Raw genomic sequence first — 55,162 nt, forward strand, 5'->3', positions numbered from 1 at the left:
GGTTGGTGGGGGGTGGGGTGTTGTGGGGGGGGGGGGGGGGGGGTTGGTGGGGGGGGGGGGGGGGGGGGGTGGGGGGTGGGGCTTCCCCCCCCCCCCCCCCCCCCCCCCCCCCGCTTCCCACGGGTGTGGCCCGTGATCAGGCCATGATCAGGTAGATCCCGTAGCCCACCGCCGCCGCGCACGCCGCGAAGCAGGCGTAGGCGGCGCTGACCGCCAGGGCCGCGGACTCGCCCTGCGCGGCGGCCCGCTCGCGGCGGGACAGGCCGTTGATGCCGAGGGTGAACAGGCCCACCAGGGCCACGGTGACCACGAGGCTGACGCCGAAGACGGAACCGAGGGCCGCCCAGTCGATCTTCATGGTGCTCTTCTTCCTTCGTACCGGGTCGCGGTCAGACGGTCGTCTTGGCCGGCGGGACCGCCGGGTCGGTGGGGGCCGGGGCCGAGATCGTGGCCGAGAGGTCCTCGGTCACCGTGCCCGCCGGGGGAGGGGTGACCGCGGCCATGGCCGTGGTGACCACGCCTGCCGGCTCCTCGTCGGCGCCGTCGTGGTCGTTGACGTTGGTGTGGTCGACGACCTCGCGCCGGGAGATCTTCCAGATGGCGGCGCTGGAGACGACCAGGAAGACGGCCACGAGGGCGGTGCCCCAGTCGCCGAAGCCGCAGACCCACTCGGCGAGCGCCGCGACCAGGGCCGCCGCCGGCAGGGTCAGGCCCCAGGCGATGAACATCCGGGTGGCCGTCGACCAGCGGACGACACCGCCCTTGCGGCCCAGGCCCGCGCCCATCACGGAACCGGAAACGGAATGCGTGGTGGAGAGGGAGAAGCCGAGGTGCGAGGAGGCCAGGATGACCGTCGCGGCGCTGGTCTGGGCGGCGAAGCCCTGCTGCGGCTGGAGGTCGGTCAGGCCCTTGCCCATGGTGCGGATGATGCGCCAGCCGCCGAGGTAGGTGCCCATCGCGATGGCGATGCCCGCGGAGAGGATGACCCACATGGGCGGGTCGGAGTCGGGGGCGAGCGAGCCGCCGGCGACCAGGGCGAGGGTGATGATGCCCATCGTCTTCTGGGCGTCGTTGGTGCCGTGGGCCAGGGAGACCAGGCCGGCGGAGGCGATCTGCCCGGCGCGGTAGCCCTTCTCGGAGGCCTTGCCGTCGGCCTTCCGGCCCAGGCGGTAGGTCAGCCGGGTGGCGAACATCGCGGCGAGGCCGGCCACCAGCGGGGCGGCGATCGCGGGGATCAGGACCTTGGTGACGAGGACGTCGCCGTGGACCGAGCCGAAGCCGGCGGAGGCGACGGCGGCGCCGATCAGACCGCCCATGAGGGCGTGCGAGGAGCTGGACGGCAGACCGACCAGCCAGGTCAGGAGGTTCCAGAGGATCGCACCGACCAACGCGGCGAAGATGACCTCGGGACGGATGCCGGACTCGTCGACGAGTCCTTTGGAGATCGTGTTGGCGACCTCCACCGAGAGGAAGGCGCCCACAAGGTTCAGTACGGCGGACATGGCCACCGCGACCTTGGGCTTGAGTGCACCGGTCGAAATGGTCGTTGCCATCGCGTTCGCGGTGTCGTGGAAACCGTTCGTGAAATCGAACGCGAGTGCGGTTACCACCACAATCGCGAGGATCAGCGAGAAGTTTTCCATTTACCCAGGCAATCGTTCGAGGTCATTGGCTGGTCGAACGTAGGTAACCAGGGTGAACGGAAGATGAACTGGAACGGGCATCGTGGTGACCGTAAGAGGTGGTGGGTCCTCCGCCGGATGGCCGCCTGGCAGGATCGCGGCATGACTGAGCAGCCAGGGGACGGGCGGGAAGCAGGGGGCATCCGGGGCGTGCGCGAGGAGGAGGCGCGCGCCTGGACGGAACTCGTCGGGACCGCGCGCCGGACCGTCGCCGACGGACTCGTCGTCGGCACCTCCGGAAACGTCTCGGTACGGGTCGGCGGGACCGTCCTCGTCACACCGTCGGGAGTGCCGTACGACCGGCTGACGCCGGACGACGTGACCGGCGTCGACCTCACCGGCCGGCAGGTCCTCGGCACGCTCGCCCCCACCAGCGAGCTGCCCATGCACCTGGCCGTCTACCGCACCACCGGCGCGCGCGCCGTCGTGCACACGCACGCCGTGCACGCCACGGCCGTCTCCACGCTCGTCGACGAGCTGCCGCTGATCCACTACATGGCGGCGGCACTCGGCGGACCCGTCCGGGTCGCCCGCTACGCCACGTACGGCACGGACGAACTGGCCGAGAACATGCTCCGCGCCCTCGACGGCCGCACCGGCTGCCTCCTGCGGAACCACGGCACCGTCACCCACGGCACGACCCTCACCCAGGCCTACGACCGCACGGCCCAACTGGAATGGATGTGCCACCTCTGGCTCACCGCGTCATCGGTCCCCGGCCTGTCCCCCCACCTGCTGACCCCGGAGCAACTGACGGAGGTGGGCGACCGCCTACGGGACTACGGACAACCTCCCAGCCCGTCCGGCCCTCCCAGCCCGTCCGGCCCTCCCAGCCCGTCCGGCCCGTCCGGCACTCCCAGCCCGTCCGGCGTTTGAGGACAAGGGGGTCCGGGGGCACAGCCCCCGGGGACGGGACGGGAAGGGGCGGCGGGGGCGAAAAACCCACCCCCGCACGACGGCACCCCACGACCGGAAAAGCACGGGCGCAGCCCGACCGTGCGGCGCCCACTGGCCGGGTACCCGTCCCGACATGACACTGGAGAACGTGCGCACTGCCAGAGCGACGGCCGCAGCCGTCACCGCCGTGATAGGGGCCGCCGCCACCGCGGTGGCCGCCGGCCGGCTCGCCAGCGACGCCGCGCTCAGAATGCCCCCCGGCGGCCCCCTCCCCACCGAACCCGGACTCACCGTCCACGCCACCGCCGCCGGCCGGATCACCCTCACCAGGGACTTCGCCACACTCCGCCCCGGACGCCACGGCCTCACCGGTGACGGCTTCCACGCGGTCGTCGGCCCCGTACTGCCCGACCCCCCGGACTCCGCCGACACCGTCGTACGCCGCCTCGAACGCGTCACGTACGGCACCCCGGAGCCCGGCGACCGGGCCAGGCTCACCCCGAACCTGTACGTCGGCGACCCGGGCGGCGCCCTCGGCCTGGACCACACCGACCTCGACGTCCCCGGCGAACTCGGACCCCTGCCCGCATGGTTCGTGCCGGGCGCCCGGGACACCTGGGTGATCGCCGTCCACGGCCTCGGCACCACCCGGGAACACACCATGAACCTCATGGAGTTCCTGCACCGCCACCGCTTCCCGGTGCTCGCCCCCGCGTACCGGGGCGACCCCGGCGCGCCGCGCTCCCCGGACGGCCTCAACCACCTCGGCGAGACCGAGTGGCGCGATCTCGACGCGGTGCTCCACCACGCCGTGGACTCCGGCGCCCGGCGGGTCGTCCTGTACGGCTGGTCCACCGGCGCGACCATGGCGCTGCGCGCCGCCGCCCGCTCCGAGGTGCGCGCACGCGTGGCCGGTCTCGTCCTGGACTCCCCGGTGCTCAGCTGGGAGGCGACCCTGCGCGCCCTCGCCGCGGCCCGGCACACCCCGGGCGCGCTGCTGCCGCTCGCGGTCCGCGCCGCCCAGGGACGCACCGGTCTGTACGGCGACCGCAGGCCCGGCGCCCTCCACCTGGACCGGATCGCGGTCCCCACGCAGATCTTCCACGGCCCCGACGACACGGTGGCGCCCTGGCGGTTCTCCCGCCGCCTCGCCGCCGACCACCCCGACACCATCGCCCTGCACACCGTCAGGGGAGCCCCGCACGGCGCGATGTGGAACGCCGACCCGGAGGCCTGCGAAGAGGCGCTGCGGCGCTTCCTCACCCCCCTGATGTGACCGCGCGGAGGGAGTGCCGGACAGCCGGTGCCGAGGATTCCGTTTAGGGCCGTACCAGTGGCCTGAATCCCTCCCCCGACCGCATCCGGGGCCGGGGCACCGGCCGTCCCGGCGCCGCCGTCGGCATTCCGTTTGGGTTTTCGGACCGTCAACAGGAAGACTGCACTCGTGACGTCCCGTATCCCGCGCGACTCCAGGCTCCGAATCGTCCGCCCGCGACCCCTGGCCGCCGCCCCCACAGCGATGAACCAGCGGCGTCCGCGCCGCCCCGCGCCACGCCCTCCGGAGGGCACGCCGGCCCCGGCGGAGCTGGCCAGAATGGCGCGCTCCGGTCTGGCCGCCGCGGCCCGCGTCGCCCGCTGGGCCGACGCCGCCCTCGGCCCCGGCGGGGACAGCGCCACCGCCGACGGCAAGGCCACCCTCTCCGACGCGACCGCCGAACGGGCGGCCCGTGCCCTGGACCTGACCCCCGCTCAGGTCCGCGCCGACTGGGACACCGCCCGGCTGGCCGGCCTCATCGAGGTGCACGGCGACAGCGCCCGCCCCGGCTGGCGGCTGCGCGCCTGGAACCGCGACGACAGCGCCGTGCTGCGCGGCTGGGTCGCCCTCTGCGACGCCTGGTCGCTCGCCCACCCGGAACCCGAGGAGTACGAGGCCGCCGCCGTCGCCGAGGTCGTCACGGCCATGCCGCAGGTCCTCTCCTTCCTCCAGCTCTCCGCCGGCCCGGTCCCCGTGCCCCAGCTCCTCGACCTGCTCCAGCAGCGGGTGACGGAACTCCGCACGGAACGCTGCGAGGTCGACTACGCTCCGCAGCCCGACGCCTCCGGGGCCGACGCGGCCCGTCCCGACGCGCCGCGGGTCCGCACGGCCGGAGCCGCCGGGGCCCGGTCCGGGCCCGGGACCGAGCTCGGACCCAGGGTGCCGCTCCAGCGGCCCCGGCCCGCGCCCGCCGTGCCCGCCGACGCCGACGCCCCGCTCGAGCCGCTGCTCGACTGGGCGCTGCGCGCCCTCGCCTCCGTCGGGGCCCTCACCTACGGCGACGGGCAGGCCACGCTCACCCCGCTCGGGAGCTGGGCGGTGTGGGTCAAGCTGGAGCAGATCTGCGTCGCCGCGCAGAGCCCCGCCGGGAACATCGAGCAGGGCGCCGAGGACATGCTGCGCGGCTGCGCTCAGCTGCGCCCCAACGCGGCCCGCGCCGAATACCGCGCCTGGCTCGCCGCCCGGCCGGTCGGCAGCGCCGTCACGGAGCTGATCGACGCCGCCCGGGGCGAGGACGCCCTGCTGCGCGGCCTCGCCTTCGAGGCGCTGCGCGTGGTCGGCGCCCCCGCCGAGCCCGAGGTCCGCGCCGTGCTCGACGAGCCGACGCTGCGGCCGTACGCCCTGCTGTGGCTCGCCGAGCACGACGGCGCCGACCCCGAGGACGCCCACGAGGTCCTCACCCGCGAGGAGGCCACCTGGCTGTGGGTGGACACCGCGGCCGCCGTCGCCGACCACGGCGAGGCCCCGCTGCTGGTGCGCCATCTGGAGTCCGCGGTCCAGCCGACCGTCCCCGCGCTGCTCACCGAGGTGCGCGCCGTCGGCCACCCGCGCACCGTCCAGGTCCTGGTCGCCCTGGCCGCAGCCCACCCCGACCCGGCCCTGGCCAAGGCGGTCCGCCGCGCCGCCTTCCAGGTCCACACGGGCGGCTGACACCGCCCGCCGCCCAGCGGCCCGCAGCGCCCGGGCGCGCCCCCGGCTCCCGTCGTCCGCCGGGGCCCGCCCGGTGGCGGGACCGGGACGCCGGGTTTCGGGCCGCCGCCCCGGGGCTGTGATCCCGGTCCCCCGTGGGCCTCAGGATCTCCGCGCTCCGGCCCACCACGTGCCGGTGGCGCGCGTCGGCGTGAAGGACGCCGACGCGCACCACCGGCCGGGCGCCGCACGCCTCACCGCCGCGTCGAACGCCCTGACAGGCCCCTTCGTGCCCGGCATCACCACGCCGTCGCCCCGCGCCGCCGCGCGTCCGCGCACCACTGCTCCGGCACCGGCCCCGGAGACCACCGGGTACACCCGCGCCCAGGAAAAGCGGTTGCGCGGCCCCGTTAGAATGGCTCGCATGGCCATTCTCCTCGCGCATTAGACGGCGGGAACGTCCTCAGCCGCCCACCGCCACCCCATACCTGCCCTGGAGTCTGTCCGTGATCTCCGCCTCCGGCATCGAGCTGCGCGCCGGTGCCCGCGTCCTCATCGAAAGCGCCACCTTCCGCGTCGCCAAGGGCGACCGCATCGGTCTCGTCGGCCGCAACGGCGCGGGCAAGACCACCCTCACCAAGGTCCTCGCCGGCGAGGGCATCCCCGCCGGCGGCACCGTCACCCGCTCCGGCGAGGTCGGCTACCTGCCCCAGGACCCCCGCACCGGCGACCTCGACGTCCTCGCCCGCGACCGCATCCTCTCCGCCCGCGGCCTCGACGTACTGATCCGCAAGATGCGCGAGAACGAGCAGCGCATCGCCAACGGCCAGGGCGCCACCCGCGAGAAGGCGCTCAAGCAGTACGAGCGCCAGGAGACCGAGTTCCTCACCAAGGGCGGATACGCCGCCGAGGCCGAGGCCGCCACCATCGCCGCCGCGCTCAACCTGCCCGACCGCGTGCTCGGCCAGCCCCTGCACACCCTCTCCGGCGGTCAGCGCCGCCGCGTCGAGCTCGCCAGGATCCTGTTCTCCGACGCCGACACCCTGCTCCTCGACGAGCCGACCAACCACCTCGACGCCGACTCGATCGTCTGGCTGCGCGACTACCTCAAGACCTACCGCGGCGGCTTCATCGTGATCTCCCACGACGTCGACCTGGTCGAGACGGTCGTCAACAAGGTGTTCTACCTGGACGCCAACCGTGCCCAGATCGACGTCTACAACATGGGCTGGAAGCTCTACCAGCAGCAGCGCGAGGCGGACGAGAAGCGCCGCAAGCGCGAGCGGCAGAACGCCGAGAAGAAGGCGGCCGCGCTGCACTCGCAGGCCGACAAGATGCGCGCCAAGGCCACCAAGACCGTCGCCGCGCAGAACATGGCCCGCAGGGCGGACAAGCTGCTGTCCGGCCTGGAGGCCGAGCGGAAGTCCGACAAGGTCGCCAAGCTGCGCTTCCCCGAGCCGTCCCCGTGCGGCAAGACCCCGCTCATGGCGGAGGGACTGTCGAAGTCCTACGGCTCGCTGGAGATCTTCACCGACGTCGACCTGGCCATCGACAAGGGCTCCCGCGTCGTCATCCTCGGCCTCAACGGCGCGGGCAAGACCACCCTGCTCCGCCTCCTCGGCGGCGCCGAGAAGCCCGACACCGGCCAGGTCATCGAGGGCCACGGCCTCAAGCTCGGCTACTACGCGCAGGAGCACGAGACCCTCGACCCGGAGCGCACGGTCCTGGAGAACATGCGCTCCGCCGCCCCCGACCTGGACCTCGTCGACGTCCGCAAGACGCTCGGCTCGTTCCTGTTCTCCGGCGACGACGTGGACAAGCCGGCCGGTGTCCTCTCCGGCGGCGAGAAGACCCGTCTCGCGCTGGCGACGCTCGTGGTCTCCTCGGCCAACGTGCTGCTCCTCGACGAGCCGACCAACAACCTCGACCCGGCCAGCCGCGAGGAGATCCTCGGCGCGCTGCGCACGTACAAGGGCGCGGTCGTCCTCGTCACCCACGACGAGGGCGCCGTCGAGGCGCTCCAGCCGGAGCGGATCATCCTGCTGCCGGACGGCGTCGAGGACCTGTGGGGCGCCGACTACGCGGATCTGGTCGCCCTCGCCTGAGCGATTCGCCCGGGGGACGTCAGCCGGGGTTGATCGAAGGTGTGATCCACTGCGTATGGATCATTCGGCCCATCGGTGATCCATCATTCGTGTGAGATCTCCTCATCCCGAGGTGTGTCCTACACGGATTTCGCGGCCGAGTTCCCGGTGAACCGGGGCTCGGCCGTCGCACCTTTCTGACCTGGTACTTCACGGAAGAACTCGTTCGGAGGTGCCGTCGGCACACCGCGGAATCTCTCATTCCGTATGTGGGGATGCGCTCCCGTCGTCACAACCTTGTCTCATCGACCTTGCCGAATGGGTGGCCATGAAGGCCCGGAGGGGTGATCATGAGGAGACCAGAGCGCACTTCCCATGAGGAGGCACGGGTGGCCGAGACTCTGAAGAAGGGCAGCCGGGTGACCGGCGCCGCGCGCGACAAGCTCGCGGCAGACCTGAAGAAGAAGTACGACGCCGGTGCGAGCATCCGGGCGTTGGCCGAGGAGACCGGCCGCTCGTATGGCTTCGTGCACCGCATGCTCAGCGAATCGGGCGTCACGCTGCGAGGGCGTGGCGGGGCGACACGGGGCAAAAGGGCCCCTTCGGCCTGATCCCGGGCGCCCCGGGGACCCGATGGTGACCACCCGGTCGGCCGACTGACCGGCCGGGTGGTTACTGTGCAGTCACTTAGGTCGACCGCACCCATCGGAGGCGCCCCATGGCTTCGTCCGCCCAGGACCTCGGTCCCGTACTCGACAAGGACGGCGTACGGCTCACCGTCGACGACGCGATCGCCACGGTGACGCTGACCAACCCGGCCAAGCGCAACGTGCAGAGCCCCGCTCTGTGGCGGGCGCTGACCGAGGCGGGCCGGCTGCTGCCCGGCTCCGTCCGGGTCGTGGTGCTGCGCGGGGAGGGCAAGTCCTTCTCCGCCGGGCTCGACCGGCAGATGTTCACGCCCGAGGGGATCGAGGGCGAGCCGTCGTTCATCGACCTGGCGCGTCGCGACGACGCCACGCTGGACGCGACCATCGCCGAGTACCAGGAGGCGTTCACCTGGTGGCGGCGCAGCGACATCGTGTCGATCGCGGCTGTCCAGGGACACGCCATCGGGGCCGGTTTCCAGCTCGCCCTCGCCTGTGACCTGCGCGTCGTCGCGGACGACGTGCAGTTCGCCATGCGCGAGACCAGCCTCGGTCTCGTCCCCGACCTGACCGGTACGCATCCGCTGGTCGGCCTCGTCGGATACGCCCGCGCGCTGGAGATCTGCGCGACCGGGCGCTTCGTCACGGCCGAGGAGTCCGTGAACACCGGCCTGGCCAACCTCGCCGTGCCCGCGGCCGACCTGGACGCGGCGACCCGGGACCTCGCCGCGGCCCTGCTGGCCGCCCCCCGGGACGCCGTCATCGAAACCAAGTCCCTGCTCCGAGGCGCCCAGTCCCGCACCTACGACGACCAGCGCGCCGCGGAACGAGCCGCCCAGTCCCGCCGCCTACGCGACCTGGCCGGCCTCGGCGAATAACCCCCATCCCGCCGCATGCCGCGTTCCCGCGGGTAGCCGTGCCGTCCCGCCGTTCCCGCGGGTAGCCGTGCCGTCCCGCCGTTCCCGCGGGTAGCCGTGCCGTCCCGCCGTTCCCGCGAGCACCCGCCCCGCCGTTCCCGCAGGCAGCCGCCTGCCGCCGTTCCCGCGGGCAGTCGTGCCGCTGGGGCGGCACGGGTGGGCGCGACGGCACCCCGCAAGCGCCGGGTCGCGCGACCTCCCGACGGTCAGTCGACCGCCGTGATCAGTACAGCCACGGTGGGACGATCCGGGAGCGATTCGGTCACCGCCGAACGGACCCCCAGGGTCACATCCAGAGGGCGGGCGTCCGCCGCGACCGCGAGGTCCACGCGCGCGTGGCGGCGGGACGGACCGGCGCCGCCCCGCTGCTCGGTCAGGTGAACCGCCCGCCCCAGCACCCCCGTCAGCCGACTCACCCCCGCCACGGCGGCTGCCGCGGCCGCGACCCGGTCCGTCTCCGAGTCACCGGGGCCCGCCGACTCGTCCGTCGCCGACTCACCCGGTGCCGGTTCCGCGACCGGCACCGGCTCCGCATCCAACAGCTCCACCACCCGCAGATCCACCTCCACGACGGCCAGCCCGATCCGCTCCACCACCACTTCCGCCAGCACCTCCCGCAGCCGCGACGCGGTCACCGGCACCGGCCGCCCCGCGGTGGCCGCGAACTCGACGGTCAGCCGCAACGCCCCCGGCGGCATCGCCCCCGGCGGAGCCGGCACGACCGGCTCGCCCGTCACCCCCTCCGGATCGGCGAGCCCGATCCGTACACCGTCCAGGCGTACGCCCGGCACATCCCGTACCACCGCGCGCCGCAGCACCGCCTCCGCCGCCCGCTCCGCGATCCACGCGCCGTCGCGCGGCCCTCCCAGGGCCAGGATCCTGCCCAGCCCCACCTGCCGCCGCACCGCATGAGCCCATCGGTCTGCCGTCATTCCTCCAGCCTGACGCATCTCGGGCGCGGTACCGGACAACCACGCATACCGTGGTCGGTGGAGGACGACCGAAGGGACGCACGGCGATGACCGACATGACCGAGGGAGGCCCGGTACGGGCCCCCGACCCGGAGAAGAACCTTTTGGAGACCACCCCCCGCAAGGGCCAGGGAACCCGGCGCGGCGGCGGCGACCCGGCGACCCGCGGCCGTACCACCATCGCCGACGGTGTCGTGGAGAAGATCGCGGGCCTGGCCGCGCGGGACGTGCTCGGCGTGCACGCCATGGGCAGCGGCCTGTCACGGACCTTCGGCGCCGTACGCGACCGGGTGCCCGGCGGCTCGAAGTCGGTGACGCGCGGCGTGAAGGCCGAGGTGGGCGAGTTGCAGACCGCGCTCGACCTGGAGATCGTCGTCGACTACGGCGTGTCCATCGCCGACGTCGCCAGGGCCGTACGGGAGAACGTCATCGCGGCGGTCGAGCGGATGACCGGACTGGAGGTGGTCGAGGTCAACATCGCGGTGAGCGACGTGAAGCTGCCCGAAGAGGAGGAAGAGGAGCCGGAGACCCGCCTTCAGTGAGGCTCGGTGAGCGGAGGAGCACACCATGAACATGGCCGTGGTCGGCATGATCGCCGGCATGGCGTTGGGCTTCGCCGGATACTTCGGCGGATTCGGGGCGTTCTTGCTGGTGGCGGCGCTGGGCGCCGTCGGGTTCGTCGTCGGGCGGTTCCTCGAGGGGGACCTGGAACTCGGTGACTTCTTCCGGTCCCGTGACGAACGGCGGCGGTGACGGCGGTGAGCACGGTCGTCGAACCCGGCCGGGGCCCGGCCGCCGTCGCGCCGGGTGAGCGCGGGGCGACCAGGATCGCCGACCGGGTGGTCGCGAAGATCGCCTCGCAGGCGGCCCGCGAGGCGGCCGGCCCCCTGCCGCCGGGCGCCGCCCCGCCGCACGCCACGGTGGTGGTGCGCCACGAGGCCGCCCGGGTCCGGGTGCACATCGAACTCGGCTACCCCGGTGACATCGGCGGCCGGTGCGCGCGGGTGCGGCGCCAGGTGGTCGACCGGGTGCACTCCCTGGCGGGGATGCACGTACCGGAGGTCGTCGTCCTGGTCGAACGGCTGCACCTGACGGCCGCGCCGGAAGCGGCCCGGGGGAGGACGCGATGAGCGGACCCGAGGGCACGGTCCTGGAGAAGGACCCGCCGCCCGCGGAGGTGCCCGGCGGCTCCGGCGGGCACCGGCGCTTCTGGTCGGTCCGCAGGGTCCCCGCGGGCCTGGTCGCGCTGCTGACCCTGGTGGTCACGGGCGCGTTCCTGTACGACGTCGTCGCGGTGCGGGCCCACCGTGCCGCGCTGGGCTGGCGCCGGGAACTGGCCCGGCAGCTCGCCGAACGGCCCCTGGACGACATCTGGGTGCTGACCGGCGCCGGGGTCGCCACCGCCCTCGGACTCTGGCTGCTGCTGCTCGCCCTGACCCCCGGCCTGCGCGCCCTGCTCCTGATGCGTCCCGTGGATCCCGACGTCCGCGCGGCACTGCACCGGGACGCCGCCGCGACGGTGCTGCGGGACCGGGCCCTGGAGGTGGCCGGTGTGCGGTCGGTGCGGGTCAGGGTGAAACGCGCCCGCGCGGACGTCCGCGTGGTGTCGCACTTCCGTGAACTGGACGACGTACGGACCGACTTGACCGCGACGCTCGACGACGCCGTGGCCGGCCTCGGCCTGGCCCGGCCGCCCTCGCTGTCGCTGCGCGTACGGCGGCCCGGACAGAAGGGGCGGTAACGATGCTCAAGGGCGTCAACCGGGTGCTGCTCGGGATCACGGGGCTGGTGCTGGTCGTCCTCGGCGGGTCCGTGCTGGCGATCGGGCTGGGCGCGCCGGCGCCCTCCTGGTGGCCGCACGACGGGCGGCACGACGTGCTGCTGGACGAGGCCGAGCGGACCCGGTGGCGGGACGAAGGCTGGTGGTGGCCGGTCGTCATCGCCGTTCTCGCCGTCCTGGTCCTGCTCTCCCTGTGGTGGCTGCTCGCGGTGCTGCGCCGGCGCCGACCGGCCGAGGTACTGCTCGACACCGGCGACGACGAGGGCGCGTCACTGCGCGGAAGGGCCCTGGAACAGGCCCTGGCCGAGGAGGCGAGCCACCTGGACGGCGTGGACCGGGCCCACGTCCTCCTCGCCGGCCACAGAAACACCCCCCAAACCCGCATGCTCCTCTACCTGCGACCCCACATCGACCCGGCGACAGCCCTGCAAGCCCTGGCGAAGGGCCCCCTCACCCACGCCCGAACCTCCACAGGCCACTCCACCCTCCCCACGGAGGCCCGCCTGCAATCCGTAAAACACCACCCGGAACGAGTCACCTAGCCACCCAACTGCGGGCACCTCTGCCACCCAACTGCGGGCAGTCGTGCCTCCCCCAGTGCCTCAAAGGCCTGGGAGGTACCCCCAGGGCGGCACGGGTGGGCGGTGGGGGTACCTCCCGCTCGAGCGAAGCCGAGAGTGGGGGAGGCACCCCGTAAGCGCCGGGCCGCGCGACCCCCCCGCCCCGCACCGGCACAGCGCACCCACCAACCAGCCCCGGCGTCAGAACCCGTGCCGGAACCCCCCGTCCACCGGCACCATCACCCCCGACAGATAAGAAGCCGCCGGCGACAACAAAAACGCGGCCGTACGGCCGAATTCCCCCGGCGTCCCGTACCGCCGCAACGGAATCCGAGACTCCGCAGCCCGCCGCGTAGCCTCCGGATCCGCCGACAACGAGTCCAACTCCCGCACCCGGTCCGTATCGATACGCCCCGGCAGCAGCCCCACCACCCGAATCCCCCGCGGCCCCAACTCGTCCGCCAGCGACTTCGCGAACCCGGCCAGCCCCGGCCGCAGCCCGTTGGAAATGGTCAGCCCGGGAATCGGCTCGTGCACCGACCCCGACAGCACGAACCCGATGACACCCCCCTCACCCAGCTCCGCCGCGGCCGCCCGCGCCATCCGCACCGCACCCAGGAACACCGACTCGAACGCGGCCCGCCACTGCTCGTCGGTGGTGTCGGCGACGAACCCCGGCGGCGGCCCGCCCACGCTGACGAGGATGCCGTCGAAGCGCCCGAACCGCTCCCGCGCGGTGGCGATCAGCCGCGCCGGCGCCTCGGGGTCGGCGTTGTCGACGGCCACCCCGACCGCGTCCGGCCCCAGCGCGGACGCCGCCTGAGCGACGGACTCCTCCTCCCGCCCCGTGACGACCACCTTCGCGCCGTCGGCGACGAGCTCCCGCGCGGAGGCGTTGCCCAGCCCGCGGGTCGCCCCGGTGACGACGTACACCCGGTCCTTCAGTCCAAGATCCATGGCCCTATCCTGCCCCCTCGTCCCCGAACAGGGCGAGAGCGGTGTTCACCAGGCCGATGTGGCTGAACGCCTGCGGGAAGTTGCCCAGCAGCCGCCCGCTCACCGGGTCGTACTCCTCCGCCAGCAGACCCACGTCGTTGGCGAGCCCCATCAGCCGTTCGAACAGCGTGCGCGCCTCCTTCGTCCTGCCGGTCATGTGCAGGGCGTCCGCGAGCCAGAACGAACAGACCAGGAACGTACCCTCCCCGCCGGGCAGCCCGTCGACGGCCGTCGCGTCCGGCGTGTAGCGGCGTACCAACCCGTCCTGCTCCAGCTCCGCGCGGACCGCGTCGATGGTGCCGAGCACCCGGGGGTCGTCGGGCGGCAGGAAACCCACCCGGGGGATCAGCAGCAGCGCGGCGTCGAGTTCGCGCGAGCCGTACGACTGCGTGAACGTGTTCCGCGCGGGGTCGTATCCCTTCTCGCACACCTCCCGGTGCACCTCGTCGCGCAGCTCCCGCCAGCCGTCCAGGTCACCCTCGAGATCCGGGAACTCCTCCAGGGCGCGCACCGCGCGGTCGGCGGCCACCCACACCATCACCTTGGAGTGCACGAAGTGGCGCCGGCCGCTCCGCACCTCCCACAGCCCCTCGTCCGGCTGGCGCCACGCCGTGCGCAGGAAGTCCAGCAGCACCGCCTGCATCGCCCACACGTCCGGCTGCGCGGACAGTCCCGAACGCCGGGCCAGCGCCAGGGAGTCCACGACCTCTCCGTACACATCGAGCTGGAGCTGGTTCACCGCGTCGTTGCCGACCCGTACCGGCGTGGCGCCGCCGAAGCCGGACAGCCACGGCAGTTCGAACTCCGGCAGCCGCCGCTCGCCCGCGAGGCCGTACATGATCTGCAGGTCCGCCGGATCGCCCGCGACCGCGCGGAGCAGCCAGTTGCGCCAGGCCTCCGCCTCCTCCTGGAACCCGGCGGCCAGCAGCGCCTTCAGGGTCAGCGTGGAGTCGCGCAGCCAGCAGAAGCGGTAGTCCCAGTTGCGCACCCCGCCCGGCTCCTCCGGCAGCGACGTGGTGGGAGCGGCGACGATGCCGCCGGTGGGACGGTAGGTGAGCGCCTTGAGCGTGATCAGCGAGCGGACGACCGCGTCCCGGTGCGGGCCGTCGTAACGGCACCGCGCCGCCCAGGCGCGCCAGTCCTTCACGCTGTGCCGCAGCGAGGAGTACGGGGCGACCAGCGGGGGCCGCGGCTCGTGGGAGGGGTGCCAGGTGAGCACGAACGCGACCCGCTCGCCCTCCTTCACCGTGAACTCCGAGAGGGTGCTCATGTCCTCGCCCCAGGTGTCCACCTCCGGGACGCTGCGCAGCCACGCCGAGTCCGGCCCGGCCACCGCCACCCGGTGGCCGTCCGCCCGGCGCACCCACGGCACGACCGAGCCGTAGTCGAAGCGCAGCCGCAGCGTGCTGCGCACGGTCACCTCACCCCGTACGCCCTGCACGATCCGCACCAGGTCCGGCGCGCGGTGGCGCTGCGGCATCAGGTCGGTGACCAGCACCGCCCCCTCGGGGGTCTCCCACTCGGTGTCCAGGACGAGTGTGTCCTCGCGGTAGGAGCGGCGGGCGCACCGGTCCGCGCCGGCGGGGGCGATGCGCCAGTGCCCGTTGTCCTCGTCCCCGAGCAGCCGCGCGAAGCAGGCCGCCGAGTCGAAGCGGGGCAGACAGAGCCAGTCGACCGAGCCGTCCGCGCCCACCAGGGCAGCGGTCTGTTCGTCGCCGATGAGCGCGTAGTCCTCGATACGGTGCACGGGGTGCGGGTTCCCGGCCATCGGGGGCGGCAATCAGGGGCGGAGCCGGGGGAGTGACGGACCGTCGGCCGCCGCCGCGCCGTCGCCGGAGAAGATGACGCCGGGGTCCGAGGGGGCCTGGTTGAGCACCCACAGGCCGATCAGCGTGGCCAGCGCGAAGACGACGGCGACGAGCACGGCGAGGACGAGCCGCCGCCGGCGTTCGCGGCGCAGCCACTCGCCGCGCGCGGTGCGGTAGGCGTCGGGGTCGGGCAGCACCCCGCCGGCCAGGGCCTGGAGGGCGTCGCGCAGTTCCCGTTCGGTGCGCTCCGCGTCCGGCGGGCGGGGCGGTTCGGCCCGGGGGCGGCCGGTGCGGTCCGGGCCGGTGCCACGCGACGGAGTCGCATCTCGATGCGTCATCGCCGGGCCTCCATCGCCTGGGTCAGCGCGGAGATGCCGCGCGAGGTGTGCGTCTTGACGGAACCACGGGAGATGCCCATCGCGTCGGCTATCTCACTCTCCTTCAGCCCGAGCCAGTGGCGCAGCACCAGCGCCTCGCGCTGCCGGGCCGGAAGGTGCTGGAGCGCGTCGATCAGCACCCGCTGGTCGTCGCGGAGCAGCGCGGTGTTCTCGGCGGAGGCCACGGTCTCGTCCGCCGGGGCCGCCGGACGCTCCTCGTGCCGGCGGGCGACCTGGAGGTGGCCCGTCCGCGTCCGGGTCAGATCGCAGACGGTGGAGCGCAGATACGCCTCCGCCGCGGTCATGTCCTTCAGCCGCCGCCACTTGCGGTAGATCTGGTAGTACGCCTCGGCCACCACGTTCTCCGGGTCGTCCGCGCCGAGCAGCACGGCGAGCCGCAGCATCGAGGAGTAGTGCAGCTCGAAGAGGCGGGCGACACCGGCCTCCCGCTCCACGTCGTCCGGTCCGGTGACGGCGGGCCCGAGCGGCCCCGTCGGCACCGGCACCGGCACCGGCACCGGTGCCGACGGGGCCGGGGCCGGTGACAGGGTGGTCCGGGGGTGCTGTCTGCGTCTCACGGGTTGTCCGCTCCCGTCTGTGGACGCCGCCCGGCCATCAGGCGGGACGGCAGGTCGGTGGCGTCGGCGCCGCGCGGGACGCCGAGGCGGGCGAGGGCGGCGGTGCAGGCCACCGCGACGGTCAGGTTGAGCAGCAGGGCGGCGACCCCGGCGTAGATCTCCAGCGGCCCGTTACCGGGGCCGAGCGGCACGATCGAGGAGAACCCCTCGCGCACCACCAGACACGTCCCGGCGACCATGCCCACGGTCCATCCGGCGAGCAGCGCCCGCGGATGCAGCCACCGCGTGTACAGGCCGACCGCCACCGCCGGGAAGATCTGCAGGATCCACACCCCGCCGAGCAGCTGGAGGTTGATGGCGTCCTGGTCGCGCAGCCCGAACACGAACGCCACCGCCCCGAGCTTCGCGGTCAGCGACACCGCCTTGGCGACCCGCACCTGCCGCTTCGGCGTGGCCGTCGGATGGACGTACTCGACGTACACGTTCCGTACGAAGCTGGTCGCCGCCGCGATCGACATCACCGCCGCCGGCACCAGCGCGCCCACCACGATCGAACCGAACACCAGCCCGGCCAGCGGGCCCGGCATCAGCCGGTCGACCAGCATCGGCACCGCCGCCTCGGCACCGCCCTCGGGGGCCCGCACCCCGGCCGCCAGGGCCGCGATGCCGAGGAACCCGAAGAGCGCCAGCAGCGCCGTCCAGGCGGGCAGCCCCGCCGACACCTTGCGCAGGGTGCGCGTCCCGTCGGCGGCGAACCCGGCGGTGAGCACGTGCGGGTACATCAGCAGGGCCAGCGCGGAGCCGAGCGCGAGCGTGGCGTACGCGGGCTGTTGTCCGGGCGTCAGCAGCAGCGGGGAGTGGGCCGTGTCCGTGCCGCCGAGTGCGCGCGCCGCCCCGTCGAAGACCGCGCCGGGCCCGCCGAAGCGCCGCAGCACCAGCCAGCAGACGGCGGTGAGCGAGACGAACACCGCCACCGCCTTCAGCGCCGAGATCACCGTGGGCGCCCGCAGCCCGTGCCGGTAGGTGGCCACCGCGAGACCCGCGAACACCGCCACCATCACCAGGTCCCCGGTCGCCCCGTGCGGATACAGCCCGCCCGCGGTGAGCACCGCGCGGATGCCGAGGAGCTGCAGAGCCAGGTACGGCATCGTCGCCAGGATCCCGGTCAGCGCGACCACCAGGGCCAGCGGCGGCGACCCGTACCGGCCGCGCACGAAGTCGGCGGCGGTGATGTAGCCGTGCCGCCGGGCCACGCTCCACAACCGGCTCAGCAGCACGAACGCGAGCGGGCAGACGATCACCGTGTACGGCACCGCGAAGAAGGCGGGCGCCCCGTTGCCGTACGCCAGACCCGGTACGGCGGTGAAGGTGTACGCCGTGTAGACCGTCCCGCCGAGCAGCAGCCAGGTCCAGCCGGCGCCGAGGCTCCGGTCGGCCAGTGCCCAGCCCTCCAGCGAGGGCAGCCGCTCGCTCGGCCGCAGCCGCCGCGCGGTGACGGCGAGCAGCGACGCCCCGCCGATCACGGCGAGGAACGTCGCGGTCATGGCGCCGTCGGCCATGCATCACCGTCCTCGGTGTGCTGGGTGCCCTCGGGGAGGGCCGCGCGCACGGCCCGTCCGGTGCGCCGCGTCACTCTCGCACAGACCGGCCCGAACCGGGAGAGGAGCGCAGGTCACAGCACGGAACGGTCATTCCCGGCTACGGCGCGTGTTCCTGGAGCGTGTCCCCGGCGCGTGTCCCCGACGGGGTCCGCTACACCGCCGCCGGTTCCGTCTCCTCGGTGTCCGCCGCCTCGGCCGCCGCGCGGGACCGCTCCCGGGCCTCGCGGCGGACCAGCACGAACCAGCCGACCGGCACGGCCGCGGCGAACAGCCACCACTGGACGGCGTACGCGTAGTTCAGCGCGGAGTTCTCCTTGCCGGGGTCCCCGAGCCGCTCCGGGGTGCCGTCCTTCGGCTCGGGCGCCGTCTGCGCCACATAGCCGCCGAGCACCTGGGCGCCGAGGCGCTCCGCCTCCCGCTCGCTGTTGATCAGCATGATCTGCCGGTCCGGCAGCCCTTCGAGGTCCTTGATGCCGCTCGCCTCGGTCGTCTCGTCGGGCATCAGCCGGCCCTTGATGGTGACCTCGCCGCGCGGCGGCGCGGGAACCTCGGGGAACGCGGTCTGGCCCGCCTCCGCGGGGATCCAGCCCCGGTTGACCAGCAGGACCTTGCCGTCGTCGAGGACGAAGGGGGTCAGGACGTGGAAGCCGACCCGGTCGTCGGCGTTGGTACGGCGGCGGACGACGACCTCGTCATCGGTGTCGAAGCGCCCCTCGGCGGTCACGGTGCGGTACCGCTCGGCGCGCGTCACGGCGTCCCCCGGCGCGGCGAGCCGCTCCACCGGCACCGGATCGGCGGCCAGCGCGTCGGCGACCAGCCGGTTCCGGGCGTCGCGCTCCCCGTAGCGGTCCATCTGCCAGAAGCCCAGCCAGATCATCGTGGGGATGAGGAGCAGGGCGACCAGTGTGATGATCACCCATTGGCGGGACGACAAGAAGCGGTACACCCCACGACCGTACAACTCGGTCGCGGGGTGCATTGAGGCGGGTACGTCCTCACACCTTGTCGACGATCCCCGCCTTTCCCTCCGCACGGGCGCAGTGGGCGCCGCAGTACCAGTGACCGTCGGCCTCGACGCCCTGGCCGATGATCTGCACCCTGCAGTGCTCGCAGATCGGGGCCATGCGGTGGATCGCACAGGAGAAGCAGTCGAAGACGTGCACCGCGCCCTGCGCGTGCACCTCGAAGGTCATTCCGTAGCTGTTGCCGCAGACTTCGCATGTCGCCATGGGCCACAGGGTGGGCCGTCGGCCCGGCGCGGGCGAGCGGGCGGCGGGCGAGTCGCCCGCCAATCACCCGTCCGTACGGTCGTGCCCGGCGCCCCGGTCAGCCTTCCGGCGCGGCTTCGACGTCCCCGAGGAGCTGGCCGAACGCGGCCTCGTCGACGACCGGGGTGCCGTACTGCCGGGCCTTGACCACCTTGGACGTGCCCGAGTCCGGATCGTTGGTGACGAGGAGGCTGGTGAGCCGGGACAGGCTGCCGGCGACATGCAGGCCCGCCTCCGTCGCGCGGTCCTCCAGCAGGTCCCGCTCGACCGAGGTGTCCCCGGAGAACGCCACCCGCATGCCCTGCTTGAGCCGCCCGCCCGGCTCGTACCGACCCGGATTGGGGTACGGGCACGCGGGCCGCTTGCGGGACGGGCGCCAACTGGTCGGCCGGTAGCCGCCGGGGCCCGCCTGCTGCCCGGTGCAGGGACGGTCCGTCCACTCGGTCAGCGGCAGGCACTCGTGCAGCGGCAGCCGTACGCCGCCCGCCGCCGCGGCCCGCAGGCTGGGCCGGAACGCCTCCGCCAGCACCCGCGCGTCGTCCAGCGCGTGGTGCGCCCGCCGCTGTACGACACCGAAGTGCGCGGCGAGCGACTCCAGCTTGTGGTTGGGTAGCGGAAGCTTCAGCTCCTTGGAGAGGGCGATGGTGCACAGCCGCTGCTTCACCGGTGCCTCGCTCCGCGCGCGGGCGTACTCCCGGGCGATCATCTGCCAGTCGAAGACCGCGTTGTGCGCGACCAGCACCCGGCCCTCCAGCCGGGCCGCGAACTCCGCGGCGATGTCCTGGAAGAGGGGCGCCCCATCCAGTACGTCGCTCGTCAGACCGTGTATCCACACCGGGCCCGGGTCCCGCTCCGGGTTGACCACCGTGTACCAGTGGTCCTCGACCTCGCCGCGCGCGTCCAGCCGGTAGACGGCCGCGGAGATGATGCGGTCGTCCCGGGCCAGCCCCGTGGTCTCCACGTCGACGACCGCGTATCCCTGCGGATACGCGGCCGGCCACACGGTGGGGGAGGACGCTGCGGTCGTGAGGTCATCGAGCATGGTTCACGAGGATACGGGCCGGGACCGACACCGCCGTCCGTCAGGCCCCTCCGCGCGGCCCGCACCCCCGGACACCGGGAATGCCCGTACGGGTCGCGCATCCCCGTTCACCAGCGGATCGGCACCGGAAGCGCCGTCAGCAGTCCCGACACCGCGACCACCACGCCGAGCGCGTACACCTCCGCCCGCGCGGGGGAGCGGGCGGTCAGCGGATCCCGCGCGCGGGCCAGCCGGATCCGGGCCCACAGGGCGAGGACGGCGACCCCGGCCATCAGGATCACCTTGGCGAGCAGGACCCGCCCGTACGCCGTGTCCGTCAACTGCTCCAGGATCGTCTCCGGCGGCATCCGGCGCAGCGAACTGCACACGCCCGTCGCGGTGACGGCGACGAGCAGCACGGCCGCCACGCGCGCGTAGCGCCCCAGCAGCGCGGCGCCCGCCTCCGCTCCCCGCCACAGCCGCAGGGTGCGCAGCGCGTGCAGCAGACCGCCCACCCAGAGCGACGCGCAGACCAGGTGCACCAGGGTCAGCCCGGAGCCGATGAGCGGGCTGTACTCGGTCACCGGATGCGCGCGCAGCGCCTCCGCGGCCATCACCGCGGCCAGCGGCCACACCTGGGTGCCGGGACGGCCGGACGCCGCGCACAGGGCCGCCGCGAGGAAGGCGTTGACCTCCAGGAGGGCGAGTTTTCCGTCCCTGGAGTCGTAGAGACCGCCGACGTCGATGTCGGCGAGGCCGCCGGGCACCAGGTTGCCGGTGGCCACCACGGAGGCCAGTCCGAGGGCGGCCACGAAACCGACGGAGTTCGCCACGGTCGACCAACTGCGGGGCACGGCGGGCGGAGCACCGGGCACGGAACGCGCCAGCCGCCGCACGAACAACTCGCCGACGGGTATGGACAACGCCGCGAACAACACCGCCCGCAACAGGCCGATCCCCCCGGTACCGGGCGCATCGGCCTCCCCGGTCCCCCGCAACGCGGCCGAGGGCCCGAGCAGCGGTATCACCGCCCCGAGCGCCACCAACACGAGCACGGCGACGGCCCGCCCCCGCCCGCTCCTCCGCGCACTGTCCACCCCGACCCTGGTTCTCATCAAACTCACCCCAGGATCTTCACAAGACCCCACAGAAGCGGGCAACCCCGCGCCCACGGCAACCGCCCCACCGCAGCTACGGGCAACCGCGCCGCCCCAGTCACGGGCAGCCGCACCGCTGGGCCGACGCCCACCCTCCGGCGGCTGCCGGCGTAGCCGCGGGCAGTCGTGCCGCTGGGGCGGTGCCCGTCTTCCGGCGGTTGTTGGCGTGGCTACGGGTGGTCGTGCCGCTGGGCCGGCGCCCGTCTTCCGGCGGTTGTTGGCGTGGCTACGGGTGGTCGTGCTGCTGGGCCGGCGCCCACCCTCCGGCGACTGTTGGCGTGGCTACGGGCAGCTGCACCGCTGGGCAGGTGCCCACCCTCCGGCGGCTGCCGGCGTAGCCGCGGGCAGTCGTGCCGCTGGGGCGGCACGGGTGGGCGCGGCGGCACCCCGCCGGCGCCGGCGAGTGAAACCCCGCGCGGTCCCTCAGACCCACCGAGCCGAATCGGCTCCCCAACACCCCGGCCCCCGCGCCCAGTCGCGCGGCCCGCCCTCGAACACCACCGGCGACAGGGCGTACCGCAGCCGCCCCAGCGGACTGTCCCGCTCCGCGAGCCACTGCCCGACGGGCACGTCACCAGGAACGCCGACGTCTCCACGCCCCTCCAGCAACCACCCGGCCGTCCGCGCCAACGCCACCCGCACAACCCTGCTCCCGCCCCCCTCCCCCTGCTCACCGATCGCCCGCAACACCCCCGCCGCCAACAAGTACCCCGTGCCATGGTCGAGCGCCTGCGCCGGCAGCACCCCCGGCCGCCCCGCCGAAGACCCTTCGACCGCCGCGACCCCCGTCGCCACCTGCACCAGACTGTCGAACCCCCGCCGATCCCCCCACGGCCCGTACGCCCCCCACGCCGACAACTGCGCCACCACCACCCCCGGCCGCCGCTCCGCCAGCGCCCGGGGCGTCAGCCCGAAACGATCCAGAGCCCCCGGCCGATACCCCGTCACCACCACGTCCGCCGCCGCGAGCAACTCCTCGAACACATCCCGGCCGACCGAGAGATCCAGCAGCGCCGACCGCTTCCCGAACCCCGTGTCGGCGTGCTGGTCGGCGATTTCGGGCAGCCCCGGCGCGTCCACGCGCAACACGTCCGCCCCCAGCAGCGCGAGCGTACGGGTGGCGACCGGCCCCGCGATCACCCGCGTGAGATCCAGCACCCGCAGCCCCGCCGCGGGCAGCAGCGGATCCCGGCCCACCGGAGCGAACACCCGCGCGGGGGCCGAATCCAGCCGCTCGCGCTCCACCAGGGGGCGCCCGGCCACCTCCACGCCCTGCGCGTGCGCCGCCCACTCCTCGGGCGTCCGCAGGGCGACGGCGAGCCCCCCTGCCGCGTACACCGCCTCCTCCACCTCCCGCGCGGAGCGCTCCGCGAGCGCCGCCGCCACCGCGTCCGGGTCCTCCGGCACGCCCAGCGCGGCCAGCAGCCGGGCCCGGTGGTGCGGGTAGTTGGCGTGCGTGCGCACCCACCCGTCGGCCGTGCGCCAGAACCGCGACAGCGGGGCGAACGTCTCCGGGGCCCGCCCCCCGACCAGCAGATGCCGTTCGCTGACGAACGCCGTGGCCACCGCCCCGTCGTCCACCCGCACCGCCGGCACCTCGCCGCCGCCCGTCCGCCGCGCCCCCAGCTCGGCGGCGGCCAGCGCGCACGCGCCCACACAGGCGCGCGCCAGTTCCCGCACCGGCAGCCGGGCATCCAGCACACCGGGCCGTTCGACGGCCGACACGCGCTGGAGGAGGGCGGGATCGCCGCCCAGGGCGGACCACACGGACGCGAGATCAGTCATGACCGCACTATGCCGCGAAAGACGCCGGACCATGCCGCGAGAGGGGCCGGGCGCGATCGCCCGGCCCCTCTCACACGGTTCCCGCAGGACCGGCGACTACCGCGTCACCGCGTCCAGCGCGTCGGTCATGCCCCAGCCGTAGAAGCCGTTGCGGTTCTTCGGGCCCTCGCACACCGCGTCGACCTTGCCGTCGCCGTCGATGTCGTACGGGTCCGTGCACGCGGTGGCGTCGGCCTCCGCGTACAGCAGGGCCTTGACCAGCGCCGGCGAGGCGTGCGGGTGCGTCGACTTGATCAGCGCGGCGACGCCCGCGACATGCGGGGACGCCATCGACGTACCCGCCATGTAGCCCCACGACCCGCCGGGCAGCGTGCCCAGGATCAGACCGCTGGTGGCGGGCGGCTCCGGCTTCTGGTACGCCGTCGAGTCACCGCCCGGCGCGGCGATGTCGACGACACCCCGGCCGTAGTTGGAGAACGACGACTTCAGCCCCTTCGCGCCGGTCGCCGCGACCGTCACCACACCCGGGAGCTGGGTCGGGATGTCGTAGCACTCGGACGGGTCGATCACCCGGTCCGACGGGGTGGAGTCGTTGGGGGAGACCGGGTCGGTGATCTCGTCGGACGCGAGGTCGTAGTTCTCGTTGCCGGCCGCGGCCACGTTCACCGCGCCCTTGCGCTCCGCGTACCGCGACGCCCGGGTGACGGCCTCGACGAGCGCCTTCTGGTCCGGGTCGTCCGTGCAGTTGAAGTACCAGGGGTCGGTGTAATAGCTGTTGTTGGTGACGTCGACCCCGTGCTCGGCCGCCCACACGAAGCCGCACACCACGGCCTCGGTGTAGAAGAAGCCGTCCGGGTTGGACACCTTGATGCCCGACACCTTCACGCCCGGCGCGACACCGGTCATGCCGACGCCGTTCTTCGCGGCGGCGATCTCACCGGCGACATGCGTGCCGTGCGGGCTCTCCTCCGCGCTCGGCCGCCAGGCGCCGTCGCTGGTGTCCGGCTTGCCCGACACGCAGTTGACCGACGCGTCCCGGTCGAAGTTGGGCGCGATGTCCGGGTGGGTGTCGTCGACGCCGGTGTCGATGACGGCGACGGTGACCTTCGAACTGCCCAGCGACTTCTCGTGCGCCTTGTCCGCCTTGATGGCGGGCAGGTCCCACTGCAGACCCTGGAGCGGGTCCTGGCCCTCGGCCGCCGCCGACTCGGCCCGGGCGATCTCGGAGGCGCTGAGCGCCTTCGGGGTGCCCATGTCCGTGGTGGCCGCCGACGGCAGCGGCGCGGTGCGGGTGGCACCGGCCGACTGCACTCCGCGCACCTTGCGGATGGTCTTCGCGAAGTCGGCGTCCGAGGAGTGGACGACGATGACGCCGATCTTGTCGTACGACGTCACGATGGTCCCGCCGGCCTTGCCGATCGCCTTCTTCACGTGCGCCGACGTGCCGTGCCCGCCCCGGACGTTGACCACGTAGCTGAGCGGGGTCGCGTCGGCGGGGGCCGCGGCCGGCGCCGTGTCGGCCGGGGCGGCCGTGGCCGCGGTGTTCGGCAGGAAGGCGAGTGCCGTCGCCATGGCCATCCCGGCCGGGATGGCGAGCGCGCGGCGGTGACGCGGGTGGGACGCGGTCATGAAGTCTCCAGTTCGTTCACGAGTGCGGTCGGACGGGCGGGCGGGAAGTGCGGGGCGACGCGGGTCACCTGACGGCGCGCAGCGCGTCGACGATGCCGAAGCCGTAGAAGCCGTTGACCCGGCTGCCGCCCTCGCAGGTCGCGTCCTGCGCGCCGTCGCCGTCCTGGTCGTAGGAGTCCGGGCAGCCCGGGTTGTCCGCCTGGGCCTTCAGCAGCGCCTGCAACTGGGCGGGGGAGGCCCACGGGTGCTTGGACTTCAGCAGCGCGGCGACACCGGCGGCGTGCGGCGAGGCCATCGAGGTGCCCTGCAGCCAGGCGTACTCGCCGTTCGGCATGGTGGACAGGATGCGGCCGTTCCGCGACGGGGTGTCCGGGATCTGGTACTTGCGGTCGCCGCCCGGCGCGGCGACGTCGACGACGCCCTTGCCGTACGTGGAGTAGTACGACTTGAGGTTCTGCACACCCGTCGCGCTGACGGTGACGATGCCCGGAAGCTGGGTCGGCACGTCGAAGCACTCGCTCGGGTCGATGGTGCGCGTCACCGGCGTGGAGTCGTCGGGGCTGGAGTCGTCGACGATCGCGTCGGAGGCCAGGTCGTGGTTGGAGTTGCCGGCCGAGGCGAGGTGCAGCGTGCCCTTGCGCTGGGCGTAGAGCTGGGCCCGGTCGACCGCGTCGACGATCGCCTTCTGGTCCGGGTCGTCCACGCAGTTGTAGAGCCACGGGTCGACGTAGTAGCTGTTGTTCGTGATCTCCACGCCGTGGTCGGCGGCGAACACGAACGCGCAGACGACGTTCTCCGGGTAGAAGAGGCCGTTGTCCGGGTCGCTGACCTTGATGCCGGCCACCTTGACGCCCGGCGCCACACCGGCGACCCCGATGCCGTTGCGGGCCGCGGCGATCTCACCGGCCACATGGGTGCCGTGGTAGTCGTCGGCCGTGTACGGCCGCCAGGCGCCCTCGCTGGTGTCCGCCTTGCCGCCGACGCAGTTGGCCGACTGGGAGGCGGAGAAGTTCGGGGCGAGGTCCGGGTGGGTGTCGTCGACACCGGTGTCGATCACGGCGACGGTCACCCTGCGGCTGCCGTCGTCGATCTTCGCGGCCTTGTCGGCGCCGATCGCCCGCAGGTCCCACTGGTCGGCCTCGAGCGGCTCGCTGCCGGGGGTCCGCGCGGAGACGGCCTCCGTCCGCGCGGCCTCGGCGGCCGTCATGAAGTCGGCGGCGCCCTCGTCCGTCGTCCCGGCGCGGGTCAGCGGCGCGGTGCGGGTGGCGCCGGCCGACTGGACCCCGCGCGCCGCGCGGATCTCCTCACCGAAGTCCGGGTTCGCCGAGTGGACGACGATCACGCCGATCCTGTCGTACGTGACCACGACCTTCCCGCCGGCCGCGGCGATCGCCCGCTCCACCGACGCGATCGTGCGGCGGTCCGTCCTGGTGTTGACGACGTACGCCAGGGCGGGCGCGTCCGTCGCCCGCTCGGCCGACACCGCCCGGGGTGCCGCCGAGGCCGCCGCCGGCAGGAAACCGAGCGAGGCGGTCAGGGAGAGCACGACGGGCACGGCGAGGGCGAGCCGGCGTCTGGAACGCAGATGAGCCATGGGGTCTCCACATCATCCGGAAACGAAACCGGCCCGAGGCACGGGTGGTGCTCGGGCAGGTACATGACGGGGTGGTGCAGGGTGAAGCTATCCCGCGCTCTCGCTGGCCAGCAATGTTTCGCCGGCAACGTCTTCGGAAAACGCCACCGGAAAAGAACGGCGGAGAGTTGAACCGGCCCTCGCGTGGCGCCGTGCCCTTGGGCAGGAAGCGCGAGGACACTCGCCTTTCGTCCCCGCCCGAACCGAACCGCACCGCGAGGAGACCCCGTGGCCGCCGAAGCACCGCCCCCCTCGACAGAACAACGCAAACTCCCCACCCCCGAGGAGTTCACCGAGGTGCAGGAGAGCGCTGAGTTCGGTGAACTGCGCCGCTCCCACCGCTCCTTCGCCTTCCCGCTGACCGTCGCGTTCATCATCTGGTACCTGCTGTACGTCCTGCTCTCCAGCTACGCGGGCGACTTCATGGGCGCGAAGCTGTTCGGCAACATCAACGTCGCCTTCGTCTTCGGCGTCCTGCAGTTCGTCACCACGTTCCTCATCGCGTGGTGGTACTCCCGGCACGCCGCCACCAAGCTCGACCCCAAGGCCGAGGCCATCAAGAACCGTATGGAGGGCGGCGCATGAGCCCCTCGATCACCCACGTCACCCTCGCCGCGAACGAGGCGAGCGAACACCGCGCGCTGATCATCACCTTGTTCGTGCTGTTCGTCCTCGCGACCCTCGGCATCACCGTCTGGGCGGGCCGGCAGACCAAGGACGCCGCCGACTTCTACGCGGGCGGACGCCAGTTCAGCGCCTTCCAGAACGGGCTCGCGGTCTCCGGCGACTACATGTCGGCGGCTTCCTTCCTCGGCATCGCGGGCGCCATCGCCCTCTTCGGCTACGACGGCTTCCTGTACTCGATCGGCTTCCTGGTCGCCTGGCTGGTGGCCCTGCTGCTGGTCGCCGAGCCGCTGCGCAACTCCGGCCGCTACACCATGGGCGACGTCCTCGCCTACCGCATGCGCCAGCGCCCGGTGCGCACCGCCGCCGGCACCTCGACCATCGTCGTGTCGATCTTCTACCTGCTGGCCCAGATGGCGGGCGCGGGCATCCTCGTCTCGCTGCTGCTCGGCATCACCTCCGACGCCGGCAAGATCCTCATCGTGGCCATGGTCGGCGTGCTGATGATCGTGTACGTCTCCATCGGCGGCATGAAGGGCACCACCTGGGTCCAGATGATCAAGGCCGTGCTGCTCATCGGCGGCACGATCCTCATCACCTTCCTGGTGCTGCTGAAGTTCAACTTCAACATCTCCGACCTGCTGGGCAGCGCCGCCGAGAACAGCGGCAAGGGTGAGGCGTTCCTGGAGCCCGGCCTGAAGTACGGCGTCGACGGCACCACCAAGCTGGACTTCATCTCCCTGGGTATCGCCCTGGTGCTCGGCACCGCCGGCCTGCCGCACATCCTGATCCGCTTCTACACGGTGCCCAACGCCAAGGCCGCCCGTAAGTCCGTGAACTGGGCCATCGGCATCATCGGCGGCTTCTACCTGATGACCATCGCCCTCGGCTTCGGCGCCGCCGCGCTGATCTCACAGGACGAGATCATCGCCTCCAACGCGTCCGGCAACACGGCGGCCCCGCTGCTCGCCCTGCACCTGGGCGGCGTCGACTCGGCCTGGGGCGCGATCCTGCTCGCCACCATCTCGGCGGTCGCCTTCGCGACGATCCTCGCCGTGGTCGCCGGACTCACCCTCGCCTCGTCGTCCTCCTTCGCGCACGACATCTACGCCAACGTCATCCGCAAGGGGAAGGCCACCGAGAAGGAGGAGATGAAGGCGGCCCGCTGGTCGACCGTCCTCATCGGCATCGTCTCCATCGCGCTGGGCACCCTCGCCCGCGACCTCAACGTGGCCGGCCTGGTCGCGCTGGCCTTCGCGGTCGCCGCCTCCGCCAACCTGCCGACCATCCTCTACAGCCTGTTCTGGAAGCGGTTCACCACCCAGGGCGCCCTGTGGTCGATCTACGGCGGTCTCGTCGTCGCCGTCGGCCTGGTGCTGTTCTCGCCCGTCGTCTCGGGCTCCCCGAACGCGATGTTCCCGGACGTCGACTTCGCCTGGTTCCCGCTGCAGAACCCGGGCCTCATCTCCATCCCGTTCGGCTTCCTGATGGGCTGGCTCGGCACCGTCCTGTCGAAGGAGGAGCCCGACGCCAAGAAGTACGCGGAGCTGGAGGTCCGGTCCCTGACCGGCACCGGCGCCCACTGATCCGCCCGCCGATCCGCACACCGCGCGACGGCCGCGTCACAGGGACCCCTGTAGGTCCCTACGACGCGGCCGTTCGTCCCTCGTCGCATCGGGTCGCTGTGGGTTGTCGGTGGCGTCACGTAGGCTCACAGATGACCGGGCACGAGTGATCCGTGTAGAGGGAGGGGGCCCACGTGCTCATCGACACCTACGGCCGAGTCGCCACCGATCTGAGGGTCTCGCTGACCGACCGGTGCAATCTGCGCTGCACCTACTGCATGCCCGAGGAGGGTCTGCGGTGGCTGGCCAAGCCCGACCTGCTCACCGACGACGAGATCGTCCGCCTCGTCGACATCGCCGTCTCCTCCCTCGGCATCGAGGAGGTCCGCTTCACCGGCGGCGAGCCGCTGCTCCGTCCCGGCCTGGTCGGCATCGTCGAGCGCGTCGCCGCCCTGGAAACACGCCCGCAGATGTCCCTCACCACCAACGGTATCGGGCTGAGGCGCATCGCGCCCGCCCTGAAGGAGGCGGGCCTGGACCGGGTCAACGTCTCCCTGGACACGCTCCGCCCGGACGTCTTCAAGACCCTCACCCGCCGCGACCGCCACCAGGACGTCCTCGACGGCCTCCACGCGGCCCGCGAGGCCGGACTGACCCCGGTGAAGGTCAACTCGGTCCTGATGCCGGGGCTCAACGACGACGAGGCCCCCGACCTCCTCGCCTGGGCCGTGGAGCACGACTACGAGCTGCGCTTCATCGAGCAGATGCCCCTGGACGCCCAGCACGGCTGGAAGCGCGAGGGCATGATCACCGCCGGGGACATCCTGACCTCCCTGCGCACCCGCTTCGAGCTGACCCCCGAGGGCGACGAGGCGCGCGGCTCCGCACCGGCCGAGCGCTGGCTGGTCGACGGCGGCCCGCACCGCGTCGGCGTCATCGCCTCCGTCACCCGCCCCTTCTGCGCGGCCTGCGACCGCACCCGCCTGACGGCCGACGGGCAGATACGCACCTGCCTGTTCGCCACCGAGGAGACCGACCTGCGCGCGGCCCTCCGCTCCGGCGCCCCCGACGAGGAGATCGCCCGCATCTGGAAGCTGGCGATGTGGGGCAAGAAGGCGGGAGCGGGCCTGGACGACCCGACCTTCGTCCAGCCGGACAGGCCGATGTCGGCTATCGGGGGCTAGCCGTGACTCCCTGAAGGAGCGCTCAAACGCCCCGCGCTTCCCACTCCTCCAGAGGAACGACCTCCTTCAGGAACCCCCGGACCCCCAGGAACTGGGACAAATGCTCCCGGTGCTCCTCGCAGGCGAGCCACGTCTTCCGCCGCTCGGGCGTATGAACCTTCGGGTTGTTCCACGCCAGTACGTGGACCGCGGCCGCACGGCAACCCTTGGCGGAACAGACCGGCGTCTCGGGATCAGGAAGCATCACACCCTGACCCTAACCCGCCCGAAAAAGGCGACGCCGAGCAGCCACGGGGGGAGCTGCCCGGCGTCGGTCCGTCGCTCCGACGGGGGATGCGGAGCGCGTACGAAGTATGTCACGGGTCACCCCGCCCCCGGCACCGGAACAACATGATTGATCTGAGCTTTTCTTGAGCTTGGCGGGGAAGTGCCTTCCGCTTCCCGCGGTCCGCGCTCACGCCCCGGTCCTCACGACCCCTCGGGCCGCTCCGTTCGTGCGCCCGGAGCGGCCTGTGACGCCACATCTTCCGCATCGGATTCCGCGGGACCGTCATTCGTCCGCGGCGGCGCGATCATCGGCTTCATCGGCGTCGTCACGAAGGTCGACGGCAGGGACGGCGCGTTCTCGCGCCCGGCGTTGGCGATCACCACCGCGATGTACGGCAGGACCGCCCCGAGCACCAGCGCCACGATCGCGACGTGCCGCTCCACGTTCCACAGCGTCGCCGCGAGGATGACCGAGATCGTACGGACGACCATCGAGATCACATACCGGCGCTGCCGCCCCCGTACGTCCTCCTGGAGGCCCGTCCGGGCACCGGTGATCCGGAACACCTGGGCGTTGCCGCCGCCATGCTGCTTCCGCATCACATTCCACCATCCGCCCGCATCGGACCTTCCCCGTACCTGACCGGCCGCCGCCCCGTTCCGTGACACCGGGTCCGGACATGTCCACGTTACGCCGCGCCCTGCCGGGTCACGAGAGCGGGTCACCCCACCCCGCGGCGCGTACGGCATGTCCGACATGCGGCGTACCGCGTCTCGGCCGACACTGGCCGTAATGCTCGCGTCAAGCCGTACGAGGAGGCAGCCATGGGCTGGTTGTGGGCGATCATCGTGGGATTCGTGCTCGGTCTGATCGCCAAGGCGGTGATCCCCGGCAAACAGCACATCCCGCTGTGGCTGGCCACCATCTGCGGCATGATCGGCGCCATCGTGGGCAACGCCATGGCGCGGGGCTTCGGGATCGAGGAGACGCGGGGCATCGACTGGGGCCGGCACATCTTCCAGCTGGGCGCGGCGATCGTCGTCGTCCTGCTCGCGGAGATGGTGTACACCGCGATGCAGCGCAGGAAGCACGAGCGGCAGCGGGTCTGACCCGGCGCATACGGCGACGGCGGCGTACGGCGAGGCGGTCCCCGGCGTACGACGAAGGGGCGGCCTCCGGCGCATACCGGAAACCGCCCCGCGCCATCCCGTCGGCTCAGCCGGCCGTGACCTCCACCGCCGCCAGGTTCTTCTTGCCCCGGCGCAGCACCAGCCAGCGCCCGTGCAGCAGGTCCTCCTCGGCGGGGACGGCGTCCTCGGCGGTGACCTTGACGTTGTTCACGTAGGCGCCGCCCTCCTTCACCGTGCGCCGCGCGGCCGACTTGCTCGGCACCAGGCCGACCTCGGCGAACAGGTCGACCACCGGTCCCAGCCCGGTCACCTTGACGTGCGGCACCTCGGAGAGCGCCGCCGCCAGCGTGCGGTCGTCCAGCCCGGTCAGCTCGCCCTGGCCGAAGAGGGCCTTGGACGCGGCGATCACGGCGGCCGTCTGGTCCGCGCCGTGCACCAGCGTCGTCAGCTCCTCGGCCAGCGCGCGCTGCGCTGCGCGGGCCTGCGGACGCTCCTCCGTCTGCCGCTCCAGCTCCTCCAGCTCCTCGCGGGACCTGAAGGACAGGATCCGCATGTAGCCCGAGATGTCCCGGTCGTCCGTGTTCAGCCAGAACTGGTAGAACGCGTACGGCGTCGTCATCTCCGGGTCGAGCCAGACGGCGCCGCCCTCGGTCTTGCCGAACTTGGTGCCGTCCGCCTTCGTCATCAGCGGCGTGGCGTAGGCGTGGACGGTGGCCTCCGGCTCCAGCCGGTGCAGCAGGTCCAGGCCGGCCGTGAGGTTGCCCCACTGGTCGCTGCCGCCCTGCTGCATCGTGCAGCCGTGGCGCCGGTACAGCTGGAGGAAGTCCATCGCCTGCAGGAGCTGGTAGCTGAACTCCGTGTAGCTGATGCCCTCGGAGGACTCGAGGCGCCGGGCGACCGAGTCCTTCGTCAGCATCTTGTTGACGCGGAAGTGCTTGCCGATGTCCCGCAGGAACTCGATCGCGGAGAGGTTCTGCGTCCAGTCGAGGTTGTTGACCATCCGGGCCGCGTTCTCGCCCTCGAAGGCGAGGAAGGGCTCGATCTGGCCGCGCAGCCGCTCGACCCAGCCGGCGACGGTCTCCGGCGGGTTCAGCGTGCGCTCGGCGGTCGGGCGCGGGTCGCCGATCTGTCCCGTGGCGCCGCCGACCAGCGCCAGCGGCCGGTGACCGGCCTGCTGGAGCCGGCGCAGGGTGAGCACCTGCACCAGATGTCCCACGTGCAGCGACGGCGCGGTCGGGTCGAAGCCGCAATAGAACGTGACGGGACCGTCCGCGAGCGCCTTGCGCAAAGCGTCCTCGTCAGTGGACTGGGCGAACAGCCCGCGCCACTTCAGCTCGTCGACGATGTCCGTCACGGTTCTCGTGTCTCCTCGATGATCTTCGGCCGGTCGGGTGACGGCCGGTTGTGAACGCCTACGAGGTTATACGCCCTGGCTGACAGAGCTCATGTTGAAATCGGGGACGCGCAGCGCGGGCATCGCCGCCCTGGTGAACCAGTCGCCCCACTCCCTGGGCAGCGTCTTCTCCGTACGGCCCGCCTCGGCCGCCCGGCCGAGCAGGTCCACCGGCGACTCGTTGAACCGGAAGTTGTTCACCTCACCGGTGACCTCGCCGTTCTCGACGAGGTAGACGCCGTCCCGGGTCAGGCCGGTGAGCAGCAGCGTCGCCGGGTCGACCTCGCGGATGTACCACAGGCAGGTCAGCAGCAGCCCCCGCTCGGTGGCCGCGACCATCTCCTCGAGGGAGCGGTCGTCGCCCCCGTCCAGGATCAGGTTGTCGATCCCGGGCGCGGTCGGCAGCCCGGTCAGATCCGCACCGTGCCGGCTGGTGGTCAGGTGCCTCAGCTCGCCCTCGCGGATCCACTCCGTCGCCGACAGCGGCAGCCCGTTGTCGAACACCGACTGGTCGCCGCCGGAGGAGTGCGCGATCACGAACGGCGCCGACTCCAGGCCCGGCTCGTCGGGGTCGCTGCGCAGGGTCAGCGGCAGCCCGGTCAGCCGCTCGCCGACCCGGGTGCCGCCGCCCGGCTTGGAGAACACCGTGCGCCCCTCGGCCGCGTCCCGCCCCGACGCCGACCAGAACTGGTAGATCAGCAGGTCCGCCACCGCGGTCGGCGGCAGCAGCGTCTCGTACCGGCCCGCGGGCAGCTCCAGGCGCCGCTCGGCCCAGCCCAGCCGTACGGCCAGCTCGGCGTCGAGCGCCGCCGGGTCGACGTCCTTGAAGTCCCGCGTGGAGCGCCCCGCCCACGCCGACCGCGTACGGTCCGGCGACTTGGCGTTCAGCTCCAGGGTCCCGTTCGGCTGGTCGTGCCGCAGCCGCAGCCCCGTCGACGTGCCGAGGTAGCTGGAGACCAGCTCGTGGTTGGCGAAGCCGTACAGCTCCCGGCCGCCGGCACGCGCGCGTGCGAACGCCTCGCCCAGCGCCGGGGCGAAGTCCGCGAACACGGCGGAGGAGGTCTCGGCGGGCGCCTCCGTGAACTCGGGCGACGGGGCCACCCCCGTGACCAGCGGCTGCGCGTCCTCGGCCGGACCCGCGCCCCGCGCGGCGGCCTCGGCGGCCCGCACCAGCGGCTCCAGCTCGTCCACGGTCACCGCGGACCGGGACACCACCCCGGAGGCCGTGCCCCGCGCGCCGTCCACCGTGGCGATCACGGTGAGCGTGCGCCCGCGCGTGACACCGTTCGTGGTGAGCGCGTTGCCCGCCCAGCGCAGATTGGCGGTCGAGTGCTCGTCGGCGATCACGACACAGCCGTCGGCCCGGGACAGTTCGAGAGCGCGCTCGACGATCTCGTACGGCTTGCTGGAACGCGCGCTCATCGCCCGGCCTCCTGCGTGGTGTTGAGGATGTTGACTCCCTTGAACAGGGCGGACGGGCAGCCGTGCGAGACCGCCGCGACCTGCCCCGGCTGGGCCTTGCCGCAGTTGAAGGCACCGCCCAGGACGTACGTCTGCGGGCCGCCGACCGCCGCCATGGAACCCCAGAAGTCCGTGGTCGTGGCCTGGTAGGCGACGTCCCGGAGCTGCCCCGCGAGCCGCCCGTTCTCGATCCGGTAGAAGCGCTGCCCGGTGAACTGGAAGTTGTACCGCTGCATGTCGATCGACCACGACCGGTCCCCGACGACGTAGATGCCCCGGTCCACGCCCCCGATCAGGTCCTCCGTCGACATCCCGGCCGGATCGGGCCGCAGCGACACGTTGGCCATGCGCTGCACCGGCACATGGCCGGGGGAGTCCGCGAACGCGCACCCGTTGGACCGCTCGAACCCGGTCAGCTTCGCGATCCGCCGGTCGAGCTGGTAGCCGACCAGCGTGCCGTCCTTCACCAGGTCCCAGGACTGCGCCTCGACGCCCTCGTCGTCGTAGCCGACGGTGGCGAGCCCGTGCTCGGCGGTGCGGTCACCGGTGACGTTCATCAGCTCGGAGCCGTACCGCAGCTTGTCGATCAGGTCGAAGGTGGCGAACGAGGTCCCGGCGTACGCCGCCTCGTAGCCGAGCGCGCGGTCCAGCTCGGTGGCGTGCCCGATGGACTCGTGGATGGTCAGCCACAGGTTGGACGGGTCCACCACCAGGTCGTACAGCCCCGCCTCGACGCTCGGCGCCCGCATCTTCTCCGCGAGCAGCTCCGGGATCCGCCCCAGCTCGTCGTCCCAGTCCCAGCCGGTGCCCGTCAGGTACTCCCAGCCGCGCCCGACGGGCGGCGCGATGGTCCGCATGGAGTCGAACTCACCGCTGGAGTCGTCGACGGACACGGCCGTGAAGACCGGGTGCAGCCGCACCCGCTGCTGCGTGGTCACGGTCCCGGCGGTGTCGGCGTAGAACTTGTTCTCGTGCACGGTGAGCAGCGAGGCGTCGACGTGGTCCACCCCGTTCGCCGCCAGCAGCCGCGCGCTCCACTCGGCCAGCAGCCCGGCCTTCTCCTCGTCGGGCACGGCGAACGGATCGATCTCGTACGACGACACCCAGGTCTTCTCGGAGTGCACCGGCTCGTCGGCCAGCTCCACCCTTTCGTCCGACCCGGCCGCCCGGATCACCTGTGCGGACAGTTTCGCCATCGCCACGGCCTGCGAGGCGACCTTGGCGGCGGCGTCCAGGGTCAGATCCACCCCGGACGCGAACCCCCAGGTCCCGCCGTGCACCACGCGCACCGCGTAGCCGAGGTCGGTGGTGTCCGACGACCCGGCCGGCTTGGCGTCCCTCAGCCGCCAGGACGCGCTGCGCACCCGCTCCAGGCGGAAGTCCGCGTGCTCCGCCCCGAGCGCCCGCGCGCGTGCGAGCGCGGCGTCGGCGAGGGCCCTCAGCGGCAGCGCCAGAAACGACTGATCGACCTCATGGGCCACGAGCGGCCTCCCCTTCTCACCATCGCGAGATGTGCTCATCCGCCAGCAGTGAACCACGGGCGCCCCCGGGGAACGTGACGGACGGCCGCCGCGGTGTGCCACTCGCGTCCGGGATTCCCCAACTTCCTCTGGAACCACGGCTGTTCACCGACTGGCAGAGGTTCCGTCACTGTCCGTGCGCGGAGCCGCCGTACGTTCGGGAGCGCCGGTCCGGACAATCGTTCGGACGGCCCGACTCAAGGAGTGCGTATGCGTATGCGTCGTGTGGCCGCCCTGGCGGCCGCGACCGCCGGTCTTCTCACGGCCCTGTCCACCCCCGCCGCGGTCGCCGACGAGCCCCTGGACAGGACGGGCGGGCTGACGGCCTGCAACCACCGCGCGCAGCACATCAACGTGGAGTTCCCGCTGCGGGGCGGCTTCAGCACCTACGTCATCAACCCCGGCACCTGCCTGAGCACGAGCCTGGGCGACGGCGGACCCGGCGAGCAGGCCGTGGCGTACGCCCACTACAGCGGCGGGCACAAGCTCGCCGTGGACCACTTCTTCTTCGACAGCGGGACGTGGTACACCCGCCACGTGTACTGAGCCGAAGCGTCACGGGAGCGCTCCCATCGGACCGTCCGGTCCGGCGGGAGCGCTCCCGCGCGTCCGGCCCCGCGCCGCCACCCGGGTGAGGGAAGCACGGGAGAGCCCCGCGCGCCCGTGACCGGACGGCGTGGCTTTCTGTAGGGACCCGACAGAGGCGGTGCGAAGGTGCTGTGGGTGGCCGATCGCTCGGATCGGCACCGGTACCGATAGGTTTTCGCTGTACCAGACCGCTATTGAAAGGGTGACCCGATGAGCCGCTCGGTTCTCGTCACCGGTGGAAACCGGGGTATCGGCCTCGCCATTGCCGGCGTCTTCGCGGAGGCGGGCGACAAGGTCGCGATCACGTACCGTTCCGGTGAGCCGCCCCGGGTGCTCACGGAGCAGGGTGTCCTGGCGGTCCGGTGCGACATCACCGACCCCGAGCAGGTGGAGCAGGCCTACAAGGAGATCGAGGAGGCGCACGGCCCCGTCGAGGTGCTCGTGGCCAACGCCGGTGTCACCAAGGACCAGCTCCTGATGCGCATGTCCGAGGAGGACTTCACCTCGGTCGTCGACACCAACCTCACCGGCACCTTCCGGGTCGTCAAGCGCGCCAACCGCGGCATGCTGCGCGCCAAGAAGGGCCGCGTCGTGCTGATCTCCTCGGTGGTCGGACTGCTCGGCTCCGCGGGGCAGGCGAACTACGCCGCCTCCAAGGCCGGCCTGGTCGGTTTCGCGCGCTCCCTCGCCCGTGAGCTGGGCTCGCGCAACATCACCTTCAACGTCGTCGCGCCCGGCTTCGTCGACACCGACATGACCAAGGTGCTCACCGACGACCAGCGGGCGAACATCGTGTCGCAGGTGCCGCTCGGCCGGTACGCGAAGCCGGAGGAGATCGCCGCCGCGGTGCGGTTCCTCGCCTCGGACGACGCCTCGTACATCACTGGAGCCGTCATCCCTGTTGACGGCGGACTGGGAATGGGTCACTGAACGACATGAGCGGAATTCTCGAGGGCAAGCGCGTCCTGATCACCGGTGTGCTGACGGAGGCGTCCATCGCCTTCCACGCCGCCAAGCTGGCCCAGGAGCAGGGCGCCGAGGTCATCCTCACCGCGTTCCCGCGGCCCACCCTGACCGAGCGCATCGCCAAGAAGCTCCCCAAGCCCGCCAAGGTCATCGAGCTCGACGTCACCAACGACGAGCACCTGGGCCGGCTGGCCGACGTGGTCGGCGAGGAGTTCGGCGGCCTCGACGGCGTCGTGCACTCCATCGGCTTCGCGCCGCAGGACGCGCTCGGCGGCAACTTCCTCAACACGCCGTTCGAGTCGGTCGCCACGGCCATGCACGTCTCGGCGTTCTCCCTGAAGTCGCTGACCATGGCCTGCCTGCCGCTGATGCAGAACGGCGGCGCGGTCGTCGGCCTCACCTTCGACGCCCAGTTCGCCTGGCCGCAGTACGACTGGATGGGCCCCGCCAAGGCCGCCCTGGAGGCCACCAGCCGCTACATGGCCCGGGACCTGGGCAAGCAGAACATCCGCTGCAACCTGGTCTCCGCGGGCCCGCTCGGCTCCATGGCCGCCAAGTCCATCCCGGGCTTCGGCGAGCTGGCCTCCGTGTGGGACAACCGCTCCCCGCTGGAGTGGGACCTGAAGGACCCGGAGCCGGCCGGCCGGGGCGTCGTCGCCCTGCTGAGCGACTGGTTCCCGAAGACCACGGGCGAGATCGTCCACGTGGACGGCGGTCTGCACGCCATCGGCGCCTGACCGGACGCCTTGCCGAGGGCCCGCACCCCGCACGGGGTGCGGGCCCTCACGTCGGTCCGACCCGCCCGGCGGAAGTCAGCCGACGGAGATCAGCCGACGGAGGGCGGGCCGAACAGTCCCGGGCGGCACACGAACGGATAGGCGGCGGCCTCCTCGGCCGCCGTCGCCGCGTCACCCGCGCGGATCGCGTCCACCAGCCGGCCGTGGTCCATGTGCATCTCCGGGGTCATGCCCGCGCCCACGTCGCCGCGCAGCCAGTCCCGCAGCACCTCGCTCAGGTCCGCGTACATCGCGGTCATCACGTCGTTGTGCGAGGCGGCCACGACCGCCAGGTGGAACGTGGCGTCCGCCGCCACGAACGCCTCCGCCTCACCCGACTCCCAGGCCTCCTCCCGGCGCAGCAGCAGGGTGTCGATCTGCTTGAGGTCCTTCTCCGTACGCCGCTCGGCGGCCAGCCGCGCGGCGGCCGACTCCAGGGTCGAACGCAGCTCGGCGATGTGCCGGGGGTCGGCGTCGGCGAAACGGCGGTGCATCACGCCGGCCAGCTCGCTGGTGGCCACCACGTACGTGCCGGAGCCCTGGCGGATGTCCAGCAGCCCGTTGTGCGCCAGCGCGCGGACGGCCTCGCGGACCGTGTTGCGGGCCACCCCCAGTTGCTCCACCAGTTCCGGCTCGGTGGGGATGCGTGCGCCGACCGGCCACTCGCCCGAGGTGATCTGGGCGCGCAGGGCGGCGATGACCTGCTCGGACAGGGCCGAACGACGGGGATGGCTCAACGGCATGACACACCTTCGCACGACAGGGTCGCCGTGCGGCGGCCACGGCATGGACAACCAATCATCCTATGATTCTATGATGGGGTTCATGGCTAGTGAGGAAAACCGGACGACCACGTCCACGACCGTACGCACGTCGGCCGCGTCCGGAGTCCGGACCGTCGCCGGGACCGGGGCCGCGCGCGCGTGGCGGACGCGACTGCTCGTCGTCGGCATCGTGCTGGCCGCGCTCAACCTCCGTCCCGCCATCACCAGCCTGGGCGCGCTGCTGGAGGAGGTCCGCGACGGGCTCGGCATGAGCGGGAGCGTGGCCGGACTGCTCACCTCCGTGCCCCCGCTGTGCTTCGCCGTCTTCGGCGTCACCGCGCCACGGCTGGCCCGCAGGTTCGGCGCGGGCGCGGTGGTCTGCGCCGGCATGGTCGCCATCGGCGCCGGCCTGCTGATACGCCCGTACGTGGGCGGCACGGCGGCGTTCCTGGCCACCAGCGCGCTGGCGCTGATGGGCATCGCCGTCAGCAACGTCCTGATGCCGGTCATCGTCAAGCGCTGGTTCCCCGACCGGGTCGGCTCCATGACCGGCCTGTACTCCATGGCCCTCGCCATGGGCACCGCCACGGCGGCGGCCGTGACCGTGCCGCTGACCGACGCGCTGGGCGGGAACTGGCGGACGGGCCTCGCCCTGTGGGCGGCCCTGGCGGCGGCCGCCGTACTGCCGTGGATCCCCTTCGTACGGGCACGGGAACCGGAGCACGACGGGGCGCGTGCCGGACGGGACACTCCCGCCGAGGCGCCGGTACGGCTGCGCATCACCCGCAGCCGTACCGCCTGGGCGCTGGCCGTCTTCTTCGGGCTCCAGGCCACCGCCGCCTACATCACCATGGGCTGGATGGCGCAGATCTTCCGGGACGCGGGCGTCCCCGCGGGCACGGCCGGGCTGCTCCTCGCGGTCATCATGGTGATGGGCGTCCCGCTGGCCTTCGTCATCCCGCGCCTCGCCACCCGGCTGCCCCACCAGGGCCCGATCGTGCTCGCGCTGGGCGTCAGCGGCCTCGTCGGATACGCGGGCCTGTACTTCGCGCCAGCCGCCGGCGCCTGGGTCTGGGCGCTGCTGCTGGGCATCGCGAACTGCGCCTTCCCGCTGGCGCTCACCATGGTCGGGATGCGCGCCAGGACCGGCGCGGGCGTGGCCCAGCTGTCGGCCTTCGCCCAGAGCACCGGCTACCTGATCTCCATCCCCGGCCCGCTCCTGGTGGGCGTCCTCTACCAGCACAGCGGCGGCTGGGGCCTGCCCATCGCACTGATGGCCGCCCTGATGATCCCGCAGATGATCGTGGGCGTCCTGGCAGGCCGCCCCCGCACGGTGGAGGACGAGGCAACGCCCCCTGCCCCATAGGGGCGCGGGGCTGTGCCGATGTGCGGCTCCGCCGCGTGGGCGCGAAGGGGGTCCGGCCATACAGGGGCGCGGGGCTGTGCCGATGTGCGGCTCCGCCGCGTGGGCGCGAAGGGGGTCCGGCCATACAGGGGTGCGGGGCTGTGCCGATGTGCGGCTCCGCCGCGTGGGCGCGAAGGGGGTCCGGCCATACAGGGGCGCGGGGAACTGCGCGAAGGGGGTCTGGGGGCGAAGCCCCCAGGGACGGGACGGGAAGGGGCGGCGGGGGCGAAAAACGACCGCCCCACGACCAGACCCCCCGCACGGCCCGCTCGACGAAACCGCCGCACCCGAAGACCCCGGCCACCAGGCCACCCACGCCACACGCCCCCCGAAGCCCGCCGCAGGCGACCGAGGTGCGAGACTTGCCGCATGCCAGTCCTCGACCCCAATCCACAGAACGGCCAGAAGAAGATGCTGCTCGTCTTCGGCGCGTTCTTCGCCATCTTCATCGTCATCGGCGTGATCGCGACCGTCCTCGCCCCATGACGCCCCATGGTGGTGCTGGCACCACCATCCCCTAGGGGGCCAGGCTCAGGGTCAAGTGGGTGGGTCACCGGATGGGTTGGGACCCCAGGAATCCGTACCTTCGAGATGTGGCCGCGAGACGCGGGCCACGGACCATTCGAAGAGCGGAGGCCCCCATGCCGGCGCGCACGCACACCCGGCCCCACCCGGCCCCCCGGGGCGCCGTCGACACCCGGCTGCCGTGGTGGGCCCTGGCCCTGCCCACCCTCGCCTTCGTCGCCCTGCTCACCCTGGTCCTCAACCCCGCCGACGCCCACGCAGCCGTCGGCGATCCCGCGCTCACCCACCTCGTCGAGCGCGCACAGCAGCTCATAGCCCGCTGAACACCCCCGGAAGCGCCGGTCAACTCCCTGCGCCCCATGGCCTGTTTCATGCGAAGCTGGGTCACATGAGCGTCGCAGAACCCCGCAGGATTGTCCTTTTCCGGCATGCGAAAGCCGACTGGCCCCCGGTCTCCGACCACGAGCGCCCACTCGCCGAGCGGGGCCGCATGGATGCCGCCGTCGCCGGGCGCAAGCTCGCCGACACCGGTATCGCCTTCGACCTGGCCCTGTGCTCCACCGCGGTCCGGACCCGCGAGACCTGGAAGCTCGCGGTCCACGAGTTCCCCGAGCGGCCGAAGACCGTCTACGAGGAGCGGGTCTACGATGCCTCGCCCGGCGAGCTGATCGCCCTGCTCAACGAGACCCCCGACGACGCGCAGAACGTCCTCCTGGTCGGCCACAACCCGGGCGTCCAGGGACTCGCCGACATCCTGGCCGGCGCGGCGGAGGGCGACGCCCGCGAGCGCATGAGCCGGCTCGGCTACCCGGCCGCCGCCTTCGCCGTCCTGTCCTTCACCGGTTCCTGGAAGTCCCTCGAGCCCGGCGTCGGCACGCTGGTCGACTACTGGGCGCCCACCGAGTGACACCCGGCACGGCAGGGGCCCGGCACCCGGCGTCCGTCGGTGCCGGGCCCGCCCGTCGCCGGGCTGTGCCCCGGTCCGGGCGGCTCAGCCCACGTCGAGCGTGTCCGCCGCCTCGACCTCTTCGCGGGTGACGCCGAGCAGGTACAGGACCGTGTCCAGGAAGGGGAAGTTCACCGCCGTGTGCGCGGCCTCGCGCACCACCGGCTTGGCGTTGAAGGCGACACCGAGCCCCGCCGCGTTCAGCATGTCGAGATCGTTCGCACCGTCACCGATCGCCACCGTCTGCGACAGCGGCACACCCGCCTCGGCGGCGAACCGGCGCAGCAGCCGGGCCTTGCCCGCCCGGTCCACGATCTCGCCGGTGACCTTGCCCGTCAGCTTCCCGTCGACGATCTCCAGGGTGTTGGCCTGGGCGAAGTCCAGCCCCAGCCGCTCCTTCAGATCATCCGTGACCTGGGTGAACCCACCCGAGACCACGCCCACTTGGTAGCCGAGACGTTTCAGCGTACGGATCAGGGTGCGGGCGCCCGGCGTCAGCCGCACCTCGCTGCGGACCTTGTCCACCACGGAGGCGTCCAGCCCCTCCAACAGCGCCACACGCGCGTGCAGCGACTGCTCGAAGTCCAGTTCCCCGCGCATCGCGGCCGCCGTCACCTCGGCGACCTCGTCCTCGCAGCCGGCGTGCGCGGCGAAGAGCTCGATCACCTCGTCCTGGATGAGCGTGGAGTCCACGTCCATGACGACCAGGCGCTGCGCCCGCCGGTACAGCCCCGCCCCGACCACGGCCACGTCGACCCCGAGCCGCGCCGCGTCGGTCACCAGCGCGGTCCGCAGCGGTTCCGTCTCCACGCCGGACACCGCGAACTCCACGGCGGTCACCGGGTACTTGGCGAGCCGGAAGATGCGGTCGATGTTGCCGCCGGCCTTGGTGATCCGCGCGGCGATCGCCGCCGTCGCCTCCGAGGTGAGGGGGTGTCCCAGCACGGTGACCAGGGAGCGGCCGAGCCCGCGCGGACGGTTGTCGCCCTTGCCGGAGATGATCTCCGCCTGCATCTTCATCGACTCCGCCCAGCTGTGGACGGTCGCCCGCAGATCCCCTTCCAGCCCCTTGGGCGGCTCGGTCACGAGCGCGCAGAGCACGATGCGGCCACGGGTGACGACCTGCTCGATGTCGACCACGTCGACCGAGTAGGCGGCGAGGGTGTCGAAGAGGCCGGCCGTGATGCCCGGCCGGTCCTTGCCGAAGATCTTGACAAGGAGGGTGGGAACGTCGGTGGTCTGCGATGCGCTCATGGTGTTCCCACCGTATCCGGCACCCAGTGCCTCGCGCCTCCGAGGTCCGCCAGCCGGACAATGAACACGGCCCGTCACCGGGGTGTCCCGGAGCTTACGTACGGTCCGGCTTCCGGGGCGCCGGGGGAGGGGGCGGCGGAGGCGGCGGAGGCTCGTCCGGCCACGACGGCGACCGCCCCCGCGCCCCGGTTCCCCGCCGGTTCGGCTCGACCGGCCCGATCACGGTGGGCGCCCCGTAGACATCGCCGCTCCCCTCGGAATCCCCGGCCACCTGCGGCTCACCATCCCCCGACACCCCACCCGCCGCAGGCACCGCATCCTCCGGCTCCCGCGCCCCGGCCTCCCGCGACCCGCGCGGCCCCGCCTCCCGCGGCTCCTGCTCCCGGTGCGCTTCCCGCGGCCCTCGCGCCGACGGCCTCCGTGGCTCCTCCGTCCCGGCCTCCCGCTCCCCGTGCGGTCCTCGCGGCGGTGACCCCCACGGCCCCGGCGCCCCGGCTTCCCGTGCCCCGTGCGGTGCTCCCGGCGGCCCCCACGGTTCTTCCCGCGTCCCCGACTCCTGAGACCCCCGCGGCTCCCGCCCCACCCGCAAATACGGATTGGTGTCCGGGTCGGGGGCCCGGTAAGGAACCCCCGGCTCGTACGGCCCGGGGGCCGGTGACCCGTCCGCGCCCTCGACGCCACCCACCGCCCGCCACCCACCGCCCGCCTTCATGTCACCCCGTGCCAACGGCGCCGCCCGCACCCCCGCCGCCCCGCTCGCCCAGGCCAGCAGCGCACCCGTCGCGCCCGCACCCGTGCCCCACACCGCGCCCAGCAGGAGCGCCGTGCCGAGCCTGCCGCGCAGCTCGATGCCGGCGCCGAACGCGTCGAAGCCCAGCACGGACAGCGAGGCGTTCGCCGACACCTCCGTCAGCCAGGCCAGCAACGGCAGGGTCAGCGCCGTAGCGGCACCCAGCCGCAGCGCACACCGCCCCGCGAAACCGGCCGCTCCGCGATCAGCCGCCTCCCCGACCGGCGTGCGCACGCCCGTCAGCACCCCCGCCAGCAGCATCATCAGCGCGGCGGCCACCGCCAGCAGCCACACCCGCCCGTCGAACTCCGCCAGCCGCCCCAGCGTGACGGACCGGTCCGAGCCGGCCCGCAGCAGATCGTCCACGGGGTGCGGCAGCACCCCGAGCAGCGCTCCGCTCGCCCGCCCGTCCCACGGCACGAACAGGCCGAGCGGTACGCCGATCCACACCCCGTTCGGCGCCCCCAGCAGCGCCGCCCCCGCGATCCGCCGGGGATGGTCGTCGCCGATCGCCGCGTACCCCGCCGCAGCGAGCCCCGCCGCCACCGCCACCAGCCCCACCGCGACGAGGGCGGACACCGCCGGCCGTACGACACGGTGCACGGCGTCCCAGCCGTCCGGCAGGGGAGTGCGGCGGGACGCCAGCAGCGCGACGAGCAGGACGCCGGCCGCCCAGCCGAGGCCACCGAGCAGCGTCGGCACCGTGTCGACGGCGAACCCCACCGCCGCCTCCGCGTCGACGAGATCACCCACCCGGTCCGGCAGCAGACCCCCGACATCGCCCAGCCCCGGGATCTCGACCCCGCCACCACCCACCCCCGGCAGGTCGTCGAGGTCCAGCGAGCCCCCGTCGATGGTGATGACGTCGTGCCCCGCCCAGACCAGCCCGCCCGTCATCGCCACGAACAGCGCGACCACCGCGCCCGCACGCGCGAGGAGTTCGGCGCCGGAGACCACGACTCCCGCCGCCCGCAAGGACCGCAGGAAGAAGTACGACAGCAGCAGCGCGCCCACCAGACTCACACCCAGCGGCGTGACCTCCACGGCCGTGCCGGCCTCCGCCCCCGACAGCCCGAAGGCGGACACGTCACCGGACGGCGTGACCGAACCGCCCGCCCCCAGAGCCACCACCGCGGCGGTCATCGGACCCAGCGAACCGGCCGCGTCCGCGTCCAGCAGACGCAGCCCGAGCGCCGCCGTCCCCGTCATCCCGATCAGCGCCCAGCTCACCGCGGCGACCGCGGACATCACCACATCGCCCCACGGCACGCGCGCACCGTGCTCCGCTCCTCCGCTGCCCGTGGCAGCACCCATGGCAGGCCCCCCGATCCGCGACGCGGCGTGACGGCCGCACATGTCCCTCTCGCGTGGTTTACCACTCTCCGGGCCGATTTCAACCCCCGTTGACGAAAGCCGGTGAACACCTTGGTGCGCGCTCGTGACAGGGCCGACTTTCGGTCAGAGGGCCGAGCCTGAAATAGTTCCCCCCGATGTTCGCCATCCCTAGACTCCCTGCGACGGGGGAAATTCGGGGGACAACTCAGTGGGGCATGGAGTGCCGGAACTCGTACTGGAATCAAACGGACGGACCTGGACGCTCGATCCGTCCAGGGCATACACCCTCGGACGCGATCCGCAGGGGGACGTCGTGCTGGACGACGCCAGGGTCTCCTGGCGTCACGCCACGATCAGCTTCAACGGGCGCAGTTGGGTCATCGAGGACCACGGCAGCACCAACGGCACGTTCGTGCAGGGGCAGCGGATCCACCACCTGGAGCTCGGCTCCGACACGGTGCTGAACCTGGGCAACGCGACCGACGGCCCGCGCGTGACGCTGTCCGGCGCAGGCGCCGGTGCCGCGGCCCCGGCCGCCACGCCGCAGGCGCAGCCGCAGCAGCCGTACGCCGCCCAGGGCGCGAACCCCGGCTGGTCCCAGCAGGCGCCGCCGCAGCAGCAGCCCGCCCAGCAGCCCGGCTGGCAGCAGCCGCAGCAGCCGGCACCGCAGCAGTCCGCGCCGCACATCCCGCAGCAGCAGGGTCCCGGCGGCGGCGCGGGCGCGCCGCCGGTCTACGGCGACCGCAGCCCCACCACGTTCCACCAGTTCTCCCTCGGCCGCGTGATGCGCATCGGCCGCGCCCTGGAGAACGACCTGGTCGTCTCCGACCTCCAGGTCTCCCGCAACCACGCCGAGTTCCACTCGACGCCCGACGGCCGCATGGAGATCCGCGACCTCGGCTCGCACAACGGCACGTACGTCAACGGCCAGCCGATCGCCAAGGGCGGCGCCCAACTGCTCGGCCCCACCGACATCGTGGGCGTCGGTCACTCGACGTTCCGGATCGTCGGCGACCGGCTCGAGGAGTTCGTCGACACCGGTGAGGTGTCCTTCTCCGCCCGCCACCTGACGGTCACCGTCGACGGCGGCAAGCAGATCCTCAAGGACGTCTCCTTCGGCGTCCCCGAGAAGTCGCTGATCGCGGTCATCGGCCCGTCAGGATCCGGCAAGTCGACCCTGCTCAAGGCGCTCACCGGCTACCGCCCGGCCAACCAGGGCGAGGTCCTCTACGACAACCGGAACCTCTACAAGCAGTTCGCCGAGCTGCGCCAGCGCATCGGTCTGGTCCCGCAGGACGACATCCTGCACAAGGAGCTGACCGTCAAGAAGGCCCTCAAGTACGCGGCCAAGCTCCGCTTCCCCGCCGACACCACGGCCGCCGAGCGCGAGTCCCGCATCGACGAGGTGCTGCGCGAGCTCAAGCTGGACATCCACAAGGACAAGAAGGTCACGTCCCTGTCCGGCGGCCAGCGCAAGCGCGTCTCCGTCGCCCTGGAGCTGCTCACCAAGCCGTCCCTGATCTTCCTGGACGAGCCCACCTCCGGCCTCGACCCGGGCATGGACCGCGACGTCATGCAGCTCCTGCGCGGCCTCGCCGACGACGGCCGTACGGTCCTCGTCGTCACGCACTCGGTGGCCGAGCTGGCGATCTGCGACAAGCTCCTGGTGATGGCGCCCGGCGGCTCCGTCGCCTACTTCGGCCCGCCCGAGGAGGCGCTGAACTTCTTCGGCTACGACACCTGGGCCGACGTCTTCTCCGCCTTCGAGAACTACCGCGACTACGACTGGGCGGGCCGCTGGAAGGGCTCGCAGCACTACCAGATGTACGCCGCGGACATCGACGCGGTCGCACCGCAGTCCGTACAGGTGCCGCCGATGCAGGCGATGCGGCCACCGAAGCCGCAGGGCTGGATGTCACAGTTCGTGACCCTGGTGCGCCGCTACCTCTCGGTGATCATCTCCGACAAGGGCTTCCTCGCCCTGATGGTGATCCTGCCGGCCGTCCTCGGCGCGGTCAGCCTGCTCATCGACGCGGACAAGGGCCTGCTGCCCAACCCGCCCAACGCGGCGGGCCGGATCATCCCGAACGGCACGGCGACCACGGTCCTGCTGATACTCGCGGTGGGCGCCTGCTTCGCGGGCGCGGCGAACTCCGTGCGTGAGCTGATCAAGGAACGGGTCATCTACGAGCGGGAGCGCGCCACCGGCCTGTCCCGCTCGGCGTACCTGATGTCCAAGGTGTTCGTGCTCGGCATGATCACCGTGCTGCAGGGCCTGCTGGTCGGCGTGATCGGCTTCTCCAGCCGGGAGATCCCGGAGGAGGGCCTGGTCTTCGGCGGCTTCACGCTGCTGGAGCTCTCCGTGCCGATCATGGCGCTCGGCTTCACCTCGATGATGTTCGGCCTGATCATCTCCGCGCTGGTGAAGACCGCGGAGAAGACCATGCCGCTGCTGGTGATGTTCGCGATCATCCAGGTCGTCTTCACCGGCTGCCTGTTCGCCCTGCACGGCTCGATCGGCGTCAACCAGTTCTCGTTCCTGATGCCGTCGCGCTGGGCGGTCGCCGCCTCGGGCGCCACGCTGGACTTCAACAAGATCAGCCCGCCGGAGACGGCCGGCGACACGGACCCGCTGTGGGAGCACACGGTCGGTGCCTGGGTGATGGACATGGGCGCGCTGATCGCCCTCGGTGTGATCTGCGGCTTCTTCGTGGCCCGCTTCCTGCGCCGCCACGAGCCCGAGGTCATGCGCAAGTAGTCCGCGCCGTACGGCTCCGAAGGGCGGCACCCCGTCAGGAGGGTGCCGCCCTTCGGCGTCTTCGGTTCGCGAGAAGAGGTCCGCGCCGACCTCAGTACGCGCTGTCGACGTTGTCCATGGTGCCGTACTTGTCGGCCGCGTAGTTGCAGGCGGCGGTGATGTTGGCGACCGGGTCGTAGATGTTCTTCGAGGTGCCCGGGACGTGGTAGGCCTCGAACGTCGGCGGGATCACCTGCAGCAGGCCCTTGGACGGGATGCCGTTCTGGGCGTTGATGTCCCAGAGGTTGATCGCCTTCGGGTTGCCGGAGGACTCCCGCATGATGTTGCGGTGGATGCCCTCGTAGGAGCCGGGGATGCCGTGCTTCTTCATGATGGCCAGGGACTCGCGGATCCAGCCGTCCAGGGTGTCGCTGTAGGTCTTCTGCGGGGCGGCCTGCTTCACCTCGGCGCGCTCGGCGGCACGGCTGGCGGCCTCCTCGGCCTGGCGGGCCTTCTCCGCCTTGGCCTCCGCGGCGGCAGCGGCGGCCTTCTTCTCGGCGGCGGCCTGGGCCGCGGCCTCCTTCTTCGCCGCGATCTGCTCGACCTTGACGCTGGAGCCGGCGACCTGGTCGGTGACGCTCGCCTTGACGTCCTGGATCGGCTCGGTGCTGTACGCGACCTTCGCCGTGGGGGCGGCGGCCTCGGCCGTGGTGGCCGTGGACGCGTTGCTCGGGACGGCCGAGAGACCGATGGCGGCGGCGCCGAGGGCCGCGACACCGGCGACGGCGATCTTGTGGTGACGGGTCAGGGCACGACTATGACCACGGGTGAGGATGTTCTTGGACATGCGGGATGGACCTCTTCGAATAGCGCGGAGGTCGCTCAACGTCCGGTGGGGACAGGGTGCTTCCGGCACAAACGCCGCGGGGAGATACCCACGGCGCTGAGCGACGCAGCCATTCTTAGCGGCCGCAAAATCGCTGGGCAAAGGTGTGACGTACGAAGCCGGGTAGTGGATCAGGGAGGGGCAAACCGGGGCAGAGGGGGCAGTATGCCCCGCTCACACGGGCAGTATGTCTCTCCTAATCCTCTTCGTACGTGATGTGCGCCCTATGCCCGGCCTCACACCGACCACCCTCCGCCCTCACCGGTGGTTGCTGGAGCAATGCTCTGTGTGAGGAGATCCCGTCACTCCGGCAGAACCAGGTGCACATCGCCGAACTCGTGCCACAGATAGCGCCCGCGCAGCGCCTCCTCGTACCCCCGGTCGATCGCCGCCCGGCCCGCGACCGCCTCCAGCATCAGCAGGTGCGAGGCCTCCGGCTCGTGCAGCCCGGTCAGCAGCCCGTCCACCACCCGCACACCGCGCTCGGGCGTCACCACCAGACCGGTCCACCCCGCGCGGGCCCGCACCACGCCGTCCGCACCGGCCGCCGACTCCACCGCCCGCACGGCCGTCGTCCCCACCGCGATCACCCGGCCGCCCCCCGCCCGCACCGCCCCGATCAGCCGCGCCGACGCCTCCGGCACCACGAACCGCTCCGGATACGGCGGCTCGTGCGCCTCCGCCGACGCCACCCCCGTGTGCAGCGTGACCGGGGCGAACTGCACCCCCCGGCTCACCAGCTCCGCCACCATCCGCGCGGTGAACGGACGCCCCGCACTCGGCATCTCCGCACTCCCCGCACCGTCCGGCGACGGCAGCGCGAACACCGTCTGGTACGCCGACAACGGCTGGTCCCGCTCCGTGTACGCGTACCGGATGGCCCGCCCGTGCTCCCGCAGCACCCCGAGCACGTCCCCCGACACCCGCGCCCACCACAGCCGCTCCCCGCGCGCGCTCAGCGGCTCCTCCGGTACCAGCCGCACACCACCGACCAGCCGCACCTCTGTACCCGCGGGCGCCCCCGCGCGCGCACGCGTGGTGCCGTGCCCGTCGGGATCCCGCAGCTCGACCGCCCACCGTCCGTCGTCACCGCGCGTGGAGAAATGCACCACCACGCGCGTCTGCCCGATCCACCCCCCGACCGCCGCCGCCAGCGTCGGCGAGGTGTTCACCACCAGCAGGTCCCCGGCCCGCAGCAGCCCCGGCAGCTCCACGAAGGCGTGATGCGACACCGCCGTGCCCCGCGACACCAGCAGCCGCACCGAGTCCCGCTCAAGACCCGGCCCCCGCTGCTCCACCGGCACCCGCGCGGACAACTCCTCCGGTACCTCGACGGCCACGGTCATCGCCGCTCCTCCAGCAGCGCCGGGGCGCCGTAGCGACCGCTCGCCGGCCGCTCGTCCAGCAGCCGCAGGAAGGCGGGCACCACGGTGGCCGGCTCAGGACGCGGATCGTCGTCGTCCGGTACGGCCGCCGCGTACAGGTCCGTCGCCATGTCCCCGGGATCGACCGACCACACCCGCAGCCCCGGCTCCTCCACCGCCAGCACCGCCGCCAACTGGTCCAGCGCCGCCTTGGACGCCCCGTACCCGCCCCACGTCGGATACGCCTCGGCGGCGGCGTCCGAGCTGACCACCAGCACCGCCCCGGCCGCCGCCGACCTGAGCAGCGGCAGCGCCTCCTGCACCAGGCCCAGCGCCGCCACCAGGTTCACCTCCAGCGCCCGCCGCAGCCCGTCCAGCGGCAGCTCCTCCAGCGGGACCAGCGGCTCGGCGCCCAGCGCGCTCGCGTTGTGCACCACCAGGTCCACCCCGCCCAGCCGCCACGCCGCCGCCACCAGCTCCGCGCGGTGCGCGGCGTCCGTGACGTCCCCGGGCAGCGCCGTCACGCGCGTGCCGTGCGCCGACACCAGCCCCGCCGCCTCCGCCAGCGGAACCGGGTCCCGCGCGTCCAGCACCAGATCCCAGCCGCGCTCCGCCAGCCCCCGGGCGAGCGCCTCCCCGAGCCCCTTCGAAGCCCCCGTGATGATCGCAACCGGCATGACAACCGTCCCCTCGTCCTCGGACGCCGCTCGATCGGCGTGCCCTCAACTTAGGGACCGGCCCCCCGCCACCGCCTCGGCCCCGGGACGCAACGCCCCGGGGCCCTTCGCCCTACGCCACCGACCCCGGTCCCGCGGTCCTACGCCCCGACCGGGACGGCGGGACCTTCGACCTAGGTCCCGCGGCCCGCCCGACGGCCGCCACACGTCCGATCCCGCTGTCACCGCCCGCCGGTACCGTGAGGACATGAGCCACGGCCCCCGGTCCGGCCTCGCCGCGGTGAGCTCCGCGTTGCTGGCCATGAGCAGGCACCTCGAGGTGCGCGACGTCCTCAAGACGATCGTCGCCTCGGCCCGCGAACTCCTCGACGCGCAGTACGCCGCGCTCGGCGTGCCCGACGACCACGGCGGCTTCGCCCAGTTCGTGGTCGACGGCGTCAGCGACGACCAGTGGAAGGCCATCGGGCCCCTCCCGCGTCAGCACGGCATCCTCGCCGCGATGCTTGACGAGGCCACCACGCAGCGCCTCGCCGACGTGCGCCGCGACCCCCGCTTCGGAGGCTGGCCCAGCGCCCATCCCGACCTGGTCGACTTCCTGGGCCTGCCCGTCCGCGACGGCGACGAGGTCATCGGCGCGCTCTTCCTCGCCAACAAGAACTGCCCCAAACCCGAGGGCACCTGCGGCTTCACCGCCGACGACGAGGAACTGCTCGGCATCCTCGCCCAGCACGCCGCCATCGCCCTCACCAACGCCCGGCTCTACGAACGCAGCCGCGAACTGACCATCGCCGAGGAACGCTCCCGCCTCGCCCACGAGCTCCACGACGCCGTCAGCCAGAAACTCTTCTCCCTGCGGCTCACCGCCCAGGCCGCCGCCCGCCTCGTCGACCGCGACCCCTCCCGCGCCAAGGGCGAACTCCAGCAGGTCGCCGCCCTGGCCGCCGAGGCCGCCGACGAACTGCGCGCGGCGGTCGTCGAACTGCGCCCCGCGGCCCTCGACGAGGACGGCCTCGTCGCCACCCTGCGCACCCAGATCCAGGTCCTCGACCGCGCCCACACCGCGCGCGTGACCTTCACCGGGCACGGCGTACGCGCCCTCCCGGCCGCCCAGGAGGAGGCGGTGCTGCGCGTCGCCCAGGAGGCACTGCACAACGCGCTGCGGCACTCCGGCGGCGACCACGTCGACGTCACCCTGGACCGCCGCGGCGGCGGAGCGGTCCTGCGGGTCAGCGACGACGGCGGCGGCTTCGACCCGCGGATCGTCCGCCGCGCGGGCCGTCATCTGGGCCTGGTCTCCATGCGGGACCGGGCGAGCGGGGTCGGCGGCAGGCTGACCGTGGAATCGGCGCCCGGCAAGGGCACCACGATCGAGATGGAGGTCCCCGGTGGCTGACGCAATCAAGGTGCTGCTGGTCGACGATCACCAGGTGGTACGCCGGGGTCTGCGCACCTTCCTCGAGGTGCAGGACGACATCGAGGTCGTCGGCGAGGCCGCGGACGGCGCCGAGGGGGTCGCCCTGGCGGGGGAGCTGGGGCCCGACGTCATCCTCATGGACGTCAAGATGCCCGGCATGGACGGCGTGGACGCGCTGCGGCGGCTCCGCGAGCTGGACCACCCCGCGCGCGTGCTGATCGTCACCAGCTTCACCGAGCAGCGCACGGTGGTCCCCGCCCTGCGCGCGGGCGCCGCCGGTTACGTGTACAAGGACGTCGACCCCGACGCGCTCGCCGGAGCCATCCGCTCCGTGCACGCCGGGCACGTCCTGCTCCAGGCGGAGGTGGCCGGCGCGCTGCTGTCCCAGGAGGAGACCGGCTCAGGCACGGGACGCGCGGGCTCCCTCACCGAACGGGAGCGCGAGGTGCTCGGGCTCATAGCGGACGGCCGTGCCAACCGGGAGATCGCCCGCGCCCTGGTGCTCTCCGAGAAGACCGTGAAGACCCACGTCTCGAACATCCTGATGAAACTCGACCTGGCGGACCGCACGCAGGCCGCGCTGTGGGCCGTACGCCATGGTCTGAGCGGCTGACCCGTGACGCCTCGGATCGGCCGGAAGGTTCCCCTCCGATCCGAGATTCATACCGTAGTGGGAATGTCCCTCGGATGGCCGTATCCATCGTCCGCTCCGGCCGTTCTCCAGTGCACGCCGCGGCGCCTGCCGCGGTCATCGCAAGGAGGGCTCGGAAAGTGAAGAACCTGAAGAAGGCAGCGGCCGTGACGATGGTGGCCGGCGGTCTGCTCGCGGCCGGTACGGGGATGGCCTCCGCCACCGACGGCAGCCACGCCGACGGCACGGCCGTGGGCTCCCCGGGCGTCGTCTCCGGCAACGTCGTCCAGGTCCCGGTCGACGTCCCGGTCAACGTGTCCGGCAACAGCATCAACGTCATCGGCGTCCTGAACCCGGCCTTCGGCAACACCGCCGTCAACCACTGACGCGCACCCCACAGCCCCGGCCGCCCGCCCCCACCGAGCGCCGGGGCTCCGCCATACCTCCCCGCTCTCCGCGGGCAACCGCATGCCGCGTTCCCGCGGGCACCCGCACGCCACGCCCCCGCCCTCCGCGGGCAGTCGTGCCGCTGGGGCGGCACGGGTGGGCGCGACGGCACCCCGCAAGCGCCGGGCAGCGCGACCCACCCCCGCCCAGCACCAACACCGGCCACGCGACCCCGAGGGACGCCACCGCACCAACACCGGCCACGCGACCCCGGGGCCCCTCACCCCACCCCCCGCTCCTCCACAACGGAGTTGTACGCAGCCACCTGCGCCCGCCGAGCCGTCCGCTCCACCGGCCGCAACGCCCCGGCCCGCGCCGAAATCTCCGAAGCGCTCACCGCACCCCCGTGCCCGTGCACCCCCGCCAGCGACACCAACGCCCCCACCCGCTGCGCCAGCTCCAGCACCCGCACCGCCCGAGGCGGATACCCCGGCGCCAACACCTCCCGCCCCCGCGATCCCATGGCCCGCGCCCGATACGCGTCGATCGCCGCCTCCGCCACCGGCCCCGACCCGGCCACATCCAGCCGCGTCAACACCTCCGTCGCCTCCCGCAACGCCTCCGCCAGCTCCCGCTCCGCCTCCCCGAGCGACGGCACGTCCGCCGGCGGCGCCACCCGCACCGGCAGGCAGTGCCACACCACCTCCACACGCACATCACCCGCGGGCCCGGCCTCATACACCTCCGGCACCAGCCCGACCGCGGCCCCGGAACAGACCACCGCCTCCTCCGCCTCCAACGCCCGCGCGTTGAACTCCGGCGGCCCGCTCAGCCCCAGCGGATGCCCCGGCGCCGGCAGCGCCACCCGCAGCCCGCTCACCCCCAGCGCCCGCAGCCGTCCCAACGCCAGCGTGAGCCCCACCGGCGCCGACTCGCCCGGCAGCCCCTCCACCCGGTGCACCGCGTCCTCCCCGACGATCGCGAGCACGGCGTCATCCGGTGAGACAAGTCCGGCAAGAAGGGCGTTTCCCCAAGCGGCAAGGCGTCCAGAGCGAGGTTCCGAGAGCATGCGTACACCCTAGACAGAGCCCGAGAACCGGACCGGAGGAATGTCCGGGTGGACCAGTGGCGTAGATTTCATGATGGGCTGCGCCCACGGGTGCGGCGGACCGACCCACAGGCGTACGCGACAGCCGAGACCGGCCACACTGCAAGGGGAGACAACGCGCTCATGAGCGATGTTCTGGAGCTTCAGGACGTATCCGTGGTCCGTGAGGGCCGGGCTCTGGTGGACCAGGTCTCCTGGTCGGTCAAGGAGGGCGAGCGCTGGGTCATCCTCGGCCCCAACGGCGCCGGCAAGACCACCCTCCTCAACATCGCGTCCAGCTACCTCTACCCCAGCAAGGGCACCGTCGGCATCCTCGGCGAGACGCTCGGCAGGCCCGGCACCGACGTCTTCGAGCTGCGCCCCCGCATCGGCGTGGCCGGCATCGCCATGGCCGACAAGCTGCCCAAGAAGCAGACCGTCCTGCAGACCGTGCTCACCGCCGCCTACGGCATGACCGCCGGCTGGCAGGAGGAGTACGAGGACATCGACGAGCAGCGCGCCCGCGCCTTCCTCGACCGCCTCGGCATGTCCGAGTACCTGGACCGCAGGTTCGGCACCCTCTCCGAGGGCGAGCGCAAGCGCACCCTCATCGCCCGCGCCCTGATGACCGACCCCGAGCTGCTGCTCCTCGACGAGCCCGCCGCCGGACTCGACCTCGGCGGCCGCGAGGACCTCGTGCGCCGTCTCGGCCGGCTCGCCCGCGACCCGATCGCCCCCTCCATGATCATGGTCACGCACCACGTCGAGGAGATCGCCCCGGGCTTCACCCACGTCCTGATGATCCGCCAGGGCAAGGTCCTCGCCGCCGGCCCGTTGGAGCTGGAACTCACCTCCCGCAACCTCTCCCTCTGCTTCGGCCTTCCGCTCGTCGTCGAACAGGTCGGCGACCGCTTCACCGCCCAGGGCCTCCCGATGTCCTGATCCCGCCCCGCGGCCCAAGACCCGGAGCCGCACGGCGCGTTCGAACCGATCGGCGCCCTGTCGGCGACCGGGTGTGCGGTCCTACCATGACCACGTGGACATCGACGCATGGCTGTGGTGGCTGATCGGCGCGGCGGTACTCGGCATCGGGCTCGTGATCACCGCGATGCCCGAACTCGGCATGCTCGCGGTGGGCGCCGTCGCCGCGGCA

The 55,162-nt window shown here is 72.7% G+C and carries 56 protein-coding genes (1 of these 56 cut by a window edge); 29 read left to right on the forward strand and 27 right to left on the reverse strand.

Annotated features, from left to right (window positions below; translation table 11 throughout):
• Window positions 1-136: 136 nt before the first annotated feature.
• Both ACZ62B_RS36500 and ACZ62B_RS36505 read right to left on the reverse strand, forming a co-directional pair.
• Entirely contained in the window at window positions 137-358 is a 222-nt protein-coding gene (locus ACZ62B_RS36500; protein ID WP_217136093.1) for a hypothetical protein, read from the reverse strand.
• A gap of 31 nt (window positions 359-389) precedes the next feature.
• The gene (locus ACZ62B_RS36505; protein WP_344563885.1) at window positions 390-1,643 is read right to left on the reverse strand and encodes an inorganic phosphate transporter; all 1,254 of its coding nucleotides are present in this window, start codon (window positions 1,641-1,643) and stop codon (window positions 390-392) included.
• Window positions 1,644-1,784: 141 nt separating this feature from the next.
• Here ACZ62B_RS36505 and ACZ62B_RS36510 point away from each other — a divergent pair, with 141 nt between their 5' ends.
• From ACZ62B_RS36510 to ACZ62B_RS36540, 7 genes are all read left to right on the forward strand, one after another.
• The gene (locus tag ACZ62B_RS36510; protein WP_469693700.1) at window positions 1,785-2,558 is read left to right on the forward strand and encodes a class II aldolase/adducin family protein; all 774 of its coding nucleotides are present in this window, start codon (window positions 1,785-1,787) and stop codon (window positions 2,556-2,558) included.
• A 169-nt stretch (window positions 2,559-2,727) separates the two neighbouring features.
• Complete coding sequence (locus ACZ62B_RS36515; RefSeq protein WP_344563881.1) at window positions 2,728-3,855, forward strand: alpha/beta hydrolase family protein; 1,128 nt, start codon at window positions 2,728-2,730, stop codon at window positions 3,853-3,855.
• A 243-nt stretch (window positions 3,856-4,098) separates the two neighbouring features.
• A complete protein-coding gene (locus ACZ62B_RS36520; protein ID WP_468888736.1) occupies window positions 4,099-5,544 on the forward strand; it encodes a hypothetical protein in 1,446 nt (481 codons plus the stop codon).
• Window positions 5,545-5,719: 175 nt separating this feature from the next.
• On the forward strand, window positions 5,720-5,971 hold the full coding sequence (locus ACZ62B_RS36525) for a hypothetical protein (protein WP_344563879.1): 252 nt from the start codon (window positions 5,720-5,722) through the stop codon (window positions 5,969-5,971).
• Window positions 5,972-6,029: 58 nt separating this feature from the next.
• Window positions 6,030-7,628, forward strand: coding sequence for an ABC-F family ATP-binding cassette domain-containing protein (locus tag ACZ62B_RS36530; RefSeq protein WP_073937472.1), 1,599 nt, complete (start codon window positions 6,030-6,032; stop codon window positions 7,626-7,628).
• Window positions 7,629-7,996: 368 nt separating this feature from the next.
• Complete coding sequence (locus tag ACZ62B_RS36535; RefSeq protein ID WP_030858495.1) at window positions 7,997-8,218, forward strand: helix-turn-helix domain-containing protein; 222 nt, start codon at window positions 7,997-7,999, stop codon at window positions 8,216-8,218.
• Window positions 8,219-8,325: 107 nt separating this feature from the next.
• Window positions 8,326-9,129, forward strand: coding sequence for an enoyl-CoA hydratase/isomerase family protein (locus tag ACZ62B_RS36540; RefSeq protein WP_468888709.1), 804 nt, complete (start codon window positions 8,326-8,328; stop codon window positions 9,127-9,129).
• A 245-nt stretch (window positions 9,130-9,374) separates the two neighbouring features.
• Here the strand turns inward: ACZ62B_RS36540 and ACZ62B_RS36545 are convergent, their stop codons facing one another.
• Window positions 9,375-10,100 (reverse strand): nucleopolyhedrovirus P10 family protein, encoded by a 726-nt coding sequence (locus ACZ62B_RS36545; RefSeq protein WP_469693702.1) that lies wholly within the window; start codon window positions 10,098-10,100, stop codon window positions 9,375-9,377.
• 86 nt (window positions 10,101-10,186) lie between these two features.
• Here ACZ62B_RS36545 and ACZ62B_RS36550 point away from each other — a divergent pair, with 86 nt between their 5' ends.
• Genes ACZ62B_RS36550 through amaP form a run of 5 tightly spaced genes read left to right on the forward strand, consistent with a single transcriptional unit; the run spans window position 10,187 to window position 12,461 of the window.
• Window positions 10,187-10,681, forward strand: a complete 495-nt coding sequence (locus tag ACZ62B_RS36550; RefSeq protein WP_344563872.1) for an Asp23/Gls24 family envelope stress response protein — start codon at window positions 10,187-10,189, stop codon at window positions 10,679-10,681.
• Between the two features lie 25 nt (window positions 10,682-10,706).
• Window positions 10,707-10,892, forward strand: a complete 186-nt coding sequence (locus tag ACZ62B_RS36555) for a hypothetical protein (RefSeq protein WP_073937463.1) — start codon at window positions 10,707-10,709, stop codon at window positions 10,890-10,892.
• A complete protein-coding gene (locus ACZ62B_RS36560) occupies window positions 10,889-11,269 on the forward strand; it encodes a hypothetical protein (RefSeq protein ID WP_344563870.1) in 381 nt (126 codons plus the stop codon). The genes ACZ62B_RS36555 and ACZ62B_RS36560 overlap by 4 nt, the downstream gene beginning before the upstream one ends.
• The gene (locus tag ACZ62B_RS36565; protein WP_344563868.1) at window positions 11,266-11,880 is read left to right on the forward strand and encodes a DUF6286 domain-containing protein; all 615 of its coding nucleotides are present in this window, start codon (window positions 11,266-11,268) and stop codon (window positions 11,878-11,880) included. Before ACZ62B_RS36560 ends, ACZ62B_RS36565 begins: the two co-directional genes overlap by 4 nt.
• Window positions 11,881-11,882: 2 nt before the next feature.
• Entirely contained in the window at window positions 11,883-12,461 is a 579-nt protein-coding gene (gene amaP, locus ACZ62B_RS36570) for an alkaline shock response membrane anchor protein AmaP (RefSeq protein WP_344563866.1), read from the forward strand.
• Between the two features lie 219 nt (window positions 12,462-12,680).
• Here the strand turns inward: amaP and ACZ62B_RS36575 are convergent, their stop codons facing one another.
• From ACZ62B_RS36575 to ACZ62B_RS36630, 12 genes are all read right to left on the reverse strand, one after another.
• The gene (locus ACZ62B_RS36575; RefSeq protein WP_344563864.1) at window positions 12,681-13,436 is read right to left on the reverse strand and encodes an SDR family oxidoreductase; all 756 of its coding nucleotides are present in this window, start codon (window positions 13,434-13,436) and stop codon (window positions 12,681-12,683) included.
• A 4-nt stretch (window positions 13,437-13,440) separates the two neighbouring features.
• Entirely contained in the window at window positions 13,441-15,243 is a 1,803-nt protein-coding gene (locus tag ACZ62B_RS36580; protein WP_469693705.1) for a glycoside hydrolase family 15 protein, read from the reverse strand.
• Window positions 15,244-15,255: 12 nt separating this feature from the next.
• A complete protein-coding gene (locus tag ACZ62B_RS36585) occupies window positions 15,256-15,621 on the reverse strand; it encodes a hypothetical protein (RefSeq protein ID WP_468885592.1) in 366 nt (121 codons plus the stop codon).
• Window positions 15,618-16,238 (reverse strand): sigma-70 family RNA polymerase sigma factor, encoded by a 621-nt coding sequence (locus ACZ62B_RS36590; RefSeq protein ID WP_468885594.1) that lies wholly within the window; start codon window positions 16,236-16,238, stop codon window positions 15,618-15,620. Before ACZ62B_RS36590 ends, ACZ62B_RS36585 begins: the two co-directional genes overlap by 4 nt.
• A complete protein-coding gene (locus tag ACZ62B_RS36595) occupies window positions 16,235-17,797 on the reverse strand; it encodes a sodium:solute symporter family protein (RefSeq protein WP_468727192.1) in 1,563 nt (520 codons plus the stop codon). The genes ACZ62B_RS36590 and ACZ62B_RS36595 overlap by 4 nt, the downstream gene beginning before the upstream one ends.
• A 193-nt stretch (window positions 17,798-17,990) precedes the next feature.
• Window positions 17,991-18,785 (reverse strand): SURF1 family cytochrome oxidase biogenesis protein, encoded by a 795-nt coding sequence (locus ACZ62B_RS36600; protein WP_468727195.1) that lies wholly within the window; start codon window positions 18,783-18,785, stop codon window positions 17,991-17,993.
• 49 nt (window positions 18,786-18,834) lie between these two features.
• Window positions 18,835-19,068, reverse strand: coding sequence for a hypothetical protein (locus tag ACZ62B_RS36605; protein ID WP_260825739.1), 234 nt, complete (start codon window positions 19,066-19,068; stop codon window positions 18,835-18,837).
• Between the two features lie 97 nt (window positions 19,069-19,165).
• Entirely contained in the window at window positions 19,166-20,149 is a 984-nt protein-coding gene (locus tag ACZ62B_RS36610) for a DEDDh family exonuclease (protein WP_469693708.1), read from the reverse strand.
• Window positions 20,150-20,256: 107 nt separating this feature from the next.
• The gene (locus ACZ62B_RS36615; protein ID WP_469693710.1) at window positions 20,257-21,243 is read right to left on the reverse strand and encodes a CopD family protein; all 987 of its coding nucleotides are present in this window, start codon (window positions 21,241-21,243) and stop codon (window positions 20,257-20,259) included.
• A gap of 465 nt (window positions 21,244-21,708) precedes the next feature.
• Complete coding sequence (locus ACZ62B_RS36620; RefSeq protein ID WP_469693712.1) at window positions 21,709-23,070, reverse strand: CoA transferase; 1,362 nt, start codon at window positions 23,068-23,070, stop codon at window positions 21,709-21,711.
• 96 nt (window positions 23,071-23,166) lie between these two features.
• Window positions 23,167-24,699, reverse strand: a complete 1,533-nt coding sequence (locus ACZ62B_RS36625) for a S8 family peptidase (protein ID WP_468885600.1) — start codon at window positions 24,697-24,699, stop codon at window positions 23,167-23,169.
• Window positions 24,700-24,763: 64 nt separating this feature from the next.
• Window positions 24,764-26,293, reverse strand: a complete 1,530-nt coding sequence (locus tag ACZ62B_RS36630; RefSeq protein ID WP_344563837.1) for a S8 family serine peptidase — start codon at window positions 26,291-26,293, stop codon at window positions 24,764-24,766.
• A gap of 267 nt (window positions 26,294-26,560) precedes the next feature.
• Here ACZ62B_RS36630 and ACZ62B_RS36635 point away from each other — a divergent pair, with 267 nt between their 5' ends.
• The 3 genes from ACZ62B_RS36635 to moaA all read left to right on the forward strand — a co-directional run bounded on the left by ACZ62B_RS36635 (window position 26,561) and on the right by moaA (window position 29,705).
• Window positions 26,561-26,917: a DUF485 domain-containing protein gene (locus ACZ62B_RS36635; protein ID WP_344563835.1), complete on the forward strand. Its 357-nt coding sequence runs from the start codon at window positions 26,561-26,563 to the stop codon at window positions 26,915-26,917.
• Window positions 26,914-28,542, forward strand: a complete 1,629-nt coding sequence (locus tag ACZ62B_RS36640; RefSeq protein ID WP_344563834.1) for a solute symporter family protein — start codon at window positions 26,914-26,916, stop codon at window positions 28,540-28,542. Before ACZ62B_RS36635 ends, ACZ62B_RS36640 begins: the two co-directional genes overlap by 4 nt.
• A gap of 173 nt (window positions 28,543-28,715) precedes the next feature.
• Entirely contained in the window at window positions 28,716-29,705 is a 990-nt protein-coding gene (gene moaA / locus ACZ62B_RS36645) for a GTP 3',8-cyclase MoaA (protein ID WP_344563833.1), read from the forward strand.
• Between the two features lie 22 nt (window positions 29,706-29,727).
• Here the strand turns inward: moaA and ACZ62B_RS36650 are convergent, their stop codons facing one another.
• The gene (locus ACZ62B_RS36650; protein ID WP_344564132.1) at window positions 29,728-29,949 is read right to left on the reverse strand and encodes a hypothetical protein; all 222 of its coding nucleotides are present in this window, start codon (window positions 29,947-29,949) and stop codon (window positions 29,728-29,730) included.
• 224 nt (window positions 29,950-30,173) lie between these two features.
• Window positions 30,174-30,572, reverse strand: coding sequence for a DUF3099 domain-containing protein (locus ACZ62B_RS36655; RefSeq protein WP_344563832.1), 399 nt, complete (start codon window positions 30,570-30,572; stop codon window positions 30,174-30,176).
• Window positions 30,573-30,797: 225 nt separating this feature from the next.
• Between ACZ62B_RS36655 and ACZ62B_RS36660 the strand changes: the two genes are divergently transcribed.
• Window positions 30,798-31,082: a GlsB/YeaQ/YmgE family stress response membrane protein gene (locus ACZ62B_RS36660; RefSeq protein WP_344563830.1), complete on the forward strand. Its 285-nt coding sequence runs from the start codon at window positions 30,798-30,800 to the stop codon at window positions 31,080-31,082.
• A 106-nt stretch (window positions 31,083-31,188) separates the two neighbouring features.
• Here ACZ62B_RS36660 and tyrS read toward each other — a convergent pair whose 3' ends face one another.
• The 3 genes from tyrS to ACZ62B_RS36675 all read right to left on the reverse strand — a co-directional run bounded on the left by tyrS (window position 31,189) and on the right by ACZ62B_RS36675 (window position 35,438).
• On the reverse strand, window positions 31,189-32,457 hold the full coding sequence (tyrS, locus tag ACZ62B_RS36665; protein WP_344563828.1) for a tyrosine--tRNA ligase: 1,269 nt from the start codon (window positions 32,455-32,457) through the stop codon (window positions 31,189-31,191).
• A gap of 66 nt (window positions 32,458-32,523) precedes the next feature.
• Window positions 32,524-33,918, reverse strand: a complete 1,395-nt coding sequence (locus tag ACZ62B_RS36670) for a metallopeptidase TldD-related protein (protein ID WP_468885602.1) — start codon at window positions 33,916-33,918, stop codon at window positions 32,524-32,526.
• Complete coding sequence (locus ACZ62B_RS36675; protein WP_344563824.1) at window positions 33,915-35,438, reverse strand: TldD/PmbA family protein; 1,524 nt, start codon at window positions 35,436-35,438, stop codon at window positions 33,915-33,917. The genes ACZ62B_RS36670 and ACZ62B_RS36675 overlap by 4 nt, the downstream gene beginning before the upstream one ends.
• 249 nt (window positions 35,439-35,687) lie before the next feature.
• On the opposite strand from ACZ62B_RS36675, the gene ACZ62B_RS36680 reads away from it, so the two are divergent.
• The 3 genes from ACZ62B_RS36680 to fabI all read left to right on the forward strand — a co-directional run bounded on the left by ACZ62B_RS36680 (window position 35,688) and on the right by fabI (window position 37,768).
• The gene (locus ACZ62B_RS36680; RefSeq protein ID WP_344563822.1) at window positions 35,688-36,023 is read left to right on the forward strand and encodes a hypothetical protein; all 336 of its coding nucleotides are present in this window, start codon (window positions 35,688-35,690) and stop codon (window positions 36,021-36,023) included.
• Window positions 36,024-36,275: 252 nt separating this feature from the next.
• Window positions 36,276-36,995: a 3-oxoacyl-[acyl-carrier-protein] reductase gene (fabG, locus tag ACZ62B_RS36685; protein ID WP_344563820.1), complete on the forward strand. Its 720-nt coding sequence runs from the start codon at window positions 36,276-36,278 to the stop codon at window positions 36,993-36,995.
• Between the two features lie 5 nt (window positions 36,996-37,000).
• Window positions 37,001-37,768 carry an enoyl-ACP reductase FabI gene (gene fabI / locus ACZ62B_RS36690; RefSeq protein ID WP_344563818.1) on the forward strand — a complete coding sequence of 256 codons (768 nt, stop codon included), beginning with the start codon at window positions 37,001-37,003 and terminating at the stop codon, window positions 37,766-37,768.
• Between the two features lie 89 nt (window positions 37,769-37,857).
• Here fabI and ACZ62B_RS36695 read toward each other — a convergent pair whose 3' ends face one another.
• Window positions 37,858-38,550 carry a FadR/GntR family transcriptional regulator gene (locus tag ACZ62B_RS36695; RefSeq protein WP_344563816.1) on the reverse strand — a complete coding sequence of 231 codons (693 nt, stop codon included), beginning with the start codon at window positions 38,548-38,550 and terminating at the stop codon, window positions 37,858-37,860.
• Between the two features lie 70 nt (window positions 38,551-38,620).
• Here ACZ62B_RS36695 and ACZ62B_RS36700 point away from each other — a divergent pair, with 70 nt between their 5' ends.
• From ACZ62B_RS36700 to ACZ62B_RS36715, 4 genes are all read left to right on the forward strand, one after another.
• On the forward strand, window positions 38,621-39,937 hold the full coding sequence (locus ACZ62B_RS36700) for a CynX/NimT family MFS transporter (protein WP_344563815.1): 1,317 nt from the start codon (window positions 38,621-38,623) through the stop codon (window positions 39,935-39,937).
• A 408-nt stretch (window positions 39,938-40,345) separates the two neighbouring features.
• On the forward strand, window positions 40,346-40,462 hold the full coding sequence (locus ACZ62B_RS36705) for an SGM_5486 family transporter-associated protein (protein WP_006132620.1): 117 nt from the start codon (window positions 40,346-40,348) through the stop codon (window positions 40,460-40,462).
• 155 nt (window positions 40,463-40,617) lie between these two features.
• The gene (locus ACZ62B_RS36710) at window positions 40,618-40,824 is read left to right on the forward strand and encodes a hypothetical protein (RefSeq protein ID WP_344563814.1); all 207 of its coding nucleotides are present in this window, start codon (window positions 40,618-40,620) and stop codon (window positions 40,822-40,824) included.
• Window positions 40,825-40,889: 65 nt separating this feature from the next.
• A complete protein-coding gene (locus ACZ62B_RS36715; RefSeq protein WP_073937428.1) occupies window positions 40,890-41,408 on the forward strand; it encodes a SixA phosphatase family protein in 519 nt (172 codons plus the stop codon).
• 84 nt (window positions 41,409-41,492) lie between these two features.
• Here ACZ62B_RS36715 and serB read toward each other — a convergent pair whose 3' ends face one another.
• Both serB and ACZ62B_RS36725 read right to left on the reverse strand, forming a co-directional pair.
• The gene (gene serB, locus ACZ62B_RS36720) at window positions 41,493-42,701 is read right to left on the reverse strand and encodes a phosphoserine phosphatase SerB (RefSeq protein WP_344563813.1); all 1,209 of its coding nucleotides are present in this window, start codon (window positions 42,699-42,701) and stop codon (window positions 41,493-41,495) included.
• A 94-nt stretch (window positions 42,702-42,795) separates the two neighbouring features.
• Entirely contained in the window at window positions 42,796-44,805 is a 2,010-nt protein-coding gene (locus tag ACZ62B_RS36725) for a streptophobe family protein (RefSeq protein WP_469693718.1), read from the reverse strand.
• A gap of 241 nt (window positions 44,806-45,046) precedes the next feature.
• Between ACZ62B_RS36725 and ACZ62B_RS36730 the strand changes: the two genes are divergently transcribed.
• The gene (locus tag ACZ62B_RS36730) at window positions 45,047-47,584 is read left to right on the forward strand and encodes an ABC transporter ATP-binding protein/permease (protein WP_469693736.1); all 2,538 of its coding nucleotides are present in this window, start codon (window positions 45,047-45,049) and stop codon (window positions 47,582-47,584) included.
• A 91-nt stretch (window positions 47,585-47,675) separates the two neighbouring features.
• On the opposite strand, the gene ACZ62B_RS36735 is transcribed toward ACZ62B_RS36730, so the two are convergent.
• The 3 genes from ACZ62B_RS36735 to ACZ62B_RS36745 form a co-directional block, all read right to left on the reverse strand.
• Window positions 47,676-48,410, reverse strand: coding sequence for a transglycosylase SLT domain-containing protein (locus ACZ62B_RS36735; protein ID WP_468885608.1), 735 nt, complete (start codon window positions 48,408-48,410; stop codon window positions 47,676-47,678).
• 341 nt (window positions 48,411-48,751) lie between these two features.
• A complete protein-coding gene (locus ACZ62B_RS36740; RefSeq protein ID WP_468888732.1) occupies window positions 48,752-49,795 on the reverse strand; it encodes an S-adenosylmethionine:tRNA ribosyltransferase-isomerase in 1,044 nt (347 codons plus the stop codon).
• Window positions 49,792-50,490: an SDR family NAD(P)-dependent oxidoreductase gene (locus ACZ62B_RS36745; RefSeq protein WP_383463969.1), complete on the reverse strand. Its 699-nt coding sequence runs from the start codon at window positions 50,488-50,490 to the stop codon at window positions 49,792-49,794. Before ACZ62B_RS36745 ends, ACZ62B_RS36740 begins: the two co-directional genes overlap by 4 nt.
• Before the next feature lie 247 nt (window positions 50,491-50,737).
• Between ACZ62B_RS36745 and ACZ62B_RS36750 the strand changes: the two genes are divergently transcribed.
• The 3 genes from ACZ62B_RS36750 to ACZ62B_RS36760 all read left to right on the forward strand — a co-directional run bounded on the left by ACZ62B_RS36750 (window position 50,738) and on the right by ACZ62B_RS36760 (window position 52,921).
• Entirely contained in the window at window positions 50,738-51,883 is a 1,146-nt protein-coding gene (locus ACZ62B_RS36750; protein ID WP_469693727.1) for a GAF domain-containing sensor histidine kinase, read from the forward strand.
• A complete protein-coding gene (locus ACZ62B_RS36755; RefSeq protein WP_085575691.1) occupies window positions 51,876-52,517 on the forward strand; it encodes a response regulator in 642 nt (213 codons plus the stop codon). Before ACZ62B_RS36750 ends, ACZ62B_RS36755 begins: the two co-directional genes overlap by 8 nt.
• 158 nt (window positions 52,518-52,675) lie before the next feature.
• Window positions 52,676-52,921: a chaplin gene (locus ACZ62B_RS36760; RefSeq protein ID WP_073937419.1), complete on the forward strand. Its 246-nt coding sequence runs from the start codon at window positions 52,676-52,678 to the stop codon at window positions 52,919-52,921.
• A 281-nt stretch (window positions 52,922-53,202) separates the two neighbouring features.
• Here ACZ62B_RS36760 and ACZ62B_RS36765 read toward each other — a convergent pair whose 3' ends face one another.
• Window positions 53,203-53,991 (reverse strand): hypothetical protein, encoded by a 789-nt coding sequence (locus ACZ62B_RS36765; protein WP_344563798.1) that lies wholly within the window; start codon window positions 53,989-53,991, stop codon window positions 53,203-53,205.
• Window positions 53,992-54,153: 162 nt separating this feature from the next.
• On the opposite strand from ACZ62B_RS36765, the gene ACZ62B_RS36770 reads away from it, so the two are divergent.
• Both ACZ62B_RS36770 and ACZ62B_RS36775 read left to right on the forward strand, forming a co-directional pair.
• On the forward strand, window positions 54,154-54,951 hold the full coding sequence (locus ACZ62B_RS36770) for an ABC transporter ATP-binding protein (protein WP_344563796.1): 798 nt from the start codon (window positions 54,154-54,156) through the stop codon (window positions 54,949-54,951).
• A gap of 94 nt (window positions 54,952-55,045) precedes the next feature.
• Window positions 55,046-55,162: the 5' end (the start) of an NfeD family protein gene (locus tag ACZ62B_RS36775; protein WP_073937416.1), read on the forward strand. It continues 315 nt past the right edge of the window; 117 of the gene's 432 nt are visible here — the first part of the coding sequence; the start codon lies at window positions 55,046-55,048; its stop codon lies off the right edge, out of view.

It is taken from the genome of Streptomyces sp. NPDC053426 (assembly GCF_055585405.1).

What these genes read in the sequence shown, in the direction of transcription:
- ACZ62B_RS36500 (WP_217136093.1), bottom strand. Translation starts at nt 358, where the DNA reads ATGAAGATCGACTGGGCGGCCCTCGGTTCCGTCTTCGGCGTCAGCCTC.
- ACZ62B_RS36505 (WP_344563885.1), bottom strand. Translation starts at nt 1,643, where the DNA reads ATGGAAAACTTCTCGCTGATCCTCGCGATTGTGGTGGTAACCGCACTC.
- ACZ62B_RS36510 (WP_469693700.1), top strand. Translation starts at nt 1,785, where the DNA reads ATGACTGAGCAGCCAGGGGACGGGCGGGAAGCAGGGGGCATCCGGGGC.
- ACZ62B_RS36520 (WP_468888736.1), top strand. Translation starts at nt 4,099, where the DNA reads ATGAACCAGCGGCGTCCGCGCCGCCCCGCGCCACGCCCTCCGGAGGGC.
- ACZ62B_RS36540 (WP_468888709.1), top strand. Translation starts at nt 8,326, where the DNA reads ATGGCTTCGTCCGCCCAGGACCTCGGTCCCGTACTCGACAAGGACGGC.
- ACZ62B_RS36545 (WP_469693702.1), bottom strand. Translation starts at nt 10,100, where the DNA reads ATGACGGCAGACCGATGGGCTCATGCGGTGCGGCGGCAGGTGGGGCTG.
- ACZ62B_RS36550 (WP_344563872.1), top strand. Translation starts at nt 10,187, where the DNA reads ATGACCGACATGACCGAGGGAGGCCCGGTACGGGCCCCCGACCCGGAG.
- ACZ62B_RS36555 (WP_073937463.1), top strand. Translation starts at nt 10,707, where the DNA reads ATGAACATGGCCGTGGTCGGCATGATCGCCGGCATGGCGTTGGGCTTC.
- ACZ62B_RS36565 (WP_344563868.1), top strand. Translation starts at nt 11,266, where the DNA reads ATGAGCGGACCCGAGGGCACGGTCCTGGAGAAGGACCCGCCGCCCGCG.
- amaP (WP_344563866.1), top strand. Translation starts at nt 11,883, where the DNA reads ATGCTCAAGGGCGTCAACCGGGTGCTGCTCGGGATCACGGGGCTGGTG.
- ACZ62B_RS36575 (WP_344563864.1), bottom strand. Translation starts at nt 13,436, where the DNA reads ATGGATCTTGGACTGAAGGACCGGGTGTACGTCGTCACCGGGGCGACC.
- ACZ62B_RS36580 (WP_469693705.1), bottom strand. Translation starts at nt 15,243, where the DNA reads ATGGCCGGGAACCCGCACCCCGTGCACCGTATCGAGGACTACGCGCTC.
- ACZ62B_RS36585 (WP_468885592.1), bottom strand. Translation starts at nt 15,621, where the DNA reads ATGACGCATCGAGATGCGACTCCGTCGCGTGGCACCGGCCCGGACCGC.
- ACZ62B_RS36595 (WP_468727192.1), bottom strand. Translation starts at nt 17,797, where the DNA reads ATGGCCGACGGCGCCATGACCGCGACGTTCCTCGCCGTGATCGGCGGG.
- ACZ62B_RS36605 (WP_260825739.1), bottom strand. Translation starts at nt 19,068, where the DNA reads ATGGCGACATGCGAAGTCTGCGGCAACAGCTACGGAATGACCTTCGAG.
- ACZ62B_RS36610 (WP_469693708.1), bottom strand. Translation starts at nt 20,149, where the DNA reads ATGCTCGATGACCTCACGACCGCAGCGTCCTCCCCCACCGTGTGGCCG.
- ACZ62B_RS36615 (WP_469693710.1), bottom strand. Translation starts at nt 21,243, where the DNA reads ATGAGAACCAGGGTCGGGGTGGACAGTGCGCGGAGGAGCGGGCGGGGG.
- ACZ62B_RS36620 (WP_469693712.1), bottom strand. Translation starts at nt 23,070, where the DNA reads ATGACTGATCTCGCGTCCGTGTGGTCCGCCCTGGGCGGCGATCCCGCC.
- ACZ62B_RS36625 (WP_468885600.1), bottom strand. Translation starts at nt 24,699, where the DNA reads ATGACCGCGTCCCACCCGCGTCACCGCCGCGCGCTCGCCATCCCGGCC.
- ACZ62B_RS36630 (WP_344563837.1), bottom strand. Translation starts at nt 26,293, where the DNA reads ATGGCTCATCTGCGTTCCAGACGCCGGCTCGCCCTCGCCGTGCCCGTC.
- ACZ62B_RS36640 (WP_344563834.1), top strand. Translation starts at nt 26,914, where the DNA reads ATGAGCCCCTCGATCACCCACGTCACCCTCGCCGCGAACGAGGCGAGC.
- ACZ62B_RS36650 (WP_344564132.1), bottom strand. Translation starts at nt 29,949, where the DNA reads ATGCTTCCTGATCCCGAGACGCCGGTCTGTTCCGCCAAGGGTTGCCGT.
- ACZ62B_RS36655 (WP_344563832.1), bottom strand. Translation starts at nt 30,572, where the DNA reads ATGCGGAAGCAGCATGGCGGCGGCAACGCCCAGGTGTTCCGGATCACC.
- ACZ62B_RS36660 (WP_344563830.1), top strand. Translation starts at nt 30,798, where the DNA reads ATGGGCTGGTTGTGGGCGATCATCGTGGGATTCGTGCTCGGTCTGATC.
- ACZ62B_RS36670 (WP_468885602.1), bottom strand. Translation starts at nt 33,918, where the DNA reads ATGAGCGCGCGTTCCAGCAAGCCGTACGAGATCGTCGAGCGCGCTCTC.
- ACZ62B_RS36680 (WP_344563822.1), top strand. Translation starts at nt 35,688, where the DNA reads ATGCGTATGCGTCGTGTGGCCGCCCTGGCGGCCGCGACCGCCGGTCTT.
- fabG (WP_344563820.1), top strand. Translation starts at nt 36,276, where the DNA reads ATGAGCCGCTCGGTTCTCGTCACCGGTGGAAACCGGGGTATCGGCCTC.
- fabI (WP_344563818.1), top strand. Translation starts at nt 37,001, where the DNA reads ATGAGCGGAATTCTCGAGGGCAAGCGCGTCCTGATCACCGGTGTGCTG.
- ACZ62B_RS36695 (WP_344563816.1), bottom strand. Translation starts at nt 38,550, where the DNA reads ATGCCGTTGAGCCATCCCCGTCGTTCGGCCCTGTCCGAGCAGGTCATC.
- ACZ62B_RS36700 (WP_344563815.1), top strand. Translation starts at nt 38,621, where the DNA reads ATGATGGGGTTCATGGCTAGTGAGGAAAACCGGACGACCACGTCCACG.
- ACZ62B_RS36705 (WP_006132620.1), top strand. Translation starts at nt 40,346, where the DNA reads ATGCCAGTCCTCGACCCCAATCCACAGAACGGCCAGAAGAAGATGCTG.
- ACZ62B_RS36710 (WP_344563814.1), top strand. Translation starts at nt 40,618, where the DNA reads ATGCCGGCGCGCACGCACACCCGGCCCCACCCGGCCCCCCGGGGCGCC.
- ACZ62B_RS36715 (WP_073937428.1), top strand. Translation starts at nt 40,890, where the DNA reads ATGAGCGTCGCAGAACCCCGCAGGATTGTCCTTTTCCGGCATGCGAAA.
- serB (WP_344563813.1), bottom strand. Translation starts at nt 42,701, where the DNA reads ATGAGCGCATCGCAGACCACCGACGTTCCCACCCTCCTTGTCAAGATC.
- ACZ62B_RS36725 (WP_469693718.1), bottom strand. Translation starts at nt 44,805, where the DNA reads ATGGGTGCTGCCACGGGCAGCGGAGGAGCGGAGCACGGTGCGCGCGTG.
- ACZ62B_RS36735 (WP_468885608.1), bottom strand. Translation starts at nt 48,410, where the DNA reads ATGTCCAAGAACATCCTCACCCGTGGTCATAGTCGTGCCCTGACCCGT.
- ACZ62B_RS36740 (WP_468888732.1), bottom strand. Translation starts at nt 49,795, where the DNA reads ATGACCGTGGCCGTCGAGGTACCGGAGGAGTTGTCCGCGCGGGTGCCG.
- ACZ62B_RS36745 (WP_383463969.1), bottom strand. Translation starts at nt 50,490, where the DNA reads ATGCCGGTTGCGATCATCACGGGGGCTTCGAAGGGGCTCGGGGAGGCG.
- ACZ62B_RS36750 (WP_469693727.1), top strand. Translation starts at nt 50,738, where the DNA reads ATGAGCCACGGCCCCCGGTCCGGCCTCGCCGCGGTGAGCTCCGCGTTG.
- ACZ62B_RS36765 (WP_344563798.1), bottom strand. Translation starts at nt 53,991, where the DNA reads ATGCTCTCGGAACCTCGCTCTGGACGCCTTGCCGCTTGGGGAAACGCC.
- ACZ62B_RS36770 (WP_344563796.1), top strand. Translation starts at nt 54,154, where the DNA reads ATGAGCGATGTTCTGGAGCTTCAGGACGTATCCGTGGTCCGTGAGGGC.